This is a genomic window from Caenibius sp. WL, assembly GCF_019803445.1.
GTDB lineage: Bacteria > Pseudomonadota > Alphaproteobacteria > Sphingomonadales > Sphingomonadaceae > Caenibius.
The window spans coordinates 1,405,665-1,461,776 of sequence record NZ_CP081844.1; the positions used below are offsets into that span (position 1 = coordinate 1,405,665).

The window sequence follows — 56,112 nt, forward strand, 5'->3', positions numbered from 1 at the left end:
ACGCTGACTTCGATCACCGCGTGGCGGTTCTGGAACTGGAAGCCGGAAAATGACCGCGATTTCACCGGCCTGCCGATCGTCACCAAATCGCAGAACCCGTCGACGCAGGATCAGTACACGCAGGAACTGCGCTACAACTATTCGGGCAAGGCGATCGATTTCGTGGTGGGCGCTTTCGCGTTCTATCAGAAGATCAAGACGCAGGGCACCGAACAGCACGGCCCCGCGTCGAGCCGCTGGACGCTGAATCCCAGCAGCGCGCTGGCCAACGATCCCACCGTGCTCGATGGGCTGGTGGCTTACAACGACCAGTCGCTCAGCAACACCAGCCTTGCCCTGTTCGGGCAGTTGAGCTGGAAAGTGACCGACAGGTTCACCGTCCAGCCCGGCGTGCGGCTGAATTACGACAAGAAGAAGGGCTATTATAACCGCGCGGTGTTCGATGGGCAGGGCAACCCGGTGCTGTTCAACGATCCCGTGACCGGCCGCCCGCTGACCGATCCGGTGATCGATGCGCGCGTCATCGCCCAGCGCGGCGTGTTCGCTCCGCAACTGGTGCGGCCAACGTTCAGCGACTGGAATTTCAGCTACGATCTGACGCTGAGCTATCAGGTCACGCCCGCCGTCCTGCTGTACGCCACTTATGCCAAGACGTTCAAATCGGGCGGAATCAACCAGAACGGCGTGCCGGCGGACAACAACGGCAATCCCATTCTGGCCGCGGGCACGGTGAAGCCGGAATCGGTCGACCATTACGAAGCGGGGATCAAGGCCCAGTTCCTCGACCGCAAGGCGATTCTCAACCTCTCGGTCTTCCGCACGGATATCAAGAATTACCAGGCCAACGTGAACAACGGCCAATATGGCGTGCTGCGCGGTTATCTCGCCAATGCGGGGGCCGTGCGCACGCAAGGGGTCGAAGCCGATTTCTCCATCCGGCCGAGCGAACGCTTCAATCTCTACGCCAACGGGGCCTATACCGACGCCACTTATCGCAAATTCGTCGATGCGCCTTGTGCGCCGGAACTGTCGGGCGGCGCCAGCAGCCCGGCCAATTGCGACATTTCGGGTGAGCGCCTGCCCGGCGTGTCGAAATGGTCGTTCTCCTTCGGGGCGGAAGGTAATGTCCCGGCCACGCTGTTCGGCAAGGAAGGGCAGGTCTATCTGGGGTATGACGGCAGCTATCGCTCCAATTTCTCCTCCAATCCGTCGCCTTCGGACTACACCTGGATCGACGGCTATTCGCTGTCGAACTTCCGGGTCGGTTTCCGCACCGACAGCGGGTTCGATATCTTCGGCTGGGTGCGCAATGCGTTCGATCAGAACTATTTCGAACAGTTGATGGTCGGGCCGGGCAACACCGGGCTGATTGTCGGCCTGCCAGGCGATCCGCGCACCTGGGGCGCGACGGTGAAAGTCGCCTTCTGACGGGCAAGGGCCAGCCTTGCGTGGAGGCTGGCCCTCGTCCACTTTATCCGCTTCTTCATGGAAGGCGTTTAAACGCTCGATTTTTACGGCGAAATCGTTCAAGGCGAGCGATATGGGCGTTTCGTCTTGGGGATTTGGGCCGGTCACGCGTATCGGCAGGCTGGGCAAAAGGGGGTTACTCTGCGCACTGGCGCTGCTGCTCGCGCCGTGGCTGATCGGCGCTGCGCCCGGTGTGAACCAGATTGCCTATCCGGCTGGGCCGGGCCGCGCGGACGAAGCGACCGAGCGGCTGGTCCGTTCGATTTTCGAATACACCCGCTGGCCTTCGCGAAGCGATCCGGTGCGGATTTGTGTCGTCGGCCCGGCCCATTATGCCGGGCGGCTGGGCAGCAACGGGCTGCTTGACGGGCGGCGGATCGATGTTCGCGCGGTGGACAGCGATGCCTATGCCGTGCTGCCCGCCTGCGATGCGCTTTATCTGGGCGATATCGGGGTGGAGAAGGTGCGGCGCTGGGCGGCCGGGGCGCGGGGCAAGCCGGTAGTGACGATTGCCGAAGACGATCCGCCATGCACCGGCGAAGCGATGTTCTGCCTCATCCACAGGCGGAATACGCTGTCGTTCCAGCTCAATGTCGATGCGGTGGCGCGTTCCTCGGTGCGGATCGATCCGCGCGTGTTCCGCCTGTCGAGGGAGCAATAGGCCATGTCCGAACGGCCCACCGCTCCGACTCTGCGCCAGACGCTTTCGCGCGTACACCGTTCGCTGGTGCTGTTCGCCGTCCTGCTGGTAAGCACAACCATGCTGATCAGCGGGGCGCTGATGATCCGCGATTATGTCTCGCGCAATCTCCAGCTTGTCGCCCGCACGGTCAGCTACACGGTCGAACCGGCCATCGTGTTCGGCGATACCGAAGCGGTGCGTGAAGGGCTGGCGTCCGTGACCGGCGGCGGTTCGGTGGGCCGGATCGAAGTGGTCGATCCCAAGGGGCGCGTGCTCGCTTCGTGGAAACGCGAAGGGGCGGGGGTACGCTCTCATATCGAAGAATGGGGCAGCCGCGTTTTCTGGCCGCAACCGGTGGTGGAAGCGGTGAAGATCGAAGGCGTCGCCATCGCCGAGGTTCGCGTGTTCGGCAGCGCGGCGGGGATCGGGGGCTTTCTGCAAGTGGGCCTGTTCGCCGCGTTGTGCAGCCTCGGGATCGCGCTGGTCGCCACCAATCTTCTGGCGCGGCGGTTGCAGCGCGGGGTCATCACCCCGTTGCAGCATGTCGCCGATGTCGCCCGCTCGGTCCGCCAGGAACGTGCGTTCCATCGCCGCGTGCCCGCGCCGGGGCTGGCCGAAGTGGATGTCTTCGTGCAGGATTTCAACGGCCTGCTGGTCGAACTGCAAGGCTGGTATGCCGGGATGGAGGAAGAAAATCAGGCGCTTGCGCTGCAAGTGGCGCGCGATGCGCTGACCGGGCTGGGCAACCGCCCCGCATTCGAAAAGCAGCTCGACGCGGCGATCCTTCACGCAACGGACACCGGCAACCGCTTCGCGGTGCTCTATATCGATGTCGACCGCTTCAAGCGCGTCAACGACAGTTACGGCCACGATGCCGGGGATACCGCGCTGCGGATCATCGCGGAGCGGCTGAAGCTTTCGGTGCGCAGCGCCGACAAGGTCTTTCGGCTGGGCGGGGACGAATTCGCGATCCTTCTCGCTTCGCCGACCACGGAAGCGGAAATCGATACGATCGTGACCCGGATCGAGGACAGCATGGCCGACACCATTTTCCTGCCCGAGGGCGAGCACATTGCCATCACGCTGAGCGTGGGCTATGCGGCCTATCCCGACGATGGCACCGCCCCCGGGGATCTGGTGCGCAAGGCCGACAAGGCCATGTATCGTGACAAATTGCGGAGATGTGACGATGGCGTTGGCCGTCCGTAGCCGGTTTCCTGGGGCTTCCCGATTTCTTGCCGTGCCGTTGCTGCTTCTGGCCGCAGCCTGCCAGACGGTCCCCGCGGCGCCGCCGAAGGGGCCCTATTCGCCCGAACAGGTCGCCGTGCTGAAGCAATATGCGTTTCAGGAAGTGGGCGACGATTGGGCGCTGGGGATGGATGGCAAACTGCTGTTCCCCTCCGATGACAGCCATCTGGGCGAAGATCAGGCGCAGGGCCTCGGGCAGATGGCGCGCAGCCTGCTGACGGTGGGCATCCACGGCGCGCGGGTGGAAGGGCATACCGATTCCACCGGCACCGCCCGCTACAATCAGGACCTGTCCACGCGGCGGGCGGAGGCGGTGAAGCAGGCGCTGGTTTCCGGAGGCATGGCCGATGCGCGCATCGAAGTGATCGGCAAGGGGGCCACCCAGCCTATCGAAAGCAACCGCACGGCGGCGGGCCGCAGCGAAAACCGCCGGGTGGTGATCATCATCACCCCGGACAACGCGCTGCCCTACTGATTCCCTCCGAAAGGCGGTCGGCGGCGGGATCGCTCCGCTATCTGGCGGCGCGATCGCTCGGCAGCAGCATTTCGCCGCTTTCGATCTGCACTTTCAGCCGTTCCCGGTCGCGGGCGCGGTACATGTCCTCCGCCCGGTCGATCTCTTCCTCGCTCACGCCCAGATCCTCCAGCGCCACGCGGGCCATTTTCACGGCGGATTCCAGCACTTCGCGGACCATGCGCTTGACCGGGGCATCGTGCAGGCGGATCACGGTGCGCCGGTCGAACGCGCGGACATAGAGCGCGGTGTCGGGGAACGCCTCGTGCACGCTCTGGAGCATTTCGGCGGTCAGTTGCCGCCCATCGACGCAGAACAGGATCAGTTCGGCATCGGCCGCGCCGGCCTGGCGCAGAAGGTCGAGCCGGGTGCCGTCGCCGAAATAGACCTTGTCGCCGAATTTGCTGGCGACATCGATGATTTCGATATCGTTGTCGATCAGCGTCACCGGAATGTCGCTGGCGATAAGCATCCGTGCGACCGTCTGCCCGAACCGGCCGTAGCCGACGACGATTGCATTGGCCCCTTCCTCCAGCGGGCCTTCGCGCGTTTCGTTGCGGGTGGCGGCAGCGGGGGCTTCGCGGAAACGGCGGGTGGCCATCATCAGGAACGGCGTGGTGGCCATCGACAGCGTGACGATGGCGCCGAACAGGCTCGCCGCTTCGGGATCGATCAGGTGGGCGTTGCTGGCCTGCGCGAACAGCACGAAACCGAATTCGCCGCCCTGGCTGAGCAGGAGGCCGAGCGCCAGCGCGCTGCGCCAGTTCATCCGGAACAGCAGGCCGATGCCCATGATGATGACAGTCTTGGACGCGATCAGCGCGGCGGCCATTCCGATCACGAACAGCGGCCGTTCGGCGATGGCATTGAGATCGAGCATCATCCCCACCGCCAGGAAGAACAGGCCGAGCAGGATCGAACGGAACGGTTCGACATCGGCTTCGAGTTCGTGGCGATAGGGGGAATCGGCCAGCATCACGCCCGCCACGAACGCACCCAGCGCGGTGGAAAGGCCGAGCATTTCCATCACCATCGCCGCCCCCGTGACCGTGAACAGCGAGGCGACGACGAACATTTCCCGTTCCCCGAGATTGCCGATCAGGCGGAACAGCGGGCGGATCAGGAAACGGCCGGCGGCGATCAGCCCGGCAATCGCGACCACGGTGTAAAGCGCCAGCAGCCAGCCGGAAGGGCCGTGGGCATCGGCCGGATTGCGGCTGAGCGCGGCGATGATCGTGATCATCGGGATCAGCGAGAGATCCTGGAACAGCAGGATGGCAAAGGCGCGTTCGCCGAATGGCGTGTGCAGGCGGCCCGCCGATTGCAGCATGGGCAGCACCTGTGCCGTGGACGACAGCGCCAACGGCAGGCCGAGCGCCAGCGCCGCGGCGGGCGAAAAATGGGCGAGGGCGATAATCGCGGTGATGGCCATGCCGCAGGCGACGACCTGGAACAGGCCGAGCCCGAAGATATCCTGCTTCATCCGCCACAGGCGCGCGGGATTGAGTTCGAGCCCGACGACGAACAGCAGGAACGTGATGCCCAGTTCGGCAAAATCGATCTTGCCCTGCGCATCGCCCACCAGCCCGAGCATCTGCGGGCCGACCACTGCGCCTGCGAGCAGATAGCCGAGAGTGGCCCCGAGGCCGAGGCGGCGGAACAGCAGCACGCTGGCCAGCGCGAAGCCCATCAGCACCACGCCTTCGTAGAGAAGCGACACCTGGTTGGGTTCGTCCATCGCGCTTGTCAGACCTTTTCCGTGGCCGGGCCACTTTCATGATGCGAAAAGGCGCGCCCTGTTCCGTAAAGGCCTGAATGCCGCGAGGAAACGCCGGTAAGCGCTTCTATCCCCATCGCGCGACACTTGCCAAGGGGTGTGTGCGGCGCCGGGCTGCGGTCCGGATCAGAACGCTGTCACACCATGTTTTGCGGGCGCACCAAGCGGTCGAATGTCGCTTCGTCGACATGGCCGAGCGCGAGCGCCGCCTGCCGCAGAGTCAGGCCGTTCCGGTGGGCATGGACGGCGATTTTCGCCGCCTTGTCATAGCCGATTTCGGGCGCCAGCGCCGTGACCAGCATCAGCGAGCGGTCGAGCAGTTCGGCGATGCGTTCGCGGTTGGGTTCCAGCCCTTCGACGCAGCGGGTGCTGAAACTGTCCATCCCGGTGGTGAGCAGCGCGATGGACCGGGCCACGGCCGCGCCGATCATCGGCTTGAACACGTTCAGTTCGAAATGCCCTTGCATGCCGCCGATCGTCACCGCCTGATGATTGCCGATCACTTGCGCCGCGACCATCGTCAACATTTCGCACTGGGTCGGATTGACTTTGCCCGGCATGATCGAACTGCCCGGCTCGTTCGCGGGCAGTTCGAGTTCGCCGAGGCCCGAGCGGGGCCCACTGCCCAGCAGGCGGATGTCGTTGGCGATCTTGTTGAGCGCGGCGGCCAGCGTCGCCAGCGTGGCCGACAGGTTGACCAGCGGATCGTTGGAAGCCAGCGCTTCGAACTTGTTGGGCGCGCTGCGAAACGGCAACCCGGTCAGATCGGCGATGGCGGCGGCCATGGCCGGCCCGAAATTCTCGGGCGCGTTGAGCCCGGTGCCGACCGCTGTGCCCCCCTGCGCCAATGCCATGATATCGCTCTGCAAGGCCGTTTCGATCCGCGCGCGGCACGCGGCCAGTTGCGCGGCATAGCCGGAAAATTCCTGCCCCAGCGTGACCGGGGTGGCATCCTGCAAATGGGTGCGGCCGATTTTCACGATCCCGGCCCACTCGTTCGCCTTGCGGTCCAGCGCGCCATAGAGGTGGGTGAGCGCGGGCAGCAGCCGCCCATCGACCGCCACGCCCGCCGCGATGTGCAGCGCGGTGGGGAAACTGTCGTTCGACGACTGATGCATGTTGACATGGTCGTTGGGGTGGACCGGGCTTTTCCCGCCGCGCCGCCCGGTAAGAATTTCGTTGGCCCGCCCGGCGATCACTTCGTTGCAGTTCATGTTGGTCTGCGTGCCGCTGCCGGTCTGCCAGATGACCAGCGGGAACTGGTCGTCATGCTGCCCTTCGGCGACTTCGGCGGCGGCGGTTTCGATAGCGTCGGCAAGATCGTGCGGCAGGCCATACCGCCGATTGATCCGCGCGGCGGCGCGTTTCACCACGGCCAGCGCGCGCACGATTTCGATCGGCATGCGTTCGCGTTCGCCGAACGGGAAATTGGCGATACTGCGCTGGGTCTGCGCCCCCCAATAGGCCGCGGCCGGAACGGCGACCTCGCCCAGCGTGTCGCTTTCGGTGCGATATTCGGTCATGGAACGTCTCCTGCGTGAGCGGCGGGCGAGGGATGCGCGCGTAGGCCGAGGATGGGGCAAGGCATAGGCGCTGCGCAACTGCTGTCAAAACGTGGCGGGCCGAAGGGCGTTCCTGCGGCTGTGGGCAAGGGACTGGCAACTGTGCTAGGCGCGCCCTCTGCCCCTCTGCACAAAGATATCCGGACTCTTTCTCTTATGGCTGCACGTTCTGTTTCGCTGATTTCCCGCACTCTGGTTCCGCTGGCCCTGCTGGCCCCCGTTATGCCGCTGGCGGCCGAGAGCGCGCCCGCCGGGGAAAGCCGGGAGATGATTGTCGTCACCGGGCGCGGGCTGGCCGACGTGCCGTCCGAACCGGCTTACGATACGGTCACGCTGGATCGCGAACGCATCGTCACCGGGGCATCCGGCCGGGTGGAGGACGTGCTGGCCAATGTGGCGGGCTTCCAGCAGTTCCGCCGTTCCGACAGCCGTTCGTCCAACCCTTCGGCGCAAGGGGTCACGTTGCGGTCGCTGGGCGGCAACGCCACCAGCCGGGCGCTGGTCATGCTCGACGGCGTGCCGATGAGCGACCCGTTCTTCGGCTATGTCCCGCTTTCGGCGCTGGCGCCCGACCGGTTGCAGCGGATCGCGGTGACGCGCGGCGGCGGGTCCGGCCCGTTCGGGGCCGGGGCGCTGGCGGGCGCCATCGAAATGGAAAGCGCCGATGCGGCGACGCTGGGGCTGTTGAGCGGCAGCGCCATGGTCAACCAGCGCGGTGAAACGGAACTGAGCGGCAATCTCGCCCCGCAGTTCCGCAACGGCGGGTTTGCGGTCATTTCCGGCCGGTGGGATCGCGGACAGGGTTTCCACACCACCCCCGGCGATGAGCGCGTGCCCGCCACCGCCCGGGCGCGATACGATAGCTGGTCGGCCAGCGCGCGCGCGGTGGTGCCGCTGTCGGGCGATATCGAATTGCAGGCGCGCGGCATGGCGTTCGACGATCACCGCACGTTGCGCTTCAAGGGGGCGGACAGTTCCAGCAGCGGGCAGGACGCCAGTCTGCGCCTTGTCGGGCGGGGCGATTGGCAGTTCGATGCGCTGGCGTTCGCCCAATGGCGCGATTTTTCCAATATCGTCGTCAGTTCGACCCGCTATGTCCCGGTGCTCGATCAGCGCAAGACCCCGTCCACCGGCATCGGCGGCAAATTCGAACTGCGCCCGCCGGTGGGGGGCGATCATGTCCTGCGGCTGGGCGTCGATTTCCGCCAGTCCAAAGGCACGATGTACGAGGACGCTTACAACGCGATGACCGGCAAGATCACCGCGCGCCGCAAGGCGGGCGGGCGCAACAGCGATCTGGGCTTCTATATCGAAGATGCCTGGACGCTGGGCAATCTCGTGCTGACGGGCGGCTTGCGCGCGGATCGCAGCAGCATTCGCGGCGGCTATTTCGTCGAACGCAACCCTGCCGGTGCGGTGGTGCGCGAAAGCCGGTTCGACGACCGCGCCGATTGGGGCGTGACCTGGCGCGCGGGCGGGGTCTATCACGTCAGCCCGAACCTTGCGCTGCGCGCCATGGGCTACAGCGGGATCCGCTTGCCGACGCTGAACGAACTCTATCGCCCCTTCACCGTTTTCCCGGTGACGACGCAGGCCAACGCCGATCTGCGCAACGAGAAGCTGACCGGCTTCGAAGTGGGAATGGATGCCACGCTGGCCCCCGGCGTGGCGTTCACGCTTACCGCGTTCGACAACCGGGTGAAGCACGCCATCGCCAATGTCTCGATCGGCGAGAATCTGCGCCAGCGGCAGAATCTGCCGGCGATCGATGCGCGGGGTATCGAACTGGGGGCATCGCTGGGGCAGGGGCCGCTGCGGTTTGATGGCAGCCTGGCGTGGACGGATGCGGAAATGGTCGGCCGGGGCGCATCGGCGGAACTGGACGGCAGGCGTCCGGCGCAATCGCCGCGCTGGGCGATGAGTGGGACGCTGAGCTATCGCCCGCAGCCGGGCTGGCATTTTGCCGCGACTTTGCGCCATATCGGCAAAGTCTATGAAAGCGATCTCGAAACCGATGTCCTGCGCGCGGCGACCACGCTCGACGCGTTCGCCGAAGTGCCGCTGGCTGGCGGCTTTTCGGCGGTACTGCGGGGCGAGAACCTGTTCGACGAAACCGTGATTACCCGCAATTCGGGCGGCTCGGTCGATCTCGGCACCCCGCGCACGCTGTGGATCGGGGTGCGGCTGGCGCGGTAGGGGTGGACTGAACAGAAATCAGGCGGCTGAAATATCCGGTCGGCAACGCCGGCCGCAAGGCCGACCGGCCGACCGGCCGCCCGCAGCGCCGCAAGGCGCGAGGATAGCCAAGTGCCCGGACGGGCACGCCGGCGCTTGAGGCCAAACAGGCGGCATTCCCGCCCGCGCGGGAATGCCGAGGGCAGCCTCAGGCCGCCTTCGTCTCCTCGACCGCCGGAGCGCTTTGCGCCCCGCGCACCAGGCGGCCGGGCAGAGCGCCGGTCGCTTCCCCGCCGCGATAGGTGATCGCGCCGCTGACCATAGTCAGATCGTAGCCGCGCGCGTGCTGGACCAGCCGCCGCCCGCCTGCCGGGAGATCGTAAACGATGGTCGGCGCGGGCAGTTCGAGCCGTTCGGGATCGATCACGTTGACATCGGCCTTGTAGCCCACGCGCAGCAGGCCGCGATCTTCCAGCCCCACCGCGCGCGCCGGTTCGTGCGACAGTTGTCGCACGGCCCAGGCGAGCGGCAGGCGGCCTTCGCCGCGATCGCGCACCCAGTGGGTGAGCACGAACGTGGGGAAGCTGGAATCGCAGATCAGGCTGTAATGCGCCCCGCCATCGCCCAGCGCGATGATCGTGTTGGGATCGGAAATCATCAGCCGGGCCATGTCGAGATTGCCGTCGACATAATTGGACGACGGCATCATCAGCAGGCCGCGCCCATCCCGTTCGAGCAGGGCATCGAGCGCGAGTTCGGCGGGATTGCGCCCTTCGCGTTCGGCCCGCGCGCCGAGGCGGGTTTCGGCGGGCGGTTCGTAATTCGGCGGATCGCCCATCGGATAGAGATCGCCGACATCGGTGGCGAGCATCTGGTAGAGCGGGTTGTCGGTCACCGGCTGTTCGGCCAGCAGCCGGGCGCGCAGCGCCGGATCGCGCAAGGCGGCGACCTTTTCGGCCAGCGGCAGATCGGCCAGCGGCTGGAAGCTGGGGTGGAAGCGGAACGGATGGAACGACAGTTCCAGCCCGAACAGCATCCCGATCGGCCGGGGGAAGACCTGCGCCCGGATCGGGATCGCCGCGTCGCGGTTGTAATCGCGCAGCATCGCCAGCATGGTTTCGGGCAGATCGCGCTGGAATTTCTTCTGCAGCAGGCTGAACGACAGCGGGCGGCCCGATGCGGCGACGATATCCTTGAACAGCGCCATGTCGGCCTGCGGATCGTCACCGTAATGCGCGTTGGGGATCATCTGGAACACGCCGGTTCCGGCATCGGCCAGCCCTTGCGCCAGCGCCAGCAGTTCCGCCCGGTCGGCATCCACCGAAGGGGCCAGTTCGCCCGCCACCGTGCGGTGGCCATGGTTGCGCGACGTGGTGACGCCCAGCGCGCCCGCCGCCACGGCATCGCCGACGATGGCGCGCATCTGCTGCAATTCGTCCGCTGTGGCCGCTTCGCGCGCCGCGCCGCGTTCGCCCATGACATAGACGCGCACCGGCGAATGGGGAATCTGCGCGGCGAAATCGACATCGGCCTGCCGCCCGGCAAGCACATCGAGATAGTCGGGAAAGCTTTCCCAGTTCCACGGCAGGCCTTCGGTCATCACCACTTCGGGGATGTCCTCCACCCCTTCCATCACTTCCACCAGCATATCGCGCTGGTGCGGACGGCAGGGCGCGAAACCGACGCCGCAATTGCCCATGACCACGGTCGTCACCCCGTGATCGGAGGAGGGGCGCATGCGGTTTTCCCAGGTGATCTGGCCATCGTAATGGGTGTGGATATCGACGAAGCCGGGCGTCACCAGCTTGCCGGTGGCGTCGATGATTTCGTCCGCCTCGCCCTCGATCCGGCCGATGGCGGCGATGCGCCTGTCCTTGATCGCAAGGTCTGCGGCGAAGGGTTCCTGCCCGCTGCCATCGACGATCATGCCGCCGCGAATGAGTGTGTCAAAGCGCATAATGCGCAATCCTCTCAAAATTCTTTCTGTTTGCGTAGGGTATGGTAATCATTTGATCTGCACAATGGCTTTTTAGCACAGTTTCCCCCGCATGGCTCCTCGAAAATTCATACTTGCGGGTCTGCCCGATTCAGAATACAGAACATGCATTCTGTAATTGTATCCGGAGTTCGCAGCGCCATGGCAGGCCGTCCCGTCTCTTATGATCGCGATGCGGTTGTCGATGGCGCGATGGTCGAATTCTGGGCGCGCGGCTTCATGACCAGCGATGTCGAGCAATTGACGCAGGCCGCCGGGCTCAACCGCCACAGCCTCTACAAGCGCTTCGGCGGCAAGCGCGGCCTCTTTCTCGAAGCCTTGCGCCGCTATGTCGACGAAGTGGCCGCCGCATACGTGGCCATGCTGGAAAGCGGGACGAGGCTAGACGATCTGCTGGCCTATTTCGAACGGATCAGCGGCGCCCAGGGGCAGGCCGACGATCCCGCGCCGCAGGGGTTCGATCATCGGGGCTGTTTCCTCGTCAACACCGCGATTGAACTGGGACGCACCGATCCCGATGTCGCCGCGCTGCTCGATGCCTATTACGCCCGGATAGAGGAAGGCTTCGCCGGGCTGATCCGGCGCGGGCAGGAGGCGGGCACGATCCGGGGCGATCTCGATCCGCAGATCACGGCCCGCTGGCTGCGCGTCACCGGGCAGGGGCTCAGCGTGTCCTCCCGTATCGGGGCGATGCCGCAGGATCTGGCGCAGATGATGCGGCTCACGCTTGCCCCCATGACCACGCAATAACCGTATAACTACCTGAACGATAAGGAGATCAAGGATGCCCGAACCCCTGACCAGTCTCACGCTAGACGAGGCGCTTGCCCGCGCCGGGCCGGCGGCGGACAGTTTCGCCCGCCTGTCGGACAGCATATGGCAACAGGAACAGCTGCCCGAAGGGTTGCTGGAACTGTGCCGTCTGACATTCGCCCGCCTGCATCGGGACGAGGCGGAAATGGCCGCGGTCAATCCGCTCGCCGGAAAGCGCGCCGATGCCGACGCGGCGCGCCGTCTCGTGCTGGAAGACAAGGCGCATGACAGCGACGCGTTGAACGAAGGCGAAAAGGCCGTGCTGCTGTTCGCCGAATACTATTGGATGGATGCCTCCTCGATCCCCGATGAGGCGGCCGACAAGGTCAAGGCGCATTACGGTGATCCCGGCCTCGTGCTGCTGATCGAAGGATTGGGCCTGATCGATGGCCGCATCCGCACCGCCCGCTGCCTGCGCGGATTGCAGGCCCATCGCGCCAACCAGGGGGAGATCGCCCATGTCCAGTAAACCGCGCGTCACCGGCCCCGGCACCGACACGGGCAATGTCATCCGCGACAGCATGATGGGCCACGTGCCCGGCACCGTTTCGGAAATCATCGCGCTGAACGGCCATGTCTGGCGCGACAGTCTCGTGCCGCCGTCGCTGCTGGAAATCCTGCGCCTGCGCAATGCCCGCACGGTCAACTGCGTGTTCTGCAAATCGGTGCGCTACGATGTCGCCCGTGCCGACGGGCTGACCGAGGACCGGGCAGAAATGGTCGGTGACGATTACGAAACCAGCGCGCTTTCCTCGCGCGAGAAGGCGGCGATTGCGCTGGCCGATGGCTATCTCGGCTTCCCGGCGGGCGTGGACGAAGACACCGCGGCACGGGTCGCGGCGGAATTCAACGACGATGAAATCGCCTCGATGATGGTCGCGCTGATGACGTACAACTTCACCTCTCGCGGGGCTGTCAGCAACGGCGGCATGCCCGAAGATCCGCTGCCGATCATGGAAGTGTCGGTGGCCATCGCGGCGGGATAAGCCGCGCTGCTTCACTCTTTGTCGTCATGCTGAACTTGTTTCAGCATCCATCCCTCCGGATCGAAAACCGTGCGTGGAGCAAGATGGATGCTGAACAAGTTGGCGATTCTCCCGCCGGAGCAAGGACCTTTCGTCATTCCCGCGAAGGCGGGAATCCAGCTGCAAGGGCGAAACTGGATTCCCGCCTTCGCGGGAATGACGAGGGAAATATTTCTACAGGAGATAATCGCCAACTATTCGGGGTGACGATTGGGGGCGTGGCGCATCCGGGCGTTACGCCTTTCCTACACGCGCGAAATATGGCTTATCCTGCGCGATGACACCGCGCAGAAAACCCGCTTTCCGGTATCCATTCCGCCACTGCGCCTCCGCCGGTGTGCGCCGCTGTAACGGTATCAGGATACCGGCGCGAAAAGTCACACACTATGCATGGTTTTGGTTTGTGGGAAAACTGCATACGATTAAAAATACAGTTTTATTTCAGCGTATTGGACTGAATTTCTCACCCGTTTCGCTTTGCCGCACAACGCCACCCTCGCGCACTTTCGGGCCATTCTGCGTCAACCCGGTCATGGCGAACGCTCGTGCTGCGCTTTGCCCACCGTACCGCCTTGATTGTCCGCCGTCGCTGACGCATCCTGCTGGCAGGCTCGGGCAAGCGGATAGGGTATAATCGCCTGGGTTAGAGAGGGAGGGGGCATGCTGAAACAGACCATACCGACGCCGGAGGAAGTGATCGCACGGGCCGAGGCGCTGGTGCCGTTCCTGCGTGAACAGGCCGCGCGGCACCGGGACGACCGGCGGATCACCCCCGAAACCATCGCCAGAGTGAAAGACGCCGGGCTGTTCCGCGTGATCCAGCCGCGCCGCTATGGCGGCTATGAAATGAGCCCGGAAGTCTTCGGCGAAGTGCTGCTCACGCTCGGGCGCGGCGATGCCAGCATGGGGTTCGTCTATGGCGTGATCGGGGTCCACGCGTTCCACATGGGCTTTTACGACGAACGCGCGGCGCAGGATGTCTGGGGCATGGACGACAGCGTGCTGGTCGGCTCGCCCTATGCCCCCAACGGCACGGCGGTGCGGGTGGAAGGCGGCTATCGCTTTTCGGGCCGCTGGCCGTTCTCCAGCGGGTGCGACAATTGCGAATGGAATTTCCTCGGCGGCACGATCGAAGGGGAAGAGGGGCCCCTGCAACAGCGGATGCACGCCTTCCTGATCCCGCGCGCCGATGCGCGGGTGGTCGATACCTGGAACGTGGTCGGCCTCCAGGGTTCGGGCAGCAAGGATATCGAAGTCGTCGATGCTTTCGTGCCCGACTACCGGGTGCAGCGGTTCCCGATCTTCCATGCGGCGGCCCATCCGGGCACCGCGCTCAACACCGGGCCGCTGTTCCGTGCGCCGTTCCTGCCGTTGTTCGTGCGCTCGGTCTCCAGCGCCGCGCTGGGGGCGCTGGAAACGATGATCGAGCATTTCTGCGGCTACACCGCCGACCGGCTCAATGTCCTGAGCGAACGCGTGGCGCGCGATCCGCGGGTGCAGGAAGCGCTCGGCCGGGCGAAAGCCGGGGCGGAGGAGATGAAGACCGTGATGCGGCACGATCTCGCCCAGATGCGCCAGATCGGCGAGGAAGGCCGCGTGATCGGCATGGACGAGATGACTCTGCTGATGCTCAAGAGCACCAATGTGCCGCACCGCTGCCAGGATATCGCGCTCGACCTGCTGCGCGCCGCCGGGGCCAACGGCATCCGGATCGACAAGCCGCTGGCCGATATCTACACCGATATTCTGGTGATCGGCCAGCACGCTTCGAACACGCCGGGGCCGCAAGCCGTGAATCTCGGCAAGATGATGCTGGGGGTGCAGGACTGACCGCAAGGGCGGGGCGCGGTGCCGCCGGCCCGCCGGCAGCACGGATAGGATGCCATGCTCGATTGGGATGATTTGCGGTTTTATCTCGTCGCGGCGCAGGCCGGGACGGGAACCGCGGCGGCGGAAAAGCTGCGTGTCAGCCGGACCACGGTAACCCGGCGGGTCGAAGCGTTGGAGCGTGCGCTGGGCGTGTCGCTGTTCGAAACCACGGCAGCCGGGACCGGGAGCACGGAAGCGGGGCGGCTGGTGCTGGCCTGCGCCCGCGATCTGGATAGCCGTATCGCCGCCTTGCGCGCCGCGCTCTCGCTGGCCGATGCGCATCCCGATGTGGTGCGGATCGCTCTGCCGGCGGAACTGGGGCTGGAGGCGCTGACGCTTTATCAAACACTTGCGGGAGACATCGCCGCCACTATCCGGCTGGAATTCGTGCAGAGTCCCCTCCCTGCCGCCGCCTTGCAGGAACGCAGCGCGGTGATCGGGTTGTGTGTCGGCGATACATTGCCCGCGCATCTGCGAGGACGGAGCATCGGGACGCTGCGCATGGCGCCCTATGCCGTGCATGGCGCCAATCCCGCGCGTCTGCCGTGGATCGGATTGGGTAAGGATCTGGTCGAAAGCGGGCCCGCGCGCTGGATGACGGCGCATGTGCCCGCTGAAAGGATCGCCCTGCGGGTCAACACCGGGGCCGAAGTGCGCGAAGCGGTACGGCGGGGGCTGGGGATCGGGTATTTGTGGGATGATGGCAGTGATGGGCCGTTGGGATGCCGCAGGGCGGAACAGGCCGGGCCGGTGATCGCGGACAAGCTGTGGCTGGCAATGCATGAGGATGTACCGCCCTCGCCTGCTGTCCGGGCAGTGCTGGCGCGGTTGGAAGACATTCTGGGCCGAAGCCTGGCGGCCTAGAAATATCCGAAAAGGGGCGGCCATTGCAGACCGCCCCGATCCGTTCTCAACTCCGCTTATCAAGCACTTGCTTGAAGAAGATGATATCCTTCTGCGGCGAAAGCATCGATCCGATGCAAATCTGCCGTTTAAAAGCCGCATCCATGTTGCAGATCTTGTCCTCGGTCGTGCCGTCGGGCCAGATCAGCTTGGACAGGATCACGCCGCCGGCCATCGGTGTCATCGATCCCTTCAGCCCCATGTTGCCGGGCAGGTCGCGCAGCACGCCGTCGATTTTGGCCTGATAGCCGAATTCCTCCACCGTCCCGTCAGCCAGTTCGCTGCGATAGGTGAAATCGATCGAACCGGGCGCCGAAGGCCGGACGATGGACGTGAACGGGGCGAAGCTCTTGCCCTGCGGCGCGATCGATTCCGCGATGTTGAGCGTCCATGTGCCGACGCGCGGATCGGTCTTGCCATCCTGCGCCGCCGCCGCGCCGCCCATGCCCAGCATCAGCAGGCATGCCGCCAGCCCGGTGTTGCCCCATTTCGCCATTCTGCCTCTCCTTCATGATGATGAACAGGTGATCAGGGTAGAGCGGGAAAGGCTTCCGTCAACGCACGTTCCCGCGCCCCCCGGTGCAAATTTGGGCAGGCCGCCGCACGGTTTGGGAGTTTCCGCGACATCGCAGCATTGGCAGGATAGGAGGCAATCCTCTCATGCTGACGGAGCCATACTTGTTCAGCCGTTCTTTTCTTGCCGTCGCTGCGCTGTCTCTCTCCGTTGCCGCCGCGCCTGCGCACGCGGATACGGCCTGCAGGTTTGCGAGCGAACCGCGAGTGCTGATGGAGGAAGGCGGTCCCAACGCGGACGGGAGCAAGCTGCTGCAGCTATGGGATGTGCCTGACCACCCGGTTCTCTGGTCGGCAACAGCGCCGGAAAGCGGGGGCTATCGCCGCTTCAGGGACGAACTGGCCGAACGAAAGATCGAAACCGGTCCGGTGCGCCTGTTGGAACGCAGCCCGACCCCGAACAATCGGATCGTGATCCGCCATGCCGATGACTGGATCGGGCCAGCCAATTGCCTCGAAATGCTGATGTTCGGGCATCAGCATGGACGGCTCAACACTTTCGAGAACCCCAGCGAGTTTGCGAGCATCATCCTGCGATCCCCCGACAGGGAGCGTCTCCGCGTTTATTACTATACGATCAACCATGATGGCATCGGACGGATGGACCCCATCGTGGAACCGGCGCTTGCGGACAGGCAGGCTGGATGGGAAGTGTTGATTGCGTTGCACAGCCACGTCTTCCATCCGGGCCAGCCCAAGATCGACGGCATTCTGGCCCCGAGCGGGCCCGACGCCGATTTCCATGCCCGGTTCCATGCCCAGTCTGGCGTGCGAGAGGCGCGGATCACCAATGGCGTCCACACGGTCAGAATGCCGGCATCGAGCTTCGACGGGTTCCAGCGCGCAGCCGATGGGAACGAGGTCGGCAGTTCATCCGGCTAGGATGCCCAAGCGGCCATGCGCAGGTCGCAGGGCTCCGGCTGTCTTTCCCGAATATCCGGGCTAACCCTGCCGCCGCACGGTGTGTGCGGCGGCAGAGCGGTCAGAACCAGGCGCGGATGCCGGCCACGAGCAGGACACGGCTGGCATCGTCCCCTGCCGCGCGGGTCAGGCGGGCGGTCCTGCCGAGATCGCGCTGCCATTCGATCCCGATATAGGGGGCGAATTCCCGCCTGATCTCGTACCTTAACCGGGCGCCGGTCTGTAGCGACGTCACTCCCGCGCCGAGCCCGAGTTCGGGAATGGCCTGCGCCGAAAAGTTCGCTTCCACGCGTGGTTGGAGGATCAGGCGCTGGGTGATGCGCTGGTCGTATTCGGCTTCGATCCGCCCGGTCAGTTCGCCCTTGGTGGAAAGGAACATCGCGCCGTCCACCTCGAAAAAGTAGGGGGCGAGACCCTGCACACCGAGCACGGCATGCGTCCGATCCGGACCGCCGGGGCGCAAATCCTGCCGCACGCCGGCCTGCAGGTCGAACCACGGGCCGATCGCGCGGCTCCACAGGCCCTGCACTTCGGCGCTGACCGGCTGGCCGAACGCGGCGTGGCCTTCGCTTTTCAGCCACAGTTTGTCACGGTCGCCGCCGTAGCTGAGATCGGCTTCCCATAGCCAGCCGTCCGGCCCCTTGCCGGTCTGCGCTTCCAGCCGGTCGATCCGCACGGTCCCCCATGTCATCCGTCCCATTTCCCGCGGCAGCGCGGCGCGCGATGCGGCCATCGCGCCTGCGGGGAAGACCGTGTCGGCCGCATGGACCGGGCCCGAACGCGCCTCGGGTGGAGGGGGGGCTTGCGGGATTTGCGGGTCGGCCCCCCCATGCATCGCGTGCCCGGCATGGGGATTGCTGGCCGGTGTCGCGGGCGCAGCGGGCATAGCGTGCCCTTGGTGGCCAGCCTGGTCCGCAGGCGCGGGAGGGGCTGCCGTGTGGCCGCCATGGCCCGCGTGATCCATGGTCTGATGGTTTTGCCCGTGATCCCCGCCATGATTGTCATGCTGCGCCCAGGCGGGAGCAGCGGTGCAAGCGAGCGCGGCAGCTGCGGTGAAAAGTGCGGTTTTCATGCGGTCTCTCCCCCCAGCGGGCGCACGGTCACGACATTGAACATACCCGCGTGCATATGCATCAGAAGGTGGCAGTGGAATGCCCAGTCGCCCGGCGCATCCGCCGTCAGATCGAAGCGGACGAAGCCGCCCGGCAGGACATTGACAGTGTGCTTGCGCGGCTGGCGAATGCCCTTGCCGTTCACCAGTTCGAAGAAGAACCCGTGGAGGTGGATGGGATGCGTCATCATCGTGTCGTTGACGAGCTTGAAGCGCACCCGTTCGTTCCGGGCGAGACGGATCGGTTCGGTCTGTTCGGCAAAAGTCTTACCATCGAACGACCACATGTAGCGTTCCATGCTGCCGGTCAGATGGATTTCGATCTCACGCGTTGACGTGCGGGTGTCGGCAGGCGGGGCCAGTGTTTCGAGATCGCCGTAGGTCAGCACCCGGTGGCCCACATTCTCCAGCCCCAGACCCCGGTCGTTGGTGCGGTCGAGCGGCATCGGCGCGATCATTTCGACCCCGTGATTGAGATCGACCCCCGGCGCGGCGGAACCATCGCGCATCGTGTGCTTCATCCCATGGCCCATGCCTTCGTGTCCTGCCATGCCGGCCATCGCCGCCTCATCCATGCCCATGTCGCGCATGGTCAATGTCGGGCGTTCGCGCAGGGCGGGGACCGGCGCCATCATGCCCTGGCGCGGGGCCAGTGTCGCGCGGGCATAGCCCGAACGATCGATGGTTTCGGCAAACAGCGTGTAGGGCTGGTTGCCGGGGGCAACCACCACGTCATAGGTTTCGGCCACACCGATCTGAAATTCATCGGTTTCCACCGGGCGCACGTCCTGCCCGTCGGCATTGACCACCTGCAGCGGCAGGCCGGGGATGCGCACATTGAAAATCGTCATCGCCGAAGCGTTGATGATCCGCAGCCGCACCCGCTCGCCCGGCGTGAACAGGCCGGTCCAGTTGGCATCCGGCCCTTGTCCGTTGACGAGGTAGGTATAGGCCGCGCCGGTCACGTCGGAAATGTCGGTGGGCGACATGCGCATCCGGCCCCAGCGTAGCCGCTCCGCCGCGCCGGGCCCTTTGCCCGCGAGCAGCGAGGCGAGCGTTTCCTGGTCGCGCTGGAAGTAATCCGGCTGCTGCTTCAGTTTGGTCATGATCGTGTGCGGATGCATGAAGCTCCAGTCCGACAGCACGATCACATGTTCCCGGTCATAGGCGACGGGATCGCGATGCGCCGGATCGATCACCAGCGGGCCATAGAGGCCGATCGCTTCCTGCAGGCCGGAATGGCTGTGATACCAGTATGTGCCCGCCTGCCGCACGGGAAATTCGTAAGTGAACGTCTCATGCGGGCGGATACCGGGGAAGCTGACGCCGGGCACGCCATCCATCTGGAACGGCAGGAGAATGCCGTGCCAGTGGATCGAGCTGTCTTCCTCCAGATGGTTGGTGACGGCAATCTGTACATTCCGCCCTTCACGCAGACGGATCAGCGGGGCGGGCAAGGTGCCGTTGACTGTCACCGCGTGGCCGGTGCGGCCGCCCACGGTGAACGGGGTGCGGGCGATGGCGAGTTCGATGCGTTCGCCGGTCAGAACGTCGCACCCCGGTGTGGGCCCCTGTGCGGGCAGAGTGGCATGGTGATCGTGCGCGGTTTGGGCGCGGGCCCAGCCGGGCAGCAGCAGCGCGCTGCCGCCGAGCGCGAAAGCGCTCTGGACCAGACGGCGTCGGTCGAGTGTGGTCTTGTGCATAGGTGTCCTCATTCCGGCGCGGGACCGGATGTGTCAGGCGGGCAAGCATCGCGCGCGAAAGCGCGGCTCGCTGGAAAACGAACGGAGTGGAAAGAGCTTTATGCCCGGCGTGGCGGCGGCGGATCGACCCCGGTATGAGTGGACACCAATATGCGGTGGGAAGAAGGATAGGTCGAATAGGGTACAGGGGTATAGGCCGGACCCATCTCCGGCGCATCCGGCAGGAAGCCGCCATGCGCCGCCAGGCACACAGCAAGGCAGTTTTCCTGATGTGCGTCATGCGGCGCGGGCTTGGCAGGCGCGCTGCCGCGGCAATCGTCGGCCATTGCGGCATGAGCCGGTGCGGGCGCTGCCTCTGCGCCCGCCAGTGTGGGGGCGAACGCCAGCATCACCGCCGAAAGGAATGCCAGCAGGGTGGCCATGCGGGGCATGCGATTACCGCCCCACCTTGCCGAACAGATCAATCAATTCGTTGAATTTTTCCCGTTGCGCCACCGCATCGCCGCCTTGCAGCGCGTCCTCGATGCAATGGCTGGCATGGATCGCCAGTACTTTGGACTTGGCCGCGCGCAGGGCCGCTTCCATCGCGGACATCTGCTGAAGCACATCGATGCAGTAACGTTCTTCCTCCATCATGCGGACGATTCCACGCGCCTGTCCTTCGATACGCTTCATACGCGCGATTTCCTTGGCGAATTTCTGGTGCATCGAGGCGACGGTTCCCTGGCGGAGCAAACGGTTCGTTCCATATACCCCCACTGGGTATCTTGCGCAAATGAAAAATACCCGGTAGGGGTATGTCATTCATTGTTGCACAAGCGATTGGAGTCGTCATGGCCGCCCAGCATTCAGAATCTCATTGCTGCCACAATCACGGGCACAATCACGATCATGGTGGCGGTCATGCAGGGGGCACGGTCATCGATCCGGTATGCGGGATGACGGTGGACCCGGAAAAATCGCCGCATCACACGATGCACGATGGGCAGGATTTCCATTTCTGTTCAGCGCGCTGCCGGGAAAAGTTCATCGCCGATCCGCAGCGCTATCTCGAACCGGAAAAATACGCGGCCGAACAGCCCAAGGATGCGATTTACACTTGCCCGATGCACCCGGAAATCCGCCAGGCGGGGCCGGGCACCTGCCCGTTGTGCGGCATGGCGCTGGAGCCGGAGGAAGTCTCCCTCGATCAGGGGCCGGACCCGGAATATATCGACATGCGCCGCCGTTTCGGGATCAGCGCGCTGTTTACCGTGCCCCTGTTCCTTTATGCCATGGGCGAAATGCTCCCCGGCCAGCCGCTCGCGCGGGTAATCTCGGCCGAATGGGGTCAATGGCTGCAATTGGCCCTGGCGACACCGGTGGTGCTGTGGGGCGCGTGGCCGTTCTTCGTCCGCGCGGTGCAGTCGCTCAAGGGCTGGCATCCCAACATGTTCACGCTGATCGGGTTGGGCGTGGCGATCGCCTATGGCTTCAGCGTGGTGGCGACATTCGCGCCCGGCCTTTTCCCGGCGGCGTTCCACGATCATCATGGGCGGGTGGCCGTCTATTTCGAAGCGGCGGCGGTGATCACCACGCTTGTTCTGCTCGGGCAGGTGCTGGAACTGAAAGCGCGCGGGCATACTTCGGGCGCCTTGCGCGCGCTGCTGGAACTGGCGCCGCCCGTCGCCCTGCGCATTGGCGCGGACGGCGCGGAGCAGGAAGTGCCGTTGGACGATGTGCGCCGGGGGGACCGGCTGCTGGTGCGGCCCGGTGCGAAAGTGCCGGTGGACGGCACGGTCGCCAGCGGCGCTAGCCACATCGATGAATCGATGATTTCGGGCGAACCCTTGCCGGTGAGCAAGGCCGTGGGCGACCGGGTGACGGGCGGCACGGTCAACCAGACCGGCAGTTTCACGATGGTGGCGGAACAGGTCGGCGGGGAAACGCTGCTGGCCAAGATCGTCCAGATGGTCGCCACCGCGCAGCGCAGCCGCGCGCCGGTGCAGCGCTTGGCCGATCTGGTGGCGAGCTGGTTCGTGCCCGCGGTGATCGTGATCGCAGTGGCGGCGTTCGCCGTCTGGGCGGTCTGGGGCCCGCAGCCCGCGCTCGCCTATGCCCTCGTCAATGCGATTGCGGTGCTGATCATTGCCTGCCCCTGCGCACTGGGGCTGGCCACGCCGATGTCGATCATGGTCGGCATGGGCAAGGGGGCGCAGAATGGCATTCTGATCCGCGATGCCGAAGCGCTCGAAACCTTCGAGAAAGTCGATACCGTGGTGGTCGACAAGACCGGCACGCTGACCGAAGGCAAGCCCGCGCTGGTGGACGTCACACCGCCGTCGGGGATGGAAGAAAACGCCCTGCTGGCGCTGGCTGCTGCTGTCGAACGGACGAGCGAGCACCCGCTGGCCGCCGCCATCGTGGCCGGTGCGCGCGAACGCGGGATTGCACTGGCCGGGGCGGAGGATTTCCAATCCATCACGGGCGAGGGGGCGGTGGCCCATGTCGGCGGGCAACGTGTCGCTATCGGCAACGACAAGCTGATGCGGCGCGAAGGGGCGTTCGATCCGCAGTGGGCGGACAGGGCCGGACAGGCGCGGGCCGAAGGGCAGACGGTGATGTTCGCCGCTGTCGATGGCAAAGCGGCCGGGCTGCTGGCCGTGGCGGACCCGATCAAGGCCAGCAGCGCCGATGCGGTGGCCCGCCTGCACAAGGCCGGTATCCGCGTGGTCATGCTGACCGGCGATGCCGAAGCGACCGCGCGGGCGGTGGCCGCCAGGCTGGGGATTGATGAAGTGCACGCCAATGTCTCGCCCGAGGACAAACACCGCGTGATCGGCGAATTGAAAGCGGCGGGCCATGTGGTTGCCATGGCGGGTGACGGGATCAACGATGCCCCGGCGCTGGCCGCGGCCGATGTGGGCGTGGCGATGGGCACCGGCACGGATATCGCCATGGAAAGCGCGCGGGTGACGCTGGTCAGCGGCGATCTGGCGGGCCTGGCCAAGGCGCAGCGGCTGTCGCGCCTGACCATGCGCAACATCCGGCAGAATCTGCTGTTCGCGTTTGGCTACAACGCGCTGGGTGTGCCGGTGGCGGCAGGGGTGCTCTATCCGGCGTTCGGGCTGCTGCTGAGCCCGATGCTGGCGGCGGCGGCGATGAGCCTGTCGTCCGTTTCAGTGATCGGCAATGCGCTGCGTTTGCGCCGTACCGCGCTTTGATCGTGAAGCCCCGGGGCGATCCGTTTCGCGGTGAAGCGGATCGCCTGTGAAAGCGAATGGCGGGTAGGGGGTCAGGCGGCGGTTTGCGGCTGGGTGACGCTGATGATGCGCAGCCAGCGTTCTTTCCCGTCGCGGTCGGGCCAGAGGATCGATTGCCCTGCGCGCAGGCCGATCAGGCCCGCGCCGATCGGGGTGAGAATGGAAATCTTCCCGGCCGAAATGTCGGCATCTCTGGGATAGACGATTTCGACGGTGCGATCGGCCCCGCTGGCTTCGTCAACGAATTCGACCGTGGCGTTCATCGTCACCACGTCGACGGGGATTTTCGCTTTGGTATAGGTCTTGGCGCGGCCGATTTCGTCAAGCAGCAGTTCGGCCACTTGCGGCAGCCGGTCCTCCACGCTCATCGCCAGGCTGGTGATGGCGTCGGCTTCGTCTTCGATCATGTGAATGGGGGGGCGCTTGACGGCGCGGGCCCTGGTCATGGTGATAGTCGCTTTCCGGTGGGATGATAGGGGCCGGTGAAATGCAAGGCCGGTGGGATGCGGGCGCACAGCCGCACGCGATGGCGGCGTCAGCGAAAATGGAGTTCGCCCCGAGTTCGGGGCGTGCGCACCGGAACCCGGGGCTAGATGCCCGCGAGAAGCTGCCCTCCGTGAAGGCGAAACCGGAAAAGACCTATGCGAATCTGCATGAAACGAAGGATGCCGCGCATCACCGGCCAAGTCAAACGCTGACACACCGAACGGGACAGGCGGGTTGAGCGGTCTCTGCGGCGGGAACCGAAAAATCCCCGGCAGGGGCGTTTCCTTCCCTTCGACTTCGCGCTAGCGTCGCCGCGAATTGCCGGCGAAGGGGCCGGCGGGACATTTTCGGGGAGTGTGTGCGTAATGGCTCGTAATGTGGTGGTGACCGGCGGTTTCGGGGCGCTGGGCCGGGTTGTGGCGGAAACTTTCGCCCGTCAGGGGGATACGGTGGTGCGGGTCGATTTCGCCGCGCAGGCCCCTGCCGGCAACGAAGGCGGGCTGGATATTCCCGGCGTCGATCTGACCGATGCGGCCGCGTGCGAAAATCTGGTTGCGCAAATCACCGGCAAGCTCGGCGGGATCGATGTGCTGGTCAACGTTGCGGGCGGTTTCACCTGGGAAACGCTGGCCGACGGTAGCCTTGAAAGCTGGCAGAGGATGTTCGCCATGAACGTGCTCACCGCCGCCACGATCACCAAGGCCGCGCTCGAACCGCTCAAGGCCAGCGCGGCGGGCCGGATCGTCAACATCGGCGCGGGCGCCGCGATCAAGGCCGACATGGGCATGGGCGCCTATGCCGCGTCCAAGGCAGGCGTTCATCGCCTGACCGAAGCGCTGGCGACGGAACTGGCCGGCACCGGAGTGACGGTGAACGCCATCCTGCCCAGCATCATCGACACGCCGACCAATCGCGCCGACATGCCCGATGCCGATTACAGCGCATGGGTGAAGCCGCAAGCCATCGCCGATGCGATCGCCTTCCTCGCTTCCGATCAGGCGCGCGCGATCACCGGGGCGCTGATTCCCGCAACCCGGGGCAGCGAGGCCTGAGCGGTATGCCCCTGCATCGTGCGCGGCGGAGCGGGATTTGACGCAACCCGGTCAGGCCGCGCCGCAGGGATTGATGGCCCCGGGTTCGACTCTGGGGCCATTTCGCTTCCCGGCGTTCCGGGCGATCTGGATCGCCAATCTCTTTTCCAACATCGGTTCGATGATCCAGTCGGTCGGGGCGGCCTGGCTGATGACCGAACTGACCGATTCCCATCGCCTGATCGCGCTGGTGCAGGCGTCGACCACGCTGCCGATCCTGCTGTTCGGCGTGGTCGCCGGGGCAATTGCCGACAATTTCGACCGCCGCCGGGTGATGCTGACAGCGCAGGCCGGGATGCTGATCGCCTCGGCCTTGCTGGCGTTCGTCACGTACGAAGGTTTCGTCAATCCGGCGGTGCTGCTATTGCTCACACTCGCGGTGGGAATCGGCACGGCGCTCAATTCCCCGGCGTGGCAGGCATCCGTGCGCGCGCAAGTGGGGCGTGAGGATCTGCCTCAGGCGATCAGCCTCAACACCATTGCTTTCAATCTGGCGCGCAGTGTCGGCCCGGCGCTGGGCGGGTTGCTGATCTCGCTGTGGGATATTAGCCTTGCCTTCACGCTGAACGCGTTGAGCTATATCCTGCTGATCGTGGTGCTGCTGCGCTGGCGGCCGGAGGTCGCACCACCGGTGCGCGGGCCGATGTTCCGTTCGATCAAGGCCGGAATCCAGTTCTGCCTGACATCGCCCGCCCTGCGCAAAGTGCTGGTGCGCGGCGCGGCCATCGGGTTCGGCCTTTCCGCCTATCAGGCGCTGTTGCCCGCCATCGTGCGCGACCAGCTCGGCGGGGGCGAACTGACATTCGGCCTGCTGCTGGGCATGTTCGGGATCAGTTCCATTCTCAGCGCCCTGTTCGTGCGCAAGGCCATGCGTCGCTTCGGCACGGAGATGGTGATCGGCCTTGGCACGGTGTCCTTCATCGCTGCGGAGCTGTTGCAGGGGCTGAGCCACCACTTTGCATGGGCCTTGCTGGCGGCGGCTCTGGGCGGGGTCGGCTGGGTTCTGGCGCTGACCACGCTCAATGTCGCGATGCAGGTGCGATCCCCCGATGCCATTCTCGGGCGCTGTCTGGCGGTCTATCAGGCGATCACGTTCGGCGGCATGGCCATCGGCGCGTGGGTCTGGGGCGCGGTGGCCGACGCGAGCAACCTGTCGCTGTCGCTCGTACTGGGGGCCGTGTGGTTGACGGTGGCGCAGGTTCTGCTGCGTCTGTTCATGCCTATGCCGCAGCGGGGCGAAGGCGTGCCCATCGATTGAATGCGGCAGCGTTCAGGCCGGTGTTTCCAGCATCGCCCCGATGATCCGCCCCATCACCCGCCGGGTGGCGCGCAGATCCTCGTCGCTCGTTTCGCCCACCGCATGGCGCAGCATCGCGCTCACTTCCGGGATAATCGCCGCGCGAGTGGCACGCCCTTGCTCGGTCAGGCTGATCAAAGTCACGCGCCGGTCTTCCTTCGGCCTGGTGCGTTCGATCAGGCCTTTGCGATGCAGGCTGGCAACGAGGCGGCTGGTCGCGGCCGGGTCCTTATAGCTGCGTTCGACCAGTTGCGTCTGTTGCAGCGGGCTTTCCTGATGCAACAGATTGAGAATCACGAATTCGCGCGCTGTCAGCGGCAGACCCTTGGCTTCGATAATCGCATTCAGCGCGCGCACCAGCCCGTCCGCCGCCCGGCTGATCTGGAACCCGATCACGGACGGATAGACGGTGAAGGAGAACATCTCCTCGACATCGTGGGCGCGGGCGATATCCTGCCGCGAAGAAGGGGTCGACCTTGGCATGGCGCGCTATGTGGCGATCCGCGATGCCGTACGCAAGGACCGGGCGGGGCATGCCGCCATCGCTGCCTCAGGCGCTTTGCAGCGCCTTTTGCGGCGGGGCGTGGAACACATCGACGGCGATGCCCTTTGCTTCCCGGAGATCGAGCGTGACCGTGCGGCCATTGACCCGTTTCTGTAGTTCGGCGGCCTTGTCGCGCGGGTTGAAGAACTGGCGATACCAGGTCCGCAGGCGGCCATAGGGGCCATCGGCAGGCAGAGCCATCGGGTTGATACAGTCGCGCTTGTTGGCCCAGATTTCCACGTCCTGCCCCAGCCCGTGGACGGCGTTCATCGAAAATTCCCGCGCCAGCGCGATATCTTCCGCGCTTGGCGCCTGCGTGCCATCGTTCACCTGCACCATGATCCCACTCCACACCCGCTCGCGGCCATCGTCGATCGGGGTGCTGGCGATCAGCCAGAAGCCGGGAAACCGGCCCTGCATATCGGATTCGAGAATGCCCGGTCCGGTCCGCCAGGTATCGAGCATCAGCATGTTGTATTCGTGATTGGCCACTTCGTTGCGGTGCCGTGTCCCGAAGTACTGGTGGACCACGTGATCCACGAACTCATTGGAAAAATAGATGCATTCGGTCGACCCGTGGACCGGCACCATGTGGCCGAGATCGGCCATGTTGTCGACGATTTCGCAGCCATGAATGTCGAGATCGCCAAGGTGCGCCATGTTCCATTCCACCCAGCCCGGTTCGCCGTAATGGTTACCGAAACTGGGCAGCGGATAATCCGGTTCCAGCCCTTCGGGATCGTACCAGGTCCACAGGATGCCGGCGAATTCGGTGACCGGGAACGTCTTGAGGCAGGCGGCCTTGGGAATGAAATCGGAATAGGGAATGTGATCGCATTGCCCGTTCTCGTCGAAGCGCCAGCCATGGAAGGGGCAGCGGATCGATTCGCCCTGAACGTGTTCGCCGTCGAGCACGATGTAGGACGTGGTGTTCTTCGCCAGATGCGCGCCCATGTGCGGGCAATAGGCTTCGACCAGCCGGGCTTTGCCGCTCTTTCCGCGATAGAGGACCATATCCGTGCCGAAATAGCGCACCGAACTCGGCGTTTCGGTCGCATCTTCAGTCCTGCCGATCATGAACCAGCCACGGGGAAACGCGAACGCGCCGAAACCGTAATCCTGCGCCTTTGCCATGCAGGTCTCTCCATCCGTTATTGTTGTCTTTGGCAGGAACCTAATACACACCCCGGCAAAGGCGAAGCCCTTTGTGAGGCGGCGCTTACAAAAATGAATGGCCCGGGCGGGCGGAAGATGGAGGAAGCGGGAATGGCGGAAAGGCCGGTTGCGATCGTCACGGGCGGCGGCACGGGGGTGGGGGCGGCCTCTGCCCGGGCATTGGCGGCGCGAGGGTACGATGTGCTCGTCAACTATGCGCATAGCGCGGACGCGGCGGAACAGGTGGTGATGGAAATTCGCGCCATGGGCGGCGATGCCTGCGCGATGCAGGGTGATGTCGCCGAGGATGAGGCGTGCCGCGCGCTGGCCGAAGCGGCGCTGGCCCGTTGGGAGCGGATCGATGCACTGGTCCATTCGGCGGGCGTGACGCAGTTCGTTTCCATGGGCGATCTCGCCGGGCAGAACGCAGCGGATTTCCATGCGATCTATGCGGTCAACGTGATCGGCGCCTATCAGATGGTACGCGCGGTGGAACCCGCGCTGCGGCGCAGCCCGTGTGGGGCTATCGTGATGATTTCCTCCATCGCCAGTCTTAACGGCACAGGCAGTTCCTATGCCTATGCTGCGTCGAAAGGGGCGCTCAATACGTTGACTGTCTCGCTGGCGCGCAATCTTGCGCCGATCCGTGTCAATGCCGTGTTACCGGGGATGATCGATGGGGACTGGCTGCGCCGCGGGCTGGGCGATGCGGGGTTCGAACAGGCGCGCCAGGCGTTCGAACAGTCCTCCACTCTGGGGGTGATCTGCCAGCCGGACGATATCGCCCGGATGGTGGTGCCGCTGGTCTGCGATGCGACAGTAGTGACCGGGCAATTGATCACTGCCGATGCCGGCGCCTTGCTCGGCCGTCCGCCGCAGGTCGGTGCGCGCTGATCGTGCGGGGGTAATTCCGTTCGCGCCAGCGGGTCACAATATGATCCGATGCCCGCCCGCCGGGGCGACCCTTGCTTGCCAACGGCGAGGGCCCGTGTAGCCTCCCGCTCAAAATAAACGGGAGAGTTCGGGTCATGTATTATGGTTGGCGCCTCGTCGTCATCGCCGCGATAGCCTATATGCTGACGATGGGGGCGACCTACAGCGCGCTGGGCCTGTTCATCATTCCGGTATCGCAGGAATTCGGCCTGTCGCGGGCGGAAATGAACAGTGCGCTAATTCTGCTCAATCTTGGCGGGGCCGGGCTCAGCCCGTTCATCGGGCGGATGCTGGACCGCTATTCCCCGCGCCGGATCATGACGGCGGGAAGCGTGCTGTTCGGCTTCAGCTTCGCGGTGCTGAGCTTTTCGCAATCGGTTCTGCTCGACGCGGTGATTATCGCTCTGCCGCTGGCCGCTGCCGTGCCTTCGGCCGGAACGCTGACGATGTCGGTGCTGCTGGCGCGATGGTTCACGGTCCATCGCGGCAAAGCGATGGTGCTGTCCGCGCTGGGCGTGTCGGTGGGCAGCATCGTGATGACGCCGGCGATCGGCTGGCTGCTCGAACAGCAGGGCTGGCGTTCGACACTGCTGATCACCGGGGTGGTCTGCACGGCGATTCTGTTCGTCCTGTCGACATTGATCCGCGAACGGCCAGGGCCTGAGGATAAAGAGCCTGGGGCCACACCCGAGGCGTTGGCGCGTTTGCAGGTGCTCATGGCGGCCGGGAGCAAGCCGATGCGCATCGGCGAGATTCTGCGGATGCCCAATTTCTGGACCATCTGTCTCAGTTCATCGCTTGCCATGGGGCTGGCGCAATCGCTGTCGATCACCTTCGTGCCGCTGGCTCTCGATCACGGCCTGTCGGTGATGGAGGCGACAACGCTGATGTCGATCACCGGCATTTCCGCGATTGCCGGTATCCTTGCCCTGTCCGCCGTCGCCGACAAGATCGAGCGGAGCCTGATCCTGACGGCGTTCTATGTACTGGGGGCGGTGCTCAATGCCGCGCTGCTGTTCAGCCATGGTTTCGTCATGCTGGCGGGGTGCGCGGTCATGCTGGGCGTGGCGGCGGGGGCGATGGCGCCGGTCTTCTTCGCGCTGGTGGCCGATCATTTCGGCACTGCCTCCTTCGGCACGGTGCGGGGGCTCATGGCCCCGTTCCTGGCGGTGATCGGGGCCATTCTGGTCCGTTTCGCCGGGGAGGTTTTCGACCGCACGGGCAATTACGACCTGCTGTTCACGATTTACATCTTCGCCGAACTGGGGGCGGCGGCACTGATGTTCAGCACCCGATATTGTCATCGCAGGGCTATGGCGCCGACATTCGCCTGAGGGAAACCGGGGGAGGGCGGTTCCATTCTCCCGTTCCGGGCACGAGGGGCTTTTGCGATCCTGCGCGAGGCTGTTAAGGCTTGCAGCCGCAACAAGGATCAAGACGAATGACGACCACCGCCGCTCTCCCCCGCCGTGAATCGAACAAGGCCAAGATTCGCAGCGCCATCGTCGATGCCGCGGTCATCAAGTTCGGCGAAAAGTCGGTCAACGGCACAACGATGGATGAAATCGCCGAGGAGGCGAAAATCAGCCGCGCGACCCTGTTCAACTATTTCCCCAGCAAGGCGGATATCGTGGCCGCGATTGTCGAGCAGATGGACGAGGCATTCATCGCCCAGCTCGACAAGTTCATCGAATTCGGCCTGCCGCTGGAAAAGCGGGTGAAGGAATTCTTCAGCGCCCATGCCCGCGATCTCGAGGGGCGCTGGCTGAAATTCCGCCCGATGGTGGGAATTTCGGTGCAGGGCTGGGGGGAAGACACCGGGGCGCAGCGCTTCGCCCGGCTGAATGCGGCGTTCCTGCGGCTGGTGCACGACGCCCCGGAAAGGGAACGCGGCGCTTGCGCCGAGGTGCTGACTGGTACTTATGTCGGTATTGTGCAGAACTGGCGTTTCGAGTCGGATTATGCGCTGGAGGAACATCTGGTCGCGGCGGTCATGTTGATTATGAAATCGATACAATGCCCTGATTAAAAGGCAGAAATTACCTTCTTGCATTCTGCCGAAAAAATAATAGACTTAAGTCTAAGTTTTGCATGGGAGAGTGCTGATGGGTGTGCCTAAGGATATTGGCGTAATCGATACGATGTTGGGTATCCCGACCCGGGAAGACCGGGCCGACTGGTATACCTTCTTCCGTCCGCTGCTGCGCGACAAGGAAAGCCTGCAGGCATTCGAAATGCCCGCCCAGTATATGTTCAAGGGCGTGCCCGATATCGGCGAGCATGACGACTACATCGCCTGGACCGTCGAGCAGATGGACAAGCACAATATCCAGCAGGCCATGATCGGGCTGGACGACCGCTGGTCGGAATCCGCGCTCGAAGCGAAACGGCGTTTCCCGGACCGGTTCTTCTTCGATGCCCCGATCGATCCCAACGGCGGGATGGAAGAAGTGCGCCGGATCAAGCGGCTGCACAAGGAACACGATCTGCGCGCCGTCAGCGTGTTTCCTTCGGGCACCTATCCGCAGGTTCCCATCGATCACAAGTATATGTTCCCGATCTACGCCACGTGCGTGGAACTGGATATTCCGATCCTGATGAACGTGGGCGTTCCGGGGCCGCGCATCCCGATGGCCCCGCAGCGGGTCGAACTGCTGGATGAAGTCTGCTGGTTCTTCCCCGAACTGAAGATCGTGATGCGCCATGGCGCCGAACCGTGGGACGATCTGGCCGTGAAGCTGATGCTCAAATGGCCGAACCTCTACTATTCGACTAGCGCTTTCGCGCCCAAGCATCTGCCCAAGTCGATCATCAACTACGCCAACACCCGCGGCGCGGACAAGATCATCTACGCGGGCTATTTCCCGATGGGTCTCAGCCTCGACCGGATTTTCAGCGAGCTCGATCAGCTTCCGCTGAAGGACGAAGTATGGCCCAAATTCCTGCGCGACAATGCACGCCGCGTGTTCAAGCTCGACTAAGGAGTATCGGTTATGAGTGATCAAGTGCTAGACGCCCGTACCGCGCCTGTCGCCACCTGGCAGATCGTCGGTGCGATGAACCCCGAAGAGCGCGCCGTGTGGCGCATGGCTGATATCCAGAACAACGTCAGCGCCGAAGAACGCGGCGTGGACAAGATTCCGTTCGCTATCGGCTGGTATGCCGCCTGCTATTCGGACGAAATCGCCGTCGGCGAAGTCAAGCCGCTGCGCGCGTTCGGCAAGGAACTCGCCATGTGGCGCGGTGAAGACGGCCAAGTTCGCATCATCGACGCCTATTGCAAGCATCTCGGCGCGCATATGGCCTATGGCGGCAAAGTGCATGGCAACATGCTGGAATGCCCGTTCCACGCATGGCGCTATGACGAAGCGGGTTCGGTCAAGGAAATCCCCTATGCCCGCAACATTCCGCCGCAGGCGAAGCGCCCGTGCGGTGGCTGGCCGACCGAGGAAGGCAGCGGCTTCATCTGGTTCTGGTATCACCCCAATGGCGAAGCGCCGCAGTGGGAACGGGTCGATTTCCCCGAAGTCGGCCGCGACGATTACACGGAATTCGATCGTTACGAATGGATCGTGCATGCCCCGCTCCAGTTCATGGCTGAAAACGCGGCGGACACGGCCCATTTCAAGTATATTCACGGGACCGCGACCTTCCCGGATGCGGAGATCAAGTTCGACGGCATTCGCCGTACCGGCTTGGTCAAGGCCAAGATGGGCACGCCCAAGGGCGAGGTCGATGGCGAGATTCTGAATATGAATGTCGGCCCGGGCCAGGCGGCCACGCGGTTCAGCGGTATTTCGGAAACGCTGCTGATTGCCGGCATGACGCCGATCGATCATGACAAGGTGCGGGTGCGGTTCGCTTTCACCCAGCCCAAGACGGAAGCCGAAGGCCCGATGGGCGGGCTGGCCCGCGCGCTGATCCGCGACATCATCAAGCAGTTCGACCAGGACAAGGTGGTGTGGGATCGTCAGCGCTTTGTCGAACGCGCGCTGATCTGCGACGGCGATGGCCCGATCGGTGATTTCCGCCGCTGGTACTACCAGTTCTACGTCGAATGGAACGGCCGCGGTCCGCAGGCCATGGCAGCAGAGTAAGCCCGGCAATGCAATTCACATTCAGCGAAGAGGAGACGCTCCTTCAGGAAAGCGTCTCCGGCTTCCTCGCAACGCACGGCAGTTCCGCTGCCGTGCGTAAAGCGATGGAAAGCGACCTCGGCTACGATCCGGCGCTCTGGCAGTCGATCGTGGGTGAAATGGGTATGGGCGGCATCGCCTTTCCGGCCCGCCTCGGCGGTGCGGAAATGGGGCATGTCGGCTTTGCCATCACGATGATGGAAATGGGGCGCGTGCTGCTGCCGTCGCCCTATTTCTCCAGCATCGGCCTGGCCGCGCAGGCCATTCTCAACGCCGGAACCGACGCGCAGCAGGATACGCTTCTGCCCGCGATCATTGCGGGTGAAACGATTGCCGCGCTCGCCTGGCGCGGATTGGAACGCACGCCCGCCATCGCGGTGCGTCTCGATCAGAACGGGCAGCTCAATGGGGAAGCGGGGTTCGTGCCCTATGCCCATGCGGCCGGCCTGTTGGTGGTTGCGGCGCTGGATGGGGCCGGAAAAACCGTTCTGGCGGCCATTCCGGCCGATGCCCCCGGTGTCACGATCGAACGCCATGTCTCGATGGACCTGACCCGCCCGCTTGCCACCGTGCGCTTCGCCGGTGTGGTGGTCGCGCAGGATCGGATTTTGGGTGACGGCAGCGATGCCGCGGCTGCTCTGGAGCGGACGCTCGACCTTGCGCGGATCGCTCTGGCCGCTGAAAACGCGGGCGGGGCCGAAGGGGTTCTCGATCTGACGGTTGCCTATACCAAGGATCGCGTCCAGTTCGGCCGGCCCATCGGCAGCTTCCAGGCTTTGAAGCACCGGATGGCCGACATGATGGTGGAAGTGGAAACGGCGAAAACCGCAGCCTATTACGCTGCGTGTGTCGTCGATGAAGCCTCCGACGAACTGGCGGAAGCGGCAGCGATTGCCTCGTCCTACAGCGCGGACGCCTTCATGGGTTGCGCGGGCAACGCAATCCAGTTGCATGGCGGGATCGGCTTCACCTGGGAACATGACGCGCACCTCTTCTTCAAGCGTGCCCGGGCCAATGCCGTTCTGCTGGGTGATCCCACATCGCAGCGGGTGCGGATTGCCGACATGATCGGCCTGGAAAAGGTGGCGTAAGATGCGGACAGAATTCACTCCCGAACAGGAAGCGTTCCGCCGCGAAGTCGCCGAATGGCTGGAAGAACAGCTTTCCGGGCCGTTCGCTTCGATCCGCAACCTCAACAGCATGAGCGACAAGATTCCTGAGCGTCTCGCCTGGGAAAAAGCGCTCGGCAAGGCGGGTTATAGCGCTATCGCCTGGCCGCAGGAATATGGTGGGCGCGGGGCCAGCATCGCCGAACAGGTGATCTTTGCCGAAGAATATGCGCGCGCTGGCGCTCCGGGCCGGATCGGCCATCTGGGCGTCACCATGGCCGGGCCGACGTTCATCCACTTCGGCACGGAAGAGCAGAAGAAGGAATTTCTGCCCCCGATCCTGAGTGGCGATGTCCTGTGGGCACAGGGCTTTTCGGAACCCAATGCCGGGTCCGATCTGTCGAATATCCGCACCAAGGCGCGCCTCGAAGACGGCCCCAACGGCCCCGAATGGGTGATCGATGGGCAGAAGATCTGGACCAGCCTTGCCCAGCACGCGCAATGGATCTTCGTGCTGGCCCGGACGGAAGAAGGCAGCCAGGGTTCGAAAGGCATTTCGTTCCTGCTCGTGCCGATCGATCAGCCCGGCGTGGAATTGCGCCCGATCAAGCAGATGACCGGCGGGGCGGAATTCAACGAAACCTTCTTCGATGGCGCCCGCACCGCCGCCGCCAATATCGTCGGCAAGCCGGGCGAGGGTTGGAAAGTGGCGATGGGCCTGCTGTCGCACGAACGCGGGGCATCTTCGCTCGGCATTCAGATGAGCTTCCAGGTCGAACTGCAGAAGGTCATCGACGCGGCCAATGCCAACGGTGCGGCGCAGGACCCGCTGATCCGCGACCGGATCGCGCGGGCGCACACGGGGCTCAAGCTCATGCGCTACAATGCGCTGCGCACGCTGTCGAAGGGCGACAACGAAATGCTTTCGCGCGAGGCGTTCATCCACAAGATCTACTGGGGCACCTGGCACAAGAAGCTCGGTGAACTGGCGATGGACGTGGCGGGCGCGCCGGGGCTGATCGCACCGGCCGAGGATTACGCGTTCGACGATCTGCCCAATATCTACCTCTATACGCGGTCGGAAACGATCCATGGGGGGACGAACCAGATCCAGCGTAATATCATCGCCGAACGTGGCCTGGGTCTGCCCCGCGAACCGCGCGGGTGACGATAACCGGACAGGGGGAGATTGCCGGATGGGGGATGACCACTTTCCGGCAATCGTCGCTTAGTCAACCAACTGGCGCATCCCGTTTGCGGGTATGCGCCAGTCCGGCTTTTCCAGTGGCGGACAGGCTGGCATCATCGGCCTTCCCCTCCGAGTGCGCCCGCGGCAGAATGGGCAGCGGAGCCACGGGGATACGGTTGCGCCAGAGCCTGATCGCAACTTTTGGTTGTTTATAAATTGCCGAACGCAAGGGCATGATAGAGGAGAGTATTTTGGACATGTCCATCGATCCACGCGCACCCAGCCTTTCAGGCCCCGGCGAACCGTTCGAAATCGTGGAGCAGGTTGTGAACGGGCGGCCGATGCGCGTCTTCGCGCGGTCGAACGGCACGCTTTCGATGCTCTATGCCATGATGCCCGCGCTGGGCGATCTCGATTTCATCATCGATGGCGACCGACGGATTTCCTATGCCACTTTCCATGCCCATTCCGGTGCCGTGGCGGCGGGGTTTGCAGCACAGTATGATCTGAAACCGGGCGACCGGGTGGCGATCGCCATGCACAACAGCCCCGAATGGCTCTATGCCTTCACCGCGCTGTCGGCGCTCGGCATGGTTCCGGCGCTGATCAACAGCCGCGGTTCGGGCGAAGAAATGCGCTATTGCGCCGAAGATGTCGGCGCTTCGCTGGTCGTGGCCGATACGCGCCGGGCAGAAGCGCTGGCGCAGGCGGGCTATACCGGGCGGGTCATGGTGTTCGACGAGCCCGCGCTCGACGCGATGGTGCGCGATTATGCGGGCAGCCCCTTGCCCGAAAACACCGCCGATGCGGATGAGCCCTGCTGCATCCTGTTCACCTCCGGCACCACCGGGCGGCCGAAGGGGGCGATCATCAGCCACCGAGCGATGCTGACAGGCGTGTTCATGGCGCAGCATGCCGGGGCACGCTTCGCCGCGCGGATGGCGGCAAAGCTGGGCATCGATGTGCAGACGCTGATGGCGGCGCGCCCGCGCAGCGCGGTGTTCCTGATTTTTCCGCTGTTTCATGTCAGCGGTTGCCAGCAGATTTTCCTCGGCGTCCTGGCGCGCGGCGGCAAGATCGTGTTCCACCGCCGATGGAATCCGGCCGAGGCCTTGCGCCTGATCGAAGAAGAGAAGATCACCGAATTCACCGGTCCGCCGATGACCCTGTGGGACATCCTCAACGAACCGACGCGGGCCGAACGCGATCTCTCCTCGCTCGGCTCCATCGCCAGTGGCGGGCAGGCACTGCCGATCAATCTGCTCAAGGCCCTGCAGGAAGCGTTCCCCGACCGTATTTTCGGCGGCGGCTACGGCATGACCGAGACGGCCGGTTCCGTCAGTCTCGCCATGGGTGAACTGTTCACGGCCCGGCCGGAGGCATCGGGTGTGATGCACGATCTCGCCGATATGCGGGTCATCGATGATGACGGCAATCCGCTGCCGCTTGGCGAAGTGGGTGAAATCGCCGTGCGCGGGCCGATGGTGATGTCGGGCTATTGGGGCAGGCCGGAAGATACCGCCGCCACGATGGATGCCGATGGCTGGCTGCGCACTGGGGATATCGGCCGGATCGACGACACGGGCTATGTCGCCATTGTCGACCGCAAGACCAACATGGTCATCTGCAAGGGCGAAAACATCTATTGCGCCGAGGTGGAGCGGGTGATTGCCAACCATCCGGACATTTCGGAAGTGGCGGCATTTGGCATCGCGGACGAACGGATTGGCGAACGTCTGGCCGTGGCTGTGGTGTCCGATCCCGGCAAGGCGGTGACGGAAGATCAGGTGCGCCAGCAGGTGCGCGATCATTTGGCCGAATACAAAGTGCCGAGTGATATCTTCCTGCGCGATGCACCTTTGCCGCGCAATGCCACAGGCAAGGTGGACCGGCAGGTGTTGCGCCGCGACCTCGGGTTGATCTGATGACCGGTATCGTGGCGGAGGGCAGCGCGCGGGCGTTCATCGCGGCCCAGAAGGGGCGGAGCTTCGCTTCGCCATGGATGACGATCGATCAGGATATGATCGATCGTTTCGCCGAAGCGACGCGGGATTTCGAATTCATCCATGTCGATCCCGTGCGCGCGGCGGAAACCTATCTCGGCGGGACGATCGCCCACGGTTTTCTGGTGCTCTCGCTGCTGCCGCACTTGCGCGATACCGCACATTTGCCGGTCACGCCCGGCACGGTCATGGGGCTGAATTACGGGCTCGACAAAGTGCGTTTCACCGCCCCCGTCCCTTCGGGCAAGGCGATCCGGGGCGTGTTCACTATTGTCGATACCGAAGAGCGGCAGCCCAATCATTTCCAACAAACGGTCGATATCGTGATCGAGCGGGAAGGGGAGGAGAAGCCGGGAATGATCGCGCGTTGGCTGATCCATTTCGCGATTGCGGACGGGGCGTGACCCAAGGCCTGCTTGAAAAGGTCAGGCTACCCGGCGCGGGTGTTACGATAGCGGCGGATGTCGGCGGGCCGGACGATGGCACGCCGGTCATCATGCTGCACGGCATCGGCCAGACCCGCCATTCGTGGGGCAAGGCGGCAGCGCGGCTGGCATCGTCGGGTTACCGGGTGACATCGTTCGACCTGCGCGGCCATGGCGAAAGCGACTGGTCCCCCGACAGCGTCTATGGTTTCGAACGGTTCATGGCCGATCTGGCGGCGGTCCAGGCGCTGCAAACACGCCCGGCGTTTCTCGTCGGCGCGTCGATGGGTGGGCTGACCGCGCTTCTCGCCGTGGGCGAGGCCGAAGCGCGGGCGGCGGGGCTGGTGCTGGTCGATATCGCGCCGCGTATGGAACAAGCGGGCGCCAACCACATCACCAGCTTCATGCGTGGCAATGCCGAAGGTTTTGCCAGTGTGGAGGAAGCAGCCGATGCGGTGGCGGCCTATCGCCCCGGCCGCCCGCGCCCGCGCGATCCCAGCGGTCTGCTCAAGAATCTGCGGCTGGGGGCTGATGGCCGTTACTACTGGCACTGGGACCCAGCGATCATGCAGCACCGGCGCACGCCAGAAGGCTGGGAAAAGATGCTGGCGCGTTTTCGCGCGGCGGCATCCGCGCTGACCGTGCCGACCGCGCTTGTGCGTGGGGGCCTGAGCAATGTGGTGAGCGCCGAAGGGGCGGACGAATTTGCCAGGCTGGTGCCCCATGCGGAGATCGTGACGATCGACCAGGCCGATCACATGGTGGCGGGCGACCGCAACGACCGCTTCGCCGATGCGGTGACTGCATTCCTCGACCGGCACGCCGCCGCCTGATCATACAAAAGGCGCGGGAAGCGGCCCTTTGAACCGTTCCCGCGCCTTGCAGAGCGTTTGCAGCCCCCTTGCGGCTCAGTTCCAGAATGAGCGCAATGAGGCGATCTTGCCCGCAGGGGACATCTTGTAAACGTTGAGCAGCTTCTGGGCGTGCGACGTGCCATCGGGCATGGTCGATGTCATCGTCACCAGGCAGGCCGCTTCCGTGCCGCAGCCGACGAGATGATGGATTTCGAAATTCATCGTCGCGCCGGAGCTGGAAAACAGATCGTAGAATTTGCCGATGGCTTCCTTGCCGCGCTGGCCCTTGCCTTCCGGGTCCAGCATCGGGTGGCCGCCGACCGGGTCTTCGACCACCGCATCGTCTTCGAACAGGGCGAGCCATGTTTCCTTGTCGCGCGCCTGAACCGCGCCCATGGATTTGCCGGGGAGATCTTCGGGTTTCATGTCAGTTCCTCTCTTGTTTCAGTTATGCTTGGCAATGACGCGGTCGGCATAGCGGCTGATCGCATCCTTCTTGACGGAAAGTGTCGTGATATCCGCGCCTTCTGGCACGAACGCCTCCACCTCCCACGGGGTCGGGAACCACGGGATCGCGGTGGTATCGCCTACCCCGCCTTCGGCCAAGCGGCTGGCGGCATTGGCGGTCAGCGGTTCGATCAGCGACACGCAGGGGCGGAACCCTTCGACAGGCAGGCCCATTTCGCGGCGCATGTTGTGCATCCGCTTCACGATGGCGAGATTGTCGTCCACCGTGCCGGGCAGGCCGAGCCAGCCGTCGTTGGCCGCCGCGCGGCACAGGGCCGGGCCTGCCTTGCCGCCGACCCAGATGGGCACCGGTTCGGGCGGAACCGGGCGCAGAATGACGGAATCGAACTGGAAGAATTCGCCTTCGTGGCTGAGAATTTCACCTGCCCAGAGCTTGCGGCAGACGGCAAGGATTTCATCGAGGCGACGGCCCCGGCTGAGGAAATCGATTCCTGCTGCGTCATATTCTTCCTTCAGCCAGCCTGCCGAAACGCCGCAGACCACCCGGCCACCGGAAAAGGCGGCGGTGGTGGATACGGCGCGGGCCACCGTGAAGGGATCGCGCAGCGCGGCGAGGTAGATATTGGTCGCCAAATGGATCGTGCTGGTTTCCGCGCCCAGCAACGCCAGCGTGATCCACGGATCGGGCCACGGCGCTTCCAGCGGCCAGAACAGCTTTCCATCCGCTGTGTAAGGGTAGGGGGTTTCAATATTCGCGGGCATGATGAGGTGATCGGCATACGTCACCCCGTAAAAGCCGCATTCTTCCGCATGGCGGGCCAGTTCAACCAGTTGGTCGAGTTCGGACACCGCCATCATCGACAGCCAAAAACGCATCGATCTCTCCTTTACACGGAGGTGTAGAGCGCCGGGACGGGCAGGCCAAGGCAGAATGGCCGCCCGCTGCGCAAATATGGCCGTTGGCTGATGGCTCTATTGCGGCGGGGTGAATGTGAAATCGACCATGATCTCGCCCGAAATCGCTTCCAGCGCGGCTTGGATATCGTCAGTCGTCTTGCCTTGGGGGATCGTCACCAGTGCATTCATGCGGAACAGCAGTTCGCCGGAATGGGCGCTGTTTTCGGCGCTGGTGGAAAAGCGTTCGATGTTGACCGCCAGTTCGGCCAGAACCGCCGTGACCTCGCGCACAATGCCGGGGCGATCCTGCCCCACCAGTTCGACCCACAAGGGGGTGCCCTGTGCATCCGGCGTGTCCCCGGCCGGAACGATCGAGACGCGCAACCCGCTGGCGTCCACCGCGCGAATCCGGTCCTCCAGCGTGGCAAGGCGCGCAGGATCGAGCGCGACGAGGACCGAGCCGACATATGTCCCGCCCAGGCGGCTGAGATGGCTTTCCAGCCAGTTGCCACCCGCTGCCATCACCGCATCGGCAAGCGCCTGAGTCAGGCCGGGCCGGTCGCTTCCGACGACGGAAAGGATCACTCGCGCTGTCATGTCTCGTTCTCTCCCAAGGCGCTGCAAGCGCCCGCCCTGGCAGGGCTAATGGCTCATGCGCGCCCGTCAACGATAAAGCGCGGTGGGCAGGTGCTTGCAGCGCTTTCGTTCCGGGGACGGTGTGGTATGCGACACTGTTTCCGCGCGCAAAAGCACGGGAAACACAGAAACGATGGAGAGGAAAGAAGAACGATGGCGGCATCTGTTGCAAAGCTGGTATCCATTGGCGTGGCCCATGCGGAAATTGAAGGCACGCAGGACCTGGAAGCATTGCTGGCGACCATGGAGGGGGAACCGGTTTACGAGTTCCACCCGCTGGGCAAGCGGTTTCGCGGCATGGCCAACACCCGCCGCTACTACGAACATTTCATCGCCTATGTGCAGCCGCGCATTCGCGGGTCCGAGATGATCAGCGAATGCATCGGCCCTGCGGGCGTGGTGCAGGAATACAATGTTACTGCGCGCCACGATGGCGATGCGCAGCCTACGGTCCACCGGATCATGGCCATCCTCACGTTCGGGGAGAACGCGCTTTCGGGAGAGCGGATGTATTCGGACGAGAAGCTTTTCCGCCTGCTGGTCGGGCCGTTGTGGGATGAACTGGAACCGATCGGCTGAGAAAGGAGGGCGGGCACATGGAACAGGAGCTGGCCGAACTGCTCGCCATCCGGGCCATCGAACAGAATATCATCCGCTTCGCGCGGGCGATGGACGACCGCGATTGGGAGACCAACCGTGCTATCATGGCGGAGGATGTGGTGGCGGATATGGGCAGGGGGCGGCTTGAAGGGCCGCAGGCGGTGATCGACCTGATGCGCCTCTATCTCGACCGGTGCGCCGTGACCCAGCATCTGATCGGCAATATCGTGGTCAAGGTCTCCGGCAAAAGCGCCACCAGCCGCGCCTATGTGCGCGATATCCATCTGGCGGCGGAAGGTGGAGAGGAGACTTTCTACACTCTGGGCGATTATCACGACCGCTGGGAATGGCGCGACGGGGCATGGCTGATGATCGAACGGATCAAGCACAACCGTGCCAATGTCGGTTCGATAAGCCGCATTTTCGGTCTCTGACACCGCTCATCCGCGCTGCATGCCGAAAGCGTGCGATGCGGGTTGTCTAGTACGAGACTATGCAGTACTAAACCGGTATCGATCCGGTGGGCAATGGCGCGCGCCGGTCTGGTTTGGATGCGGGAAAGTCCCGTTGTATGGAGAGGGGCATTGGATATGCGGCGTTTCGTCATGGGTGATTTGCGCAGGGTTCTGACTGTGTCGGTGGGGGCGGTGGCCGTTTCCATGGGTGTTCAGGCCGCGGCCCAGCAGGCGCCCACCGGGCCTGCCTTGCCGCATGCGGAACAGCCTTTCGCGGGGAAGATCGGCAAGAGCTATCGTGATTCGACACCCGCTTTCCCGCAACAGCCCACGGCGCCCAAGGGCGCGCCGAATATCCTGCTGGTGATGACGGACGATGTCGGCCTGGGTGCGGCCAGCACGTTCGGCGGCCCGATTCCGACACCCAATCTCGACCGGCTGGCGGCGCGCGGGCTGATCTACAACCGCTTCCACACCACGGCGATGTGTTCGCCCACCCGCGCTTCGCTTCTGACCGGGCGCAATCATCACGCGGTGGGCAACGGCATCGTCGCCAATCTCACCACCGGCTTTCCCGGCTACAACAACCTCCTGCCCAAAAGCGCGGCGACCGTGGCGGAAGTCCTGCGCCAGAACGGCTACAACACCGCGATGTTCGGCAAGCACCACAATGCGCCGGAAGATCACGTATCGGCACAGGGACCGTTCGATCTCTGGCCCACGGGGCTGGGCTTCGAATACTTCTACGGCTTCATGGCGGCGGAAACCAACCAGTTCACCCCCGCGCTCTATCGCGGTGTCACGCCGATCCCGACTTTGAAGGATGGCGAAGTGCTCGATCATGCGCTCGCCACGGAAACGATCAACTGGATTCACAACCAGCGGGCCGTCGATCCGGACAAGCCGTTCTTCGCCTATATCGCCACCGGTTCGGCGCATGCGCCGTTGCAGGCCCCGGCGGACTGGATCGCGCGTTTCCGGGGCAAGTTCGATGCGGGCTGGGACAAGGTCCGCGATGAAACCGTGGCGCGGCAGAAGCGCAGCGGCATGGTGCCGAAATCGGCCGCAGTCACGCCGCGTCCCGATGGTATCCCTTCGTGGGCGAACATGACGGACGCGCAAAAGCGCATCTCCGCGCGCATGATGGAAGTCTATGCCGGGATGCTGGCCTATCAGGACAACCAGTTCGGCCGGGTTCTCGACGAACTGGATCGCATGGGCGAAGCGGACAACACGCTGATCGTGTTCATCGAAGGGGACAACGGCGCCGCGGCGGAAGGCGGTGTGCTGGGCAGCATGAACCCGATGTCCAATTTCGCCAACGGGACGCAGGAAGACGAAGCGCAACTGCTGGCCGATCTCGACAAGTTCGGCGGCCCGGATACGGTGGGCAACTACGGCTACGGCTGGGTATGGGCGATGAGCGCGCCCAACCCCTATGTAAAGCAATATGCATCGCATCTTGGCGGGGTGCGCAACGGCATGGTGATCTCGTGGCCGAACCGCATCAAGGACAGCGGGATACGCAGCCAGTTCGCGCATGTCACCGATATCGTGCCGACGCTGCTGGAGGCGGTGGGGATCGAAGCGCCGTCCTCGGTCAACGGCGTGGCACAGCAGCCGATCGACGGTGTCAGCCTGACGTACAGCTTCGCCGATCCGCGCGCGCCCGAACGGCACCGGACGCAATATTTCGAAATGATGGGCAATCGCGGCATCTATCACGATGGCTGGTGGGCGGGCACCACGCCCAAGCGCATTCCCTGGAGTTCCAGCCCCTATTCCGCCGGCGATCCGGCCGATTACAAGTGGGAACTCTATGATCTGACGAAGGACCCGGCGCAGTCGCGCGATCTGGCGGCGAAGAACCCCGCCAAGCTGGCCGAAATGCAGGAAATCTTCGATCGCGAAGCCAAGCGCAACAATGTCTATCCGCTGGATGACCGGATGGATCTGTCGCGTTTCGCCGCCGCCGGCGCGGCACAACGCCCGCCGCGGGACCGGTACACCTATTGGGGTTCGGGTATTTCCATTCCGTTCCTGCGCGCCGCGCCGCTGCTGGCGCGCTCGTTCACGATCGAAGCGGATGTCGAAGTGCCCACCGGCGACGCCAGCGGCACGCTGGTGGCAATGGGCAGCAAGTTCGGCGGATGGAGCTTCCATCTCGCGGGCGGGCGCCCGGTGGCCTACATGGCGGCGAGCCAGTTGCCGGGGGATCAGTCGTCAGTGGCGGCGCAGACCCCGCTGGCGCCGGGCAAAACCCGCCTGGTTTATGAATTCCGCTATGACGGCGGGCGCAATGCGGGCGGCGAAATCATCATTCGTGCCAACGGACAGGAAATCGGGCGCGGGCGTATTGCGCGCACGATTTCGAAGCCGCCGGAAATGACCGATACGTTCGATATCGGGTTCGACGCCGATACGCCGGTTATCGAAGGGGCCGCCGGGCAACCCTTCAACGGCCGGATCGACAAGGTGGTGGTGATTCCCGCAAAACCGCAATAGGGGGCGATCAGGAACAGGGGGCGATGCCGTGAGGGGACTTGCGGAATCGGCCTCTCCATCAGGGAAAGTCAGGCGCGAGTTCATGCAAAAGGGTGTCGATCGCCGCGAACGGATCATGCGGGCGGCGGGCACGCATTTCCTGAAGGACGGGTTCGAGCGGACGAGCATGGACCGCATCGCCGCCAGCGCGAGAGTGAGCAAGCAGGCGATCTACGAGCATTTCCGCGACAAGGAGGATCTGTTCGATCAGGTTGTCCGGGCGGACCTCGCACCTGTCTCCGTGCGCGAACTGAACGACAGAGGCGATCTGTTTTCCACCGCTGTTGCGGCGGCCGAAACGCTGTTCGAGGCCTTTGCGCGGCCGCGCAATTTCGGCCTGTTTCGCGCCAATATCGTGGCAACGCGGCGCTTCCCGCAACTGGCGGCCGATCTGCACGATTTTCGCCGCAGCCAGAGCCGTGCTTTCGGCCTCTATCTCGAACAGCAGGCGCAAGCCGGACTGATCGCCCCGATCGAAGGCAATCCGGTCGATCTCGGGACAAGACTGGGCGGAATGGCCGTGGAGGGCGCGCGCTATTTCCTCGGTTACAAGCCGCCCGCGCAGGCCGTGCGTCAGCTCCAGGCGCGGCTTGCGGCCGAAGTCTATTGCTTTGGCGTGGGCAAGGCGGTGGTGCCCGCCGGGCTCGACCCGCAGCCCGCCTATGCGCCGGTATTGCCCGAGCCGCCCGCCACGGTGCAGATGCGGATGAGCGCCGAACGCTTCGCCGCACTGTGCGATGCGGCGGCAGACGAATTTCTCGCCCAAGGGTTCGAAGGGGCGAGCCTCGATGCCATTGCGGCGGCCACCGGCGTCGGTCGGGCGACGATCTATCGCCGCTTCGGTGGCAAAGCGGGGCTTTTCGCGCATGTGATGGAGCGTGAAATCGCCGCACAATGGCAGGATATCGCCGAGCCCGAAGGCGATACGCCGCTCATGCGGATGGAGCGGCTGTGCCGGATCGTGCTCGATCTCCATCTCTCGCCGCGCTCGCTCGCGCTCTATTATCTGCTGGTGCAGGAAAGCGACCAATTCCCTGAACTGGCCCGCCGTTTCTACGATATGCAGATCGACCGGGTTGCGCGTCCGTTGCAGCGGATCACCGCATCGGCCGGAATGGCGCCGATGGCCCCGGCATTGCTGCGGATGTTTCATGCGCTGGCGGTTTTCGGCGTGCGATATGTGGTTTCGCTGCGCGCGGTGGACGATGCCGAACGCGCGCTGGTTTCGCGGCAGGCCGCGGCGATTTTCTGGCAGGGAATTTCCGGCCCTAGGACATAGGATAGGGCCGGCATGCAAATGCCTCTTGTGCATCGCACCGGCCTGTGATGTTCAGGTGGCGGAAAAAAGGATAGGGCGTTGGAAACGAAAACGGATCTCAAAGGCATGAAGAAGATTGCCGGCGGCACCTTCACGATGGGATCGGAACGCTTCTATCCCGAGGAGGCACCGCTGCGGCAGGTGCGCGTCGATACGTTCTGGATCGATGAAACCCCTGTCACCAATCGCGAATTCGCCCGCTTCGTCGAAGCCACCGGCTACAGGACCTTTGCCGAGACCGCGCCCGATCCGGCAGACTATCCGGGGATGGACCCGGCGCTGGCCACGGCGGGATCGTTGGTGTTCTTCCGCACGGCGACCCCGGTCGATACCAACGACTTCTCCCAATGGTGGCGGTTCGTGCCGGGGGCCGACTGGCGCCATCCCACCGGGCCCGATAGCTCGCTCGACGGGTTGGAAGATCACCCCGTGGTTCACATCGTCCACGAAGATGCGCAGGCCTATGCCGAATGGATGGGCAAGGCGCTGCCGACGGAAGCGGAATTCGAATTTGCCGCCCGGGGCGGGCTCGAAGGGGCGGACTACGCCTGGGGCGATGAACTGGCGCCCGGCGGGGCGATGCTGGCCAATTACTGGCAGGGCATGTTCCCGTTCGCCAACCAGATGCTCGATGGGTGGGAACGCACATCGCCCGTGCGGACGTATCCCGCCAACGGCTATGGCCTCTACGACATGATCGGCAACGTCTGGGAATGGACCGACGACTGGTACGGCCTGCCGCAGGTGGAAAAGAAGGCCAAGGGTGCCTGCTGCGTAGCGTCCAACCCGCGCGGGGGCCGCAAGCAGACAAGCACCGATCCCTGCACCCCTGCGGTGCCAATCCCGCGCAAGGTGCTCAAAGGCGGGTCGCACTTGTGCGCCCCGAACTATTGCCAGCGTTACCGCCCCGCCGCGCGCCACCCGCAGCCGCTCGATACGTCGACCAGCCATGTCGGTTTCCGCTGCATCGTGCGCGATCCGGATTGAGCGAGGCGGGCAGGGGGCCATGGCAAAGAAGACCCGGGGCAAGGGAGCGCAGGCTGCCGACGATCCGCTCCATCGCATGGCGGCGGAAACGCCCCAGGCGATCCGCGCGCCGGCCAAGCGCTGGGCGATGCTGGAACCTGTGCGTTTCGCATGGGAACTGGGTGGGCTGGCGCTGAGCAGCCCGTTGCTCGCCACCGCGCCGCGTGGCGATGGCCATCCGGTGCTGGTGTTGCCCGGCTTTGCGGCAAACGATTGCGGCACGCTGCTGCTGCGCCAGTATCTCGCCCTGATCGGTTATAAGGTGTTCCCGTGGAACCTGGGCTGGAATCTCGATCAGCACAGTGCGGGCAAGCATGGCGAATTCGTCGCCCGGCGGATCGAGGAGATCGCGGGCAAGGCAGGGCGCAAAGTCAGCCTTGTGGGGTGGAGCCTTGGCGGGGTCATCGCGCGTGAAGCGGCCAGGCGCGATCCGTCCCGGCTGCGCCAAGTTATCACGCTGGGCAGCCCGTTCGCGGGCAACCCCAAGGCGACCAGCCTGCCGGTCCTTTACGAAGTGATCACCGGCAACCGCATGGCCAGCCCGGAAAACCTGCGCCGCTATGCCGAGGGGCATCGCCCGCTTTCCGTGCCTTCGAGCGCACTGTTCAGCAAGAGCGACGGCGCGGTGGCATGGCAGAACTGCGTGAGCGAGACCGACGGCATCACCGAAAATATCGAAGTCGTCTCCAGCCACAGCGGTTTCGCCGCCAATCCGGCGGTGTTCTATGCCGTGGCCGACCGGCTGGCCCAGCACGAAGGGCAATGGCGAAAATTCACCGCCACGGGCCCTTACGCAGCCTTCTTCCGCTGATCTCTACCCGCCCGCAAAGGCGCGCGAAATTGATCCGTCTCAATGTCGGCGGGGGCGGCGCGTGCTCTACCGGGCCGCATGTGGCCTTATCTTCCTGTTCTGCTCGACCGGCCGGTGCCGCGCTACACCAGCTTCCCGACCGCGGCCGAATTTGCCGACGATATCGGGCCCGCCGATCATATCGCGGCGCTGAGAGCGGTTTCGGGCGATGTCTCGCTCTATATCCATATCCCGTTCTGTGAAGCGATTTGCTGGTATTGCGCGTGCAACACCGGCGCGGCGAACCGGCGGCAGCGGCTGGCCAGCTATCTCGATGCGCTGCGCCGGGAAATCCGGCTGGTGGCGCGCAATCTGGCGCCCGAGGTGCGCGTGCGCCGGATCGCGTTCGGCGGGGGCAGCCCCAACGCCATCGCGCCGGTCGATTTCGTCCGTCTGTTCGACGAACTGGTGCTGCGTTTCCCTCTGGTTGAGCCGGTTGTTTCGATCGAGCTCGATCCTCGCTCGCTGGTGGAGGAATGGGAACCGGTCGTGCGGGGTATCGGGGCCACTCATGCCAGTATGGGGGTGCAGACTTTCGCACCGCACTTGCAGGCGGCTATCGGGCGGGAACAGCCCATGCAGATGATCGCGCGCAGCACCGCCATCCTGCGGCAGGCGGGGATCACATCGCTCAATTTCGATCTGATGTATGGCCTGCCGGGGCAGAAAGATGTCGATCTGGCCGAAACACTGGCGCAGGCGGCGGCGATGGGGGCGGACCGGATTGCGCTGTTCGGCTATGCCCATGTGCCGCACCTGATCGCGCGCCAGCGGCGGATCGATGCCACGGCGCTGCCGGACAAGGCGGCACGTTTCGCCATGGCGCAGGACGGCTATCGCCAACTGGTGGAGGCCGGGTATCGCCCCGTGGGCTTTGACCATTTCGCCTTGCCCGGCGATCCGCTGGCACAGGCGGCCGTGGGTGGGCGGCTGCACCGCAATTTCCAGGGCTTCACCGATGATGCCGCGCCGGTGCTGATCGGTCTCGGGGCCTCCGCGATCAGCCAGTTTCCCGGCCTGCTGGTGCAGAACGAGAAGAACAGCGGCCGCTATCGCATGATGATCTCACAGGAAGGGCTGCCCTCGGCGCTGGGTATCCGCCGCACGGCGGACGACCGCCGCCGGGGTACGGTTATCGAGGGGCTGCTATGCCATGGGCGGGCGGGGGTTCCCCCCGCGCTGGCTCACCAAGCCGCGCCGGGGCTGGCCCCCTATTGCGATGCGGGGCTGTGCGCCTTTGCCGATGGCGAACTGGTGATCGCACCGGGCGGTCTGCCCTATGCCCGGTCGATCGCGGCGCAGTTCGATCCCTATCGCCAGCAATCCCCGCGCCAGTTCAGTTCGGCGATCTGACAGTTACATCGGACCGATGCCGAAAGCGGCGCGTTCCTTGTTGATGTGGCTGCGGCAGACTTCGCCCATCTTGATGATGTAGATCGCCGTGGGCGCATAGCCCGCCAGATTCTTGTCCGCGTAGGCCTGCGTGATCCGGTCGGCCAGCAGCGCGGAATTGGTCTGCAAGGCCACCAGGCATTCGGTCCGCCCCTTCTTGGCCAGCGCGTTGACCAGGGTATCGTCGACGAAGACATAATTGAGGCTGTCGTTGAGACCCTGGACATAAGCGGCCTTGGCTTCCGCCGTCAGCGCCATCCAGCCCTTGCTGTCGTTGACATAGCCTGCGGCCTGCGTGGGCGCGGCCAGCGTGGCGCCAAAGGCCCATGCGGCGATCGTCAAGGAAATGCGTGAATGGCTCATGATTTGCCTTCCCGGATTAAAGAGCGCTCAGCGGTGTTTCCCCCGATTATCAAGAAAAAGAGCCCGTTACCAGTGATCCCATACATGATGATCGCAATAATATTTCTTTTCCATTGCGGAATTGTGCGCAGGGGTGCGGTGGGAGACGGGGAGAATTCCCCCTGATCGCATAGAGAATGTATTTGTTGTTTATATTCTACAAATCCGGAAGGGAGTATACAGAATTCTTGCAGAAACCACGCAAATCCGCGTAAAAATATGGTTGTGAAATATTTAATTGCGGTGGCATTATAAATTTAAATTTCAAGGATTGATGGGTTTTTGGATTCTAAGGTTGACTCTGGCTCACCTATACTGAAGAAATACAAGCATAAGACCGGGGTGATTCCGGAAAGGCGTTAAACGCTTGAATCGGTTTTGAACCGCAGCCTGTAATCGTGGCTGTTCTGTGTCTTGGGGGATTTGAGGGGTGGGGCAATCGCTACCTTTTACCTTGTGTCATTCGCCACGCGCGGTTCGTGCGTGGCCCAAATCCGCTCATCCCGAAGTCATGATTTACGGTCGCGCAAAGAAAATAGCCGCTTTCCTTGGACTTTATTGATCGGAGAATTGACATGACACTTAAGCGTTCTCTCTTGCTCGGGGGCTCTGCTCTCGCAACATTCGCCGTGGCGGTGCCGGCATCGGCGCAGACCCTTGGTGGTGATGGCATCGGGGTTACCGACATTCTCGGAGCTCTACTCGGGGCCGGGAGCGGCGACCTTGATATGCTGGGGCAGGATATCATCGGCGTTGCCTCGCTGAGCGTGTCAGTCCTCGACGGTACCAATATCCTCGCAGCATCGATTAGCGCGACCGATCTGGCGGCCGGAACGATCAATGTCGGCACTCTGTCGGTGACCGGCGATACGGAAATCAGTGGGTCGTTAAGCGTGTCCGGCTCGACCACGACCAACGGTATTGGTAACACCGGCAACATCACCAACACCGGTAATATCCAGACCAGCACACTGTCGGTCACCGGCAACACGGAAATCGATGGCACGCTGGGTGTTTCTGGCTCGACCGCGACCAACGGCATCAGCAACACGGGCAATATCACGAATACGGGCAACGTGCAGACGGGGACACTGTCGGTAACGGGTTCGACGACGACGAACGGTATCAGCAACACCGGCAATATCACCACCAACACGCTCTCGGTGACCGGCTCGAGCAGTTTTGGCGGCGTCAGCACCACGGGTATCTCGAACGCTGGCGATTTTACCAACACTGGTAATATCAACAACACGGGTAACTATACCAGCCTTGGTGGCAACATTGGTACAACCAACGGTAACATTGGGACCGTCAATGGCAATATTGGCACTACCAATGGCAACGTTTATGGCGCGACCGGCAGCTTCGGCACGGCGGGTATCAGCAATGCCAACATCAGCAATGTCTCGGCAAGCAATGCGACGATCAGCACTGCGAATGTGAGCCAGGCAAATATCAGCAATGCTTCGATCAGCACGGCGAATATCAGCACAGCGAACGTTAGCCAGGCGAATATCAGCAATGCCTCGATCAGCACGGCCGATATCAGCACGGCGAACGTTAGCCAGGCGAATATCAGCAATGCCTCGATCAGCACGGCCAACATCAGCACGGCGAACGTTAGCCAGGCGAATATCAGCAATGCCTCGATCAGCACGGCCGATATCAGCACGGCGAACGTCAGCCAGGCGAATATCAGCAATGCCTCGATCAGCACGGCCGATATCAGCACGGCGAACGTCAGCCAGGCGAACATCAGCAATGCCTCGATCAGCACGGCCGATATCAGCACGGCGAACGTCAGCCAGGCGAACATCAGCAATGCCTCGATCAGCACGGCCGATATCAGCACGGCGAACGTCAGCCAGGCGAACATCAGCAATGCCTCGATCAGCACGGCGGATATCAGCACGGCGAATGTGAGCCAGGCGAACATCAGCAATGCCTCGATCAGCACGGCCGATATCAGCACGGCGAACGTTAGCCAGGCGAACATCATCAACGCCTCGATCAGCACGGCGACGATCAGCACGGCCAATGTTATCACCGGCAACATCAGCACGGCGAACGTTAGCCAGGCGAATATCAGCAATGCCTCGATCAGCACGGCGACGATCAATCAGGCCTATGTCGGCAATGCCTCGATCAGCAACGCGTCGGTCAGCAATCTGACGGTGAGTGGTGTGGCCAATATCAACACCGCGAACATCAGCAATGCCACGGTGACCAACACTCTGACGGTGGGCGGTCTGCTCAGCGCCAATGGCGGCATCACCACCAACGGCGCCAACATCAACGTGGGCAGCGGCAACGTGAATGTCGGCACGGTGCAGATCAACGGCACGACCAATCGCATCACCGGCCTCGCCCCCGGCGTGGCGCCGACCGATGCGGTCAACAAGAGCCAGCTCGATGCCGTTTACACCGAACTGGATGGCCGCCTCGATCGCCTCGAAAAGCGGCGGGACAAGGCATTCCAGGGTGTCGCGATGGGCTTCGCTATGAATGCCGCGCCGCTTAATCTCCAGAACGGCGAGTTCGGGATTTCCGGCGGTGTCGGTACGTTCGAAGGCGAATGGGCCGGTGCCGTGAAGGCGCAGGGCGTGACAGAAGGCGGGGTCGGCTTCGGCGCCAATGTCGGCTTCTCGAAGGACTCCTTCGGTGCGGGCGTGGGTGCCAGCATCAAGTTCTGATCCTTCAAGGGAAAAGAAGAGGGGGCCGGAGCATTGCTTCGGCCCTCTTTTCCTGTGTATCGCAGCCGTGTGATCGGGTGATGCACCCGATGCCCTGGGGAGGACTATGGCGGTTAAAGGCAAGACACAGCTCAAAGTCGGGATTACGATCGCGTCCGCGCAGGATGCCCAGGCCTTGCTGTGGGCCAACGGTCTCAGCCAGAATATCGTCTATCTCGCGCTGTTGTTGCAGCGCCTGCCGATCGTCGGCGAAGTGGCGCTGGTCTGCGATGCCCCCTCGCATGCGGTGGCCGATGGTTATGGTCTGCCGCTGTGGGGCGTGGAATATGCCGCCGCGCATTGCGATGTGGTGATCGAACTGGGCTCACGCTCATTCGGCGCGCCGCAAGTGGAGCGGTTGCGCGCGCATGGCGGCAAGATCGTCAGCTTCGTCGCGGGCAATGTCATGGCGTTCAATTTCGAAACGCTGGCTCATGGCAAGGGCGCGGGGGAAATCCTCGTCAAGCATCAGTTCGATGCCGCGTGGCTGCTGCCGCAGCACTGGCATATGTGCCGATCCTATTGCGCGACGGTCGGGTCGCCCAATGTCCACGAAATTCCCGTGCTGTGGGACCCGGTCTTTCTCAACCAGACCGCCGCGCTGCTGCGCAAGAACATCTTCTGGCGGGCACCGGAAAGCGGCAAATACACGTTGGGCTGCTTCGATCCCAATATCAACGCGCTCAAGACTTTCCATTTCCCCCTGCTGGTGGCGGAAGAAGCCTATCGCGCCGACAAGAGCCGGATCGAAAAACTGCTGTTGTTCTCCGCCATGCATCTGAAGGACACACGCCACGTTACCGAGATGATCCTCGCCACCGACATCGGCAAGGACGGCCGCATTTCGTTGGAGGAACGGCATCCGCTGGCGCGGGTAATGGGCAATTATGTGCACGCGGTGGTGACCCACCAGTGGGAAAACAAATGCAACTACCTCTATTATGAAGTGCTCTATCTCGGCTGGCCGCTGATCCACAATGCGCCGAGCTTGCGCGATGCGGGCTACTATTACGAACAGTTCGATCCGCAAGGCGGCGGCCAGGTGTTGCAGGAGGCTTTGCAAGGCCATCCTGAAATCCGTGTCCGCCAACGCGATGCCATTCGTGAAGCCTTGTGGAATGTCAGTATCGACAACCCGGCCAATCAGGACCGCTACAGCGATCTGTTGTTGCAGGTGATGGGGTAAAGCGATGGTAAAGCGTTATAACATCGCCATTTCGATGGATTTCATGGATGCGGCTTTCGGCGGCATTTTCACCAACGGGCTGCGGCAGAACAACATTTTTCTCTATCGCATGTTCAAGGCGTCGAAGAACTGCGCCAATGTCTGGCTGCTCAATGTCGGGGCGCCCGATTACACTTTTCCCGAAGGGACGCTGGGCCTGGATGCGGGGGCTATCGTCCGCTTCGATCAGATCAAGGACGATCTCGACTATCTGATCGTGGTCGGCACGCGGCCCGGCCCCGAACAGGTGAAGCACCTGCGTGATCGGGGCTGCAAGATCATCTTCTACAAAGGCGGCAACAGCGCGATCCTGTCGATGGAAGCGATGGCCGATGCCGAAGTCGACAAGTATGGCGAATTCTATTTCGACCGCGAATTCTACGATACCTTGTGGATGACGCCGCAGCATATCCGCAGCTATGCCGGCTGGGCGCGGACGATGTATCGGGTCGATGTCCACGAAGTGCCGCAAGTGTGGGATTCGAGCATGCTCGAACTGCAGGACGAGACCACGCGCGGCGGGTTCGGTTATCGCAAGAAGAAGCCGGGCGAAAAATGGAAAGTCGGTGTCACCGATCCGAACATCACCGTGATGAAGACGGTGCACATGCCCGCGCTGGTGTGCGAAACGGCCTATCGCAAGCGCCCGGCCGCGTTCGAGAAGATCTATATCACCAATTCGCTGCAGTTCATGCAGAACGCCCATTTCATCAGCTTCATGGAAGCGCTGTCGGCCACGCGCGATGGGGTGATGAGTGTCGAGCAACGCTTCATGCTTTACGACTTCCTTGCCAAGCATGTGCAGGTGATCGTCACTCACCATTGGGAAAACGGGCTCAATTACCTCTATTACGAAGTGCTCTACGGCAATTATCCGCTGATCCACAATTCCGAGTTTCTCAAGGATTACGGATATTATTACAAAGACTTCGATGCCGAAGATGGGGCACGCGCCCTGTTAACTGCATTCAAGGAGCATGACCGTTCGCTGAAAGCTTATAGTGCGCGGAATGCTGAGCTGTTCGCCCGGCTCGATCCGCAATCGGCGGAGAATATTCGCCTGCACGAGAAACTGATGTTCGCCCTTTGACGTTGCATGGATGGGAAGGGTGGATGGCCACGCTTCCCCCGTGCCGCTGGAGGAGACATCACCGATGCCAACGCAGATCAATCCCGCCACGGGCGAAACCGGCAAAGTCTTCCCGGAGCTTGACGCGCAGGGAATAGAGGCCGCGTTGGCCGACGCGGAGCGGGCCTATCGCCTGTGGCGAACCAGCGGTCTGGCCGAGCGCACGGCGCTGCTGGGCAGCATTGCCGACCAGTTTGATACGCGGCGCGACGAACTGGCCGCTGCCGCCACGTTCGAAATGGGCAAGCCGCTGGAGCAGGCGCGTGCCGAGGTGGCCAAATGCGCCACGGCGTTCCGCTACTATGCCGAACATGGCCCCGCGCAACTGGCGCCGCTGGAATATGCCATGCCGCATGGGCGGGCCGTGGGGCACTGGTTGCCGCAGGGGCCGGTGCTGGCGGTGATGCCGTGGAATTTCCCTTATTGGCAGGCGGTGCGCTTCATCGCGCCCGCGATCATGGCGGGCAATGTCGGCCTGCTGAAACATGCCAGTTTGACGCCTGAATGCGCGGCTCTGCTGGAGGATGTGGTTCTGGCCGCTGGGGCGCCGCGCGGGCTGTTCCGCAATCTGCATATCCCGTCGAGCCGGGTGGAGAACATTCTGGCCGATCCCCGGGTCGTTGCCGCCACGCTCACCGGCAGCGAAGGGGCGGGGGCCAAAGTGGCGGAAGCGGCCGGGCGCCATCTCAAGAAAGTCGTGCTCGAACTGGGCGGCTCGGACCCGTTCATTGTCATGCCCAGCGCCGATGTGGAAAAGGCGGCGCAGGTGGCGGTGCAGGCGCGGCTGCAGAATGCCGGGCAATCGTGCATCTGCGCGAAGCGGATGATTGTCGATGCCGAGGTCTACGGCGTGTTCATGGAATGCTTCATGGCGGAAATGCGCGGTTATCGCGTGGGCGACCCGCTGGACGAGGCGACGCAGATGGGGCCGCTGTCCAGCATCAAGGCGCGTGACGATATGGTGCGGCAGATTGCCCGGGCCGAACATGGCGGCGCGCGCCGGATCATGGGCGGGGAAGTGCCCGACCGTGCCGGGGCGTGGCTGATGCCCGCGATCCTGACCGATCTGCCGCGCGATGCTGAGGTGACGCGGGAAGAGTTCTTCGGGCCGGTGGCGATGGTGTTCAAAGTGCATGGCCTTGATGAGGCCATTGCGCTGGCCAACGATGTGCCTTTCGGCCTCGGCTCCAGTGTCTGGACCAACGATCCGGCGGAGGAGACGCGCTTCATTCATGAGATCGAGGCAGGGATGACGGCCATCAACCGGATGGTTGTGTCCGATCCGCATGTCCCGTTCGGCGGGATCAAGCGTTCCGGGCATGGGCGTGAATTGAGCGCGGTAGGCCTGCATGAATTCATGAATCTGAAGAGCGTGATGCTTTGATCCTGCGGCGTCACGCCGCGCAGGATAGCTGAAAGAGACAAAGGAACGATCATGTACATTGCCATGAACCGCTTTCAGGTGCTGCACGGGCAGGAAGATGCTTTCGAGCAGGTCTGGACCACGCGCGAGACGTTCCTGAACGATGTTCCGGGGTTTATCGAATTCCATCTTCTGCGCGGGCCGGAGATGGACGATCACACGCTGTTCGCTTCGCACACGATCTGGCGTTCACGGGCGGATTTCGAAGCGTG

General features: G+C 63.7%; 52 protein-coding genes (2 of these 52 running past the window's edge). 36 read left to right on the forward strand and 16 right to left on the reverse strand.

The genetic code is table 11. From position 1 onward, the window contains the following. The 4 genes from K5X80_RS06505 to yfiB all read left to right on the forward strand — a co-directional run. Positions 1–1,428 carry the 3' portion of a TonB-dependent receptor gene (locus K5X80_RS06505; protein WP_222560033.1) on the forward strand. Its footprint begins 1,005 nt before the window's first position, so only the last 1,428 of its 2,433 coding nucleotides appear in the window; the start codon falls outside the window, past its left edge; its stop codon occupies positions 1,426–1,428. Between the two features lie 112 nt (positions 1,429–1,540). Continuing rightward, positions 1,541–2,128 carry a regulatory sequestration protein YfiR gene (gene yfiR, locus K5X80_RS06510; protein ID WP_222560034.1) on the forward strand — a complete coding sequence of 196 codons (588 nt, stop codon included), beginning with the start codon at positions 1,541–1,543 and terminating at the stop codon, positions 2,126–2,128. A 3-nt stretch (positions 2,129–2,131) separates the two neighbouring features. Continuing rightward, the gene (gene dgcN, locus K5X80_RS06515; RefSeq protein WP_222560035.1) at positions 2,132–3,358 is read left to right on the forward strand and encodes a diguanylate cyclase DgcN/YfiN; all 1,227 of its coding nucleotides are present in this window, start codon (positions 2,132–2,134) and stop codon (positions 3,356–3,358) included. Beyond that, positions 3,339–3,872 (forward strand): outer membrane lipoprotein YfiB, encoded by a 534-nt coding sequence (gene yfiB, locus K5X80_RS06520; protein WP_222560036.1) that lies wholly within the window; start codon positions 3,339–3,341, stop codon positions 3,870–3,872. The genes dgcN and yfiB overlap by 20 nt, the downstream gene beginning before the upstream one ends. Positions 3,873–3,909: 37 nt before the next feature. Here the strand turns inward: yfiB and K5X80_RS06525 are convergent, their stop codons facing one another. Beyond that, positions 3,910–5,649 (reverse strand): cation:proton antiporter domain-containing protein, encoded by a 1,740-nt coding sequence (locus K5X80_RS06525; RefSeq protein WP_222560037.1) that lies wholly within the window; start codon positions 5,647–5,649, stop codon positions 3,910–3,912. A 176-nt stretch (positions 5,650–5,825) separates the two neighbouring features. Continuing rightward, positions 5,826–7,211, reverse strand: coding sequence for a class II fumarate hydratase (gene fumC / locus K5X80_RS06530; protein WP_222560038.1), 1,386 nt, complete (start codon positions 7,209–7,211; stop codon positions 5,826–5,828). 195 nt (positions 7,212–7,406) lie between these two features. On the opposite strand from fumC, the gene K5X80_RS06535 reads away from it, so the two are divergent. Next, positions 7,407–9,446: a TonB-dependent receptor gene (locus K5X80_RS06535; protein ID WP_222560039.1), complete on the forward strand. Its 2,040-nt coding sequence runs from the start codon at positions 7,407–7,409 to the stop codon at positions 9,444–9,446. A 187-nt stretch (positions 9,447–9,633) separates the two neighbouring features. Here K5X80_RS06535 and K5X80_RS06540 read toward each other — a convergent pair whose 3' ends face one another. Next, on the reverse strand, positions 9,634–11,382 hold the full coding sequence (locus K5X80_RS06540) for an N-acyl-D-amino-acid deacylase family protein (protein WP_261390662.1): 1,749 nt from the start codon (positions 11,380–11,382) through the stop codon (positions 9,634–9,636). A 180-nt stretch (positions 11,383–11,562) separates the two neighbouring features. Here K5X80_RS06540 and K5X80_RS06545 point away from each other — a divergent pair, with 180 nt between their 5' ends. The 5 genes from K5X80_RS06545 to K5X80_RS06565 all read left to right on the forward strand — a co-directional run bounded on the left by K5X80_RS06545 (position 11,563) and on the right by K5X80_RS06565 (position 15,992). Further along, the gene (locus tag K5X80_RS06545; protein WP_222560040.1) at positions 11,563–12,171 is read left to right on the forward strand and encodes a TetR/AcrR family transcriptional regulator; all 609 of its coding nucleotides are present in this window, start codon (positions 11,563–11,565) and stop codon (positions 12,169–12,171) included. A gap of 34 nt (positions 12,172–12,205) precedes the next feature. Beyond that, complete coding sequence (locus K5X80_RS06550) at positions 12,206–12,703, forward strand: carboxymuconolactone decarboxylase family protein (protein WP_222560041.1); 498 nt, start codon at positions 12,206–12,208, stop codon at positions 12,701–12,703. After that, the gene (locus K5X80_RS06555) at positions 12,693–13,220 is read left to right on the forward strand and encodes a carboxymuconolactone decarboxylase family protein (RefSeq protein ID WP_222560042.1); all 528 of its coding nucleotides are present in this window, start codon (positions 12,693–12,695) and stop codon (positions 13,218–13,220) included. Before K5X80_RS06550 ends, K5X80_RS06555 begins: the two co-directional genes overlap by 11 nt. A gap of 699 nt (positions 13,221–13,919) precedes the next feature. Further along, positions 13,920–15,089, forward strand: coding sequence for an acyl-CoA dehydrogenase family protein (locus K5X80_RS06560; protein ID WP_222560043.1), 1,170 nt, complete (start codon positions 13,920–13,922; stop codon positions 15,087–15,089). A 54-nt stretch (positions 15,090–15,143) separates the two neighbouring features. After that, positions 15,144–15,992 carry a LysR family transcriptional regulator gene (locus tag K5X80_RS06565; RefSeq protein ID WP_222560044.1) on the forward strand — a complete coding sequence of 283 codons (849 nt, stop codon included), beginning with the start codon at positions 15,144–15,146 and terminating at the stop codon, positions 15,990–15,992. A 46-nt stretch (positions 15,993–16,038) separates the two neighbouring features. Here K5X80_RS06565 and K5X80_RS06570 read toward each other — a convergent pair whose 3' ends face one another. After that, complete coding sequence (locus K5X80_RS06570) at positions 16,039–16,527, reverse strand: hypothetical protein (protein WP_222560045.1); 489 nt, start codon at positions 16,525–16,527, stop codon at positions 16,039–16,041. Between the two features lie 182 nt (positions 16,528–16,709). Here K5X80_RS06570 and K5X80_RS06575 point away from each other — a divergent pair, with 182 nt between their 5' ends. Further along, positions 16,710–17,486: a hypothetical protein gene (locus K5X80_RS06575; RefSeq protein WP_222560046.1), complete on the forward strand. Its 777-nt coding sequence runs from the start codon at positions 16,710–16,712 to the stop codon at positions 17,484–17,486. Between the two features lie 100 nt (positions 17,487–17,586). Here K5X80_RS06575 and K5X80_RS06580 read toward each other — a convergent pair whose 3' ends face one another. The 4 genes from K5X80_RS06580 to K5X80_RS06595 form a co-directional block, all read right to left on the reverse strand. After that, positions 17,587–18,597: a copper resistance protein B gene (locus K5X80_RS06580; RefSeq protein ID WP_222560047.1), complete on the reverse strand. Its 1,011-nt coding sequence runs from the start codon at positions 18,595–18,597 to the stop codon at positions 17,587–17,589. Continuing rightward, on the reverse strand, positions 18,594–20,339 hold the full coding sequence (locus tag K5X80_RS06585) for a copper resistance system multicopper oxidase (RefSeq protein ID WP_222560048.1): 1,746 nt from the start codon (positions 20,337–20,339) through the stop codon (positions 18,594–18,596). Before K5X80_RS06585 ends, K5X80_RS06580 begins: the two co-directional genes overlap by 4 nt. A 98-nt stretch (positions 20,340–20,437) precedes the next feature. Then, positions 20,438–20,761: a hypothetical protein gene (locus K5X80_RS06590; protein WP_222560049.1), complete on the reverse strand. Its 324-nt coding sequence runs from the start codon at positions 20,759–20,761 to the stop codon at positions 20,438–20,440. A 13-nt stretch (positions 20,762–20,774) separates the two neighbouring features. Beyond that, positions 20,775–21,047, reverse strand: coding sequence for a metal-sensitive transcriptional regulator (locus K5X80_RS06595; protein ID WP_222560050.1), 273 nt, complete (start codon positions 21,045–21,047; stop codon positions 20,775–20,777). A 230-nt stretch (positions 21,048–21,277) separates the two neighbouring features. Between K5X80_RS06595 and K5X80_RS06600 the strand changes: the two genes are divergently transcribed. Continuing rightward, positions 21,278–23,542, forward strand: a complete 2,265-nt coding sequence (locus K5X80_RS06600) for a heavy metal translocating P-type ATPase (protein ID WP_283249240.1) — start codon at positions 21,278–21,280, stop codon at positions 23,540–23,542. A 71-nt stretch (positions 23,543–23,613) separates the two neighbouring features. Here K5X80_RS06600 and rnk read toward each other — a convergent pair whose 3' ends face one another. Then, the gene (rnk, locus tag K5X80_RS06605; protein ID WP_222560052.1) at positions 23,614–24,027 is read right to left on the reverse strand and encodes a nucleoside diphosphate kinase regulator; all 414 of its coding nucleotides are present in this window, start codon (positions 24,025–24,027) and stop codon (positions 23,614–23,616) included. Positions 24,028–24,432: 405 nt separating this feature from the next. Between rnk and K5X80_RS06610 the strand changes: the two genes are divergently transcribed. Continuing rightward, on the forward strand, positions 24,433–25,119 hold the full coding sequence (locus tag K5X80_RS06610) for an SDR family NAD(P)-dependent oxidoreductase (protein ID WP_222560053.1): 687 nt from the start codon (positions 24,433–24,435) through the stop codon (positions 25,117–25,119). 37 nt (positions 25,120–25,156) lie between these two features. Next, positions 25,157–26,416, forward strand: a complete 1,260-nt coding sequence (locus K5X80_RS06615; protein ID WP_222560054.1) for an MFS transporter — start codon at positions 25,157–25,159, stop codon at positions 26,414–26,416. Positions 26,417–26,428: 12 nt separating this feature from the next. Here K5X80_RS06615 and K5X80_RS06620 read toward each other — a convergent pair whose 3' ends face one another. Both K5X80_RS06620 and K5X80_RS06625 read right to left on the reverse strand, forming a co-directional pair. Next, complete coding sequence (locus K5X80_RS06620) at positions 26,429–26,938, reverse strand: MarR family winged helix-turn-helix transcriptional regulator (RefSeq protein WP_222560055.1); 510 nt, start codon at positions 26,936–26,938, stop codon at positions 26,429–26,431. A gap of 67 nt (positions 26,939–27,005) precedes the next feature. After that, positions 27,006–28,133: an aromatic ring-hydroxylating dioxygenase subunit alpha gene (locus tag K5X80_RS06625; protein WP_222560056.1), complete on the reverse strand. Its 1,128-nt coding sequence runs from the start codon at positions 28,131–28,133 to the stop codon at positions 27,006–27,008. Between the two features lie 132 nt (positions 28,134–28,265). On the opposite strand from K5X80_RS06625, the gene K5X80_RS06630 reads away from it, so the two are divergent. From K5X80_RS06630 to K5X80_RS06660, 7 genes are all read left to right on the forward strand, one after another. Continuing rightward, positions 28,266–29,048 (forward strand): SDR family NAD(P)-dependent oxidoreductase, encoded by a 783-nt coding sequence (locus tag K5X80_RS06630; RefSeq protein WP_222560057.1) that lies wholly within the window; start codon positions 28,266–28,268, stop codon positions 29,046–29,048. A gap of 134 nt (positions 29,049–29,182) precedes the next feature. After that, the gene (locus K5X80_RS06635) at positions 29,183–30,421 is read left to right on the forward strand and encodes an MFS transporter (RefSeq protein ID WP_222560058.1); all 1,239 of its coding nucleotides are present in this window, start codon (positions 29,183–29,185) and stop codon (positions 30,419–30,421) included. A 107-nt stretch (positions 30,422–30,528) separates the two neighbouring features. Beyond that, on the forward strand, positions 30,529–31,116 hold the full coding sequence (locus K5X80_RS06640) for a TetR/AcrR family transcriptional regulator (protein WP_222560059.1): 588 nt from the start codon (positions 30,529–30,531) through the stop codon (positions 31,114–31,116). Between the two features lie 76 nt (positions 31,117–31,192). Continuing rightward, positions 31,193–32,068: an amidohydrolase family protein gene (locus tag K5X80_RS06645; protein WP_222560060.1), complete on the forward strand. Its 876-nt coding sequence runs from the start codon at positions 31,193–31,195 to the stop codon at positions 32,066–32,068. Positions 32,069–32,080: 12 nt separating this feature from the next. Continuing rightward, positions 32,081–33,184, forward strand: a complete 1,104-nt coding sequence (locus tag K5X80_RS06650) for a Rieske 2Fe-2S domain-containing protein (protein WP_222560061.1) — start codon at positions 32,081–32,083, stop codon at positions 33,182–33,184. Between the two features lie 8 nt (positions 33,185–33,192). After that, on the forward strand, positions 33,193–34,314 hold the full coding sequence (locus tag K5X80_RS06655; RefSeq protein ID WP_222560062.1) for an acyl-CoA dehydrogenase family protein: 1,122 nt from the start codon (positions 33,193–33,195) through the stop codon (positions 34,312–34,314). Position 34,315: 1 nt separating this feature from the next. Beyond that, complete coding sequence (locus tag K5X80_RS06660) at positions 34,316–35,500, forward strand: acyl-CoA dehydrogenase family protein (protein WP_222560063.1); 1,185 nt, start codon at positions 34,316–34,318, stop codon at positions 35,498–35,500. A 64-nt stretch (positions 35,501–35,564) separates the two neighbouring features. Here K5X80_RS06660 and K5X80_RS06665 read toward each other — a convergent pair whose 3' ends face one another. Continuing rightward, the gene (locus K5X80_RS06665) at positions 35,565–35,780 is read right to left on the reverse strand and encodes a hypothetical protein (RefSeq protein WP_222560064.1); all 216 of its coding nucleotides are present in this window, start codon (positions 35,778–35,780) and stop codon (positions 35,565–35,567) included. On the opposite strand from K5X80_RS06665, the gene K5X80_RS06670 reads away from it, so the two are divergent. The 3 genes from K5X80_RS06670 to K5X80_RS06680 are packed head-to-tail and all read left to right on the forward strand — an operon-like array spanning position 35,779 to position 38,782. Next, on the forward strand, positions 35,779–37,446 hold the full coding sequence (locus K5X80_RS06670) for a class I adenylate-forming enzyme family protein (RefSeq protein ID WP_222560065.1): 1,668 nt from the start codon (positions 35,779–35,781) through the stop codon (positions 37,444–37,446). The genes K5X80_RS06665 and K5X80_RS06670 overlap by 2 nt on opposite strands. Continuing rightward, positions 37,446–37,928, forward strand: a complete 483-nt coding sequence (locus K5X80_RS06675; RefSeq protein ID WP_222560066.1) for a MaoC family dehydratase — start codon at positions 37,446–37,448, stop codon at positions 37,926–37,928. Before K5X80_RS06670 ends, K5X80_RS06675 begins: the two co-directional genes overlap by 1 nt. Next, positions 37,925–38,782 (forward strand): alpha/beta fold hydrolase, encoded by an 858-nt coding sequence (locus K5X80_RS06680; RefSeq protein ID WP_261390664.1) that lies wholly within the window; start codon positions 37,925–37,927, stop codon positions 38,780–38,782. The genes K5X80_RS06675 and K5X80_RS06680 overlap by 4 nt, the downstream gene beginning before the upstream one ends. Positions 38,783–38,857: 75 nt before the next feature. On the opposite strand, the gene K5X80_RS06685 is transcribed toward K5X80_RS06680, so the two are convergent. From K5X80_RS06685 to K5X80_RS06695, 3 genes are all read right to left on the reverse strand, one after another. Further along, positions 38,858–39,229: a nuclear transport factor 2 family protein gene (locus K5X80_RS06685; RefSeq protein ID WP_222560067.1), complete on the reverse strand. Its 372-nt coding sequence runs from the start codon at positions 39,227–39,229 to the stop codon at positions 38,858–38,860. 18 nt (positions 39,230–39,247) lie between these two features. Further along, on the reverse strand, positions 39,248–40,147 hold the full coding sequence (locus K5X80_RS06690; protein ID WP_222560068.1) for a TIGR03619 family F420-dependent LLM class oxidoreductase: 900 nt from the start codon (positions 40,145–40,147) through the stop codon (positions 39,248–39,250). 96 nt (positions 40,148–40,243) lie between these two features. Further along, positions 40,244–40,765, reverse strand: coding sequence for a glycine cleavage system transcriptional repressor (locus K5X80_RS06695; RefSeq protein ID WP_222560069.1), 522 nt, complete (start codon positions 40,763–40,765; stop codon positions 40,244–40,246). A 192-nt stretch (positions 40,766–40,957) separates the two neighbouring features. Between K5X80_RS06695 and K5X80_RS06700 the strand changes: the two genes are divergently transcribed. From K5X80_RS06700 to K5X80_RS06730, 7 genes are all read left to right on the forward strand, one after another. Further along, on the forward strand, positions 40,958–41,383 hold the full coding sequence (locus K5X80_RS06700) for a hypothetical protein (RefSeq protein ID WP_222560070.1): 426 nt from the start codon (positions 40,958–40,960) through the stop codon (positions 41,381–41,383). 17 nt (positions 41,384–41,400) lie between these two features. Then, positions 41,401–41,838, forward strand: coding sequence for a nuclear transport factor 2 family protein (locus K5X80_RS06705; protein WP_222560071.1), 438 nt, complete (start codon positions 41,401–41,403; stop codon positions 41,836–41,838). A gap of 156 nt (positions 41,839–41,994) precedes the next feature. Then, complete coding sequence (locus K5X80_RS06710; RefSeq protein WP_222560072.1) at positions 41,995–44,364, forward strand: arylsulfatase; 2,370 nt, start codon at positions 41,995–41,997, stop codon at positions 44,362–44,364. Positions 44,365–44,446: 82 nt separating this feature from the next. After that, positions 44,447–45,682 carry a TetR/AcrR family transcriptional regulator gene (locus tag K5X80_RS06715; protein ID WP_222560073.1) on the forward strand — a complete coding sequence of 412 codons (1,236 nt, stop codon included), beginning with the start codon at positions 44,447–44,449 and terminating at the stop codon, positions 45,680–45,682. Between the two features lie 105 nt (positions 45,683–45,787). Continuing rightward, positions 45,788–46,708 (forward strand): formylglycine-generating enzyme family protein, encoded by a 921-nt coding sequence (locus tag K5X80_RS06720; RefSeq protein WP_222560396.1) that lies wholly within the window; start codon positions 45,788–45,790, stop codon positions 46,706–46,708. Between the two features lie 19 nt (positions 46,709–46,727). After that, positions 46,728–47,558 carry an esterase/lipase family protein gene (locus K5X80_RS06725; protein ID WP_222560074.1) on the forward strand — a complete coding sequence of 277 codons (831 nt, stop codon included), beginning with the start codon at positions 46,728–46,730 and terminating at the stop codon, positions 47,556–47,558. Between the two features lie 78 nt (positions 47,559–47,636). After that, positions 47,637–48,950: a radical SAM protein gene (locus K5X80_RS06730; protein WP_222560075.1), complete on the forward strand. Its 1,314-nt coding sequence runs from the start codon at positions 47,637–47,639 to the stop codon at positions 48,948–48,950. Positions 48,951–48,953: 3 nt separating this feature from the next. Here K5X80_RS06730 and K5X80_RS06735 read toward each other — a convergent pair whose 3' ends face one another. Next, positions 48,954–49,352 carry a hypothetical protein gene (locus K5X80_RS06735; RefSeq protein WP_222560076.1) on the reverse strand — a complete coding sequence of 133 codons (399 nt, stop codon included), beginning with the start codon at positions 49,350–49,352 and terminating at the stop codon, positions 48,954–48,956. 614 nt (positions 49,353–49,966) lie between these two features. Between K5X80_RS06735 and K5X80_RS06740 the strand changes: the two genes are divergently transcribed. The 5 genes from K5X80_RS06740 to hmuQ all read left to right on the forward strand — a co-directional run. Continuing rightward, positions 49,967–52,084 (forward strand): YadA family autotransporter adhesin, encoded by a 2,118-nt coding sequence (locus K5X80_RS06740; RefSeq protein WP_222560077.1) that lies wholly within the window; start codon positions 49,967–49,969, stop codon positions 52,082–52,084. 106 nt (positions 52,085–52,190) lie between these two features. Continuing rightward, complete coding sequence (locus K5X80_RS06745) at positions 52,191–53,309, forward strand: DUF2827 family protein (protein ID WP_222560078.1); 1,119 nt, start codon at positions 52,191–52,193, stop codon at positions 53,307–53,309. A gap of 4 nt (positions 53,310–53,313) precedes the next feature. Then, on the forward strand, positions 53,314–54,438 hold the full coding sequence (locus tag K5X80_RS06750) for a DUF2827 family protein (protein ID WP_222560079.1): 1,125 nt from the start codon (positions 53,314–53,316) through the stop codon (positions 54,436–54,438). Between the two features lie 64 nt (positions 54,439–54,502). Beyond that, positions 54,503–55,861, forward strand: a complete 1,359-nt coding sequence (locus tag K5X80_RS06755) for an NAD-dependent succinate-semialdehyde dehydrogenase (RefSeq protein WP_222560080.1) — start codon at positions 54,503–54,505, stop codon at positions 55,859–55,861. Between the two features lie 51 nt (positions 55,862–55,912). Further along, positions 55,913–56,112: the 5' portion of a heme-degrading protein HmuQ gene (hmuQ, locus tag K5X80_RS06760; RefSeq protein WP_222560081.1), read on the forward strand. Its footprint extends 130 nt past the window's final position; 200 of the gene's 330 nt are visible here — the first part of the coding sequence; it begins with the start codon at positions 55,913–55,915; its stop codon lies off the right edge, out of view.

What these genes read in the sequence shown, in the direction of transcription:
- K5X80_RS06555 (WP_222560042.1), top strand. Translation starts at nt 12,693, where the DNA reads ATGTCCAGTAAACCGCGCGTCACCGGCCCCGGCACCGACACGGGCAAT.
- K5X80_RS06535 (WP_222560039.1), top strand. Translation starts at nt 7,407, where the DNA reads ATGGCTGCACGTTCTGTTTCGCTGATTTCCCGCACTCTGGTTCCGCTG.
- K5X80_RS06590 (WP_222560049.1), bottom strand. Translation starts at nt 20,761, where the DNA reads ATGGCCACCCTGCTGGCATTCCTTTCGGCGGTGATGCTGGCGTTCGCC.
- K5X80_RS06600 (WP_283249240.1), top strand. Translation starts at nt 21,278, where the DNA reads ATGACGGTGGACCCGGAAAAATCGCCGCATCACACGATGCACGATGGG.
- K5X80_RS06675 (WP_222560066.1), top strand. Translation starts at nt 37,446, where the DNA reads ATGACCGGTATCGTGGCGGAGGGCAGCGCGCGGGCGTTCATCGCGGCC.
- K5X80_RS06730 (WP_222560075.1), top strand. Translation starts at nt 47,637, where the DNA reads ATGTGGCCTTATCTTCCTGTTCTGCTCGACCGGCCGGTGCCGCGCTAC.
- K5X80_RS06565 (WP_222560044.1), top strand. Translation starts at nt 15,144, where the DNA reads ATGCTCGATTGGGATGATTTGCGGTTTTATCTCGTCGCGGCGCAGGCC.
- K5X80_RS06660 (WP_222560063.1), top strand. Translation starts at nt 34,316, where the DNA reads ATGCGGACAGAATTCACTCCCGAACAGGAAGCGTTCCGCCGCGAAGTC.
- K5X80_RS06685 (WP_222560067.1), bottom strand. Translation starts at nt 39,229, where the DNA reads ATGAAACCCGAAGATCTCCCCGGCAAATCCATGGGCGCGGTTCAGGCG.
- K5X80_RS06740 (WP_222560077.1), top strand. Translation starts at nt 49,967, where the DNA reads ATGACACTTAAGCGTTCTCTCTTGCTCGGGGGCTCTGCTCTCGCAACA.
- K5X80_RS06645 (WP_222560060.1), top strand. Translation starts at nt 31,193, where the DNA reads ATGGGTGTGCCTAAGGATATTGGCGTAATCGATACGATGTTGGGTATC.
- K5X80_RS06625 (WP_222560056.1), bottom strand. Translation starts at nt 28,133, where the DNA reads ATGGCAAAGGCGCAGGATTACGGTTTCGGCGCGTTCGCGTTTCCCCGT.
- K5X80_RS06655 (WP_222560062.1), top strand. Translation starts at nt 33,193, where the DNA reads ATGCAATTCACATTCAGCGAAGAGGAGACGCTCCTTCAGGAAAGCGTC.
- rnk (WP_222560052.1), bottom strand. Translation starts at nt 24,027, where the DNA reads ATGACCAGGGCCCGCGCCGTCAAGCGCCCCCCCATTCACATGATCGAA.
- K5X80_RS06745 (WP_222560078.1), top strand. Translation starts at nt 52,191, where the DNA reads ATGGCGGTTAAAGGCAAGACACAGCTCAAAGTCGGGATTACGATCGCG.
- K5X80_RS06585 (WP_222560048.1), bottom strand. Translation starts at nt 20,339, where the DNA reads ATGCACAAGACCACACTCGACCGACGCCGTCTGGTCCAGAGCGCTTTC.
- K5X80_RS06595 (WP_222560050.1), bottom strand. Translation starts at nt 21,047, where the DNA reads ATGCACCAGAAATTCGCCAAGGAAATCGCGCGTATGAAGCGTATCGAA.
- K5X80_RS06580 (WP_222560047.1), bottom strand. Translation starts at nt 18,597, where the DNA reads ATGAAAACCGCACTTTTCACCGCAGCTGCCGCGCTCGCTTGCACCGCT.
- K5X80_RS06710 (WP_222560072.1), top strand. Translation starts at nt 41,995, where the DNA reads ATGCGGCGTTTCGTCATGGGTGATTTGCGCAGGGTTCTGACTGTGTCG.
- K5X80_RS06695 (WP_222560069.1), bottom strand. Translation starts at nt 40,765, where the DNA reads ATGACAGCGCGAGTGATCCTTTCCGTCGTCGGAAGCGACCGGCCCGGC.
- K5X80_RS06550 (WP_222560041.1), top strand. Translation starts at nt 12,206, where the DNA reads ATGCCCGAACCCCTGACCAGTCTCACGCTAGACGAGGCGCTTGCCCGC.
- dgcN (WP_222560035.1), top strand. Translation starts at nt 2,132, where the DNA reads ATGTCCGAACGGCCCACCGCTCCGACTCTGCGCCAGACGCTTTCGCGC.
- K5X80_RS06540 (WP_261390662.1), bottom strand. Translation starts at nt 11,382, where the DNA reads ATGCGCTTTGACACACTCATTCGCGGCGGCATGATCGTCGATGGCAGC.
- fumC (WP_222560038.1), bottom strand. Translation starts at nt 7,211, where the DNA reads ATGACCGAATATCGCACCGAAAGCGACACGCTGGGCGAGGTCGCCGTT.
- K5X80_RS06705 (WP_222560071.1), top strand. Translation starts at nt 41,401, where the DNA reads ATGGAACAGGAGCTGGCCGAACTGCTCGCCATCCGGGCCATCGAACAG.
- K5X80_RS06610 (WP_222560053.1), top strand. Translation starts at nt 24,433, where the DNA reads ATGGCTCGTAATGTGGTGGTGACCGGCGGTTTCGGGGCGCTGGGCCGG.
- K5X80_RS06735 (WP_222560076.1), bottom strand. Translation starts at nt 49,352, where the DNA reads ATGAGCCATTCACGCATTTCCTTGACGATCGCCGCATGGGCCTTTGGC.
- K5X80_RS06720 (WP_222560396.1), top strand. Translation starts at nt 45,788, where the DNA reads ATGAAGAAGATTGCCGGCGGCACCTTCACGATGGGATCGGAACGCTTC.
- K5X80_RS06570 (WP_222560045.1), bottom strand. Translation starts at nt 16,527, where the DNA reads ATGGCGAAATGGGGCAACACCGGGCTGGCGGCATGCCTGCTGATGCTG.
- K5X80_RS06560 (WP_222560043.1), top strand. Translation starts at nt 13,920, where the DNA reads ATGCTGAAACAGACCATACCGACGCCGGAGGAAGTGATCGCACGGGCC.
- K5X80_RS06750 (WP_222560079.1), top strand. Translation starts at nt 53,314, where the DNA reads ATGGTAAAGCGTTATAACATCGCCATTTCGATGGATTTCATGGATGCG.
- K5X80_RS06755 (WP_222560080.1), top strand. Translation starts at nt 54,503, where the DNA reads ATGCCAACGCAGATCAATCCCGCCACGGGCGAAACCGGCAAAGTCTTC.
- yfiB (WP_222560036.1), top strand. Translation starts at nt 3,339, where the DNA reads ATGGCGTTGGCCGTCCGTAGCCGGTTTCCTGGGGCTTCCCGATTTCTT.
- K5X80_RS06670 (WP_222560065.1), top strand. Translation starts at nt 35,779, where the DNA reads ATGTCCATCGATCCACGCGCACCCAGCCTTTCAGGCCCCGGCGAACCG.
- K5X80_RS06725 (WP_222560074.1), top strand. Translation starts at nt 46,728, where the DNA reads ATGGCAAAGAAGACCCGGGGCAAGGGAGCGCAGGCTGCCGACGATCCG.
- K5X80_RS06635 (WP_222560058.1), top strand. Translation starts at nt 29,183, where the DNA reads ATGTATTATGGTTGGCGCCTCGTCGTCATCGCCGCGATAGCCTATATG.
- K5X80_RS06640 (WP_222560059.1), top strand. Translation starts at nt 30,529, where the DNA reads ATGACGACCACCGCCGCTCTCCCCCGCCGTGAATCGAACAAGGCCAAG.
- K5X80_RS06630 (WP_222560057.1), top strand. Translation starts at nt 28,266, where the DNA reads ATGGCGGAAAGGCCGGTTGCGATCGTCACGGGCGGCGGCACGGGGGTG.
- K5X80_RS06545 (WP_222560040.1), top strand. Translation starts at nt 11,563, where the DNA reads ATGGCAGGCCGTCCCGTCTCTTATGATCGCGATGCGGTTGTCGATGGC.
- K5X80_RS06715 (WP_222560073.1), top strand. Translation starts at nt 44,447, where the DNA reads ATGCAAAAGGGTGTCGATCGCCGCGAACGGATCATGCGGGCGGCGGGC.
- K5X80_RS06650 (WP_222560061.1), top strand. Translation starts at nt 32,081, where the DNA reads ATGAGTGATCAAGTGCTAGACGCCCGTACCGCGCCTGTCGCCACCTGG.
- K5X80_RS06700 (WP_222560070.1), top strand. Translation starts at nt 40,958, where the DNA reads ATGGCGGCATCTGTTGCAAAGCTGGTATCCATTGGCGTGGCCCATGCG.
- K5X80_RS06525 (WP_222560037.1), bottom strand. Translation starts at nt 5,649, where the DNA reads ATGGACGAACCCAACCAGGTGTCGCTTCTCTACGAAGGCGTGGTGCTG.
- K5X80_RS06620 (WP_222560055.1), bottom strand. Translation starts at nt 26,938, where the DNA reads ATGCCAAGGTCGACCCCTTCTTCGCGGCAGGATATCGCCCGCGCCCAC.
- yfiR (WP_222560034.1), top strand. Translation starts at nt 1,541, where the DNA reads ATGGGCGTTTCGTCTTGGGGATTTGGGCCGGTCACGCGTATCGGCAGG.
- K5X80_RS06665 (WP_222560064.1), bottom strand. Translation starts at nt 35,780, where the DNA reads ATGTCCAAAATACTCTCCTCTATCATGCCCTTGCGTTCGGCAATTTAT.
- K5X80_RS06690 (WP_222560068.1), bottom strand. Translation starts at nt 40,147, where the DNA reads ATGCGTTTTTGGCTGTCGATGATGGCGGTGTCCGAACTCGACCAACTG.